At 68.5% G+C, this 56,354-nt stretch carries 56 protein-coding genes (1 of these 56 running past the window's edge); 40 read left to right on the top strand and 16 right to left on the bottom strand.

Annotated features, from left to right (window positions below):
- The 10 genes from clpS to NS2_RS08625 all read left to right on the top strand — a co-directional run.
- On the top strand, window positions 1–160 hold the end of the coding sequence (clpS, locus tag NS2_RS08670; protein WP_045436817.1) for an ATP-dependent Clp protease adapter ClpS. 197 nt of this gene lie to the left of the window's left edge; 160 of the gene's 357 nt are visible here — the last part of the coding sequence; its start codon lies off the left edge, out of view; it ends in the stop codon at window positions 158–160.
- 22 nt (window positions 161–182) lie between these two features.
- Window positions 183–752 (top strand): oxidative stress transcriptional regulator AosR, encoded by a 570-nt coding sequence (aosR, locus tag NS2_RS08665; RefSeq protein WP_033086806.1) that lies wholly within the window; start codon window positions 183–185, stop codon window positions 750–752.
- Between the two features lie 49 nt (window positions 753–801).
- Window positions 802–1,866, top strand: a complete 1,065-nt coding sequence (locus NS2_RS08660; RefSeq protein ID WP_033086807.1) for a P1 family peptidase — start codon at window positions 802–804, stop codon at window positions 1,864–1,866.
- Window positions 1,867–1,960: 94 nt separating this feature from the next.
- Entirely contained in the window at window positions 1,961–2,392 is a 432-nt protein-coding gene (locus NS2_RS08655; RefSeq protein ID WP_033086770.1) for a M67 family metallopeptidase, read from the top strand.
- Between the two features lie 41 nt (window positions 2,393–2,433).
- The gene (locus NS2_RS08650; protein WP_033086771.1) at window positions 2,434–2,727 is read left to right on the top strand and encodes a MoaD/ThiS family protein; all 294 of its coding nucleotides are present in this window, start codon (window positions 2,434–2,436) and stop codon (window positions 2,725–2,727) included.
- Window positions 2,728–2,729: 2 nt separating this feature from the next.
- Window positions 2,730–3,692: a PLP-dependent cysteine synthase family protein gene (locus NS2_RS08645; RefSeq protein WP_033086772.1), complete on the top strand. Its 963-nt coding sequence runs from the start codon at window positions 2,730–2,732 to the stop codon at window positions 3,690–3,692.
- 223 nt (window positions 3,693–3,915) lie between these two features.
- Entirely contained in the window at window positions 3,916–4,629 is a 714-nt protein-coding gene (locus tag NS2_RS08640) for a rhomboid family intramembrane serine protease (RefSeq protein ID WP_081985763.1), read from the top strand.
- Between the two features lie 69 nt (window positions 4,630–4,698).
- Complete coding sequence (locus NS2_RS08635) at window positions 4,699–5,463, top strand: cyclic nucleotide-degrading phosphodiesterase (RefSeq protein WP_033086773.1); 765 nt, start codon at window positions 4,699–4,701, stop codon at window positions 5,461–5,463.
- 204 nt (window positions 5,464–5,667) lie between these two features.
- A complete protein-coding gene (rph, locus tag NS2_RS08630) occupies window positions 5,668–6,438 on the top strand; it encodes a ribonuclease PH (protein ID WP_033086774.1) in 771 nt (256 codons plus the stop codon).
- The gene (locus NS2_RS08625) at window positions 6,435–7,043 is read left to right on the top strand and encodes a non-canonical purine NTP pyrophosphatase (RefSeq protein ID WP_033086775.1); all 609 of its coding nucleotides are present in this window, start codon (window positions 6,435–6,437) and stop codon (window positions 7,041–7,043) included. Before rph ends, NS2_RS08625 begins: the two co-directional genes overlap by 4 nt.
- A gap of 157 nt (window positions 7,044–7,200) precedes the next feature.
- Here the strand turns inward: NS2_RS08625 and NS2_RS08620 are convergent, their stop codons facing one another.
- Complete coding sequence (locus NS2_RS08620; RefSeq protein WP_033086776.1) at window positions 7,201–7,650, bottom strand: hypothetical protein; 450 nt, start codon at window positions 7,648–7,650, stop codon at window positions 7,201–7,203.
- 6 nt (window positions 7,651–7,656) lie between these two features.
- On the opposite strand from NS2_RS08620, the gene NS2_RS08615 reads away from it, so the two are divergent.
- On the top strand, window positions 7,657–7,851 hold the full coding sequence (locus NS2_RS08615; RefSeq protein WP_177327139.1) for a hypothetical protein: 195 nt from the start codon (window positions 7,657–7,659) through the stop codon (window positions 7,849–7,851).
- A gap of 176 nt (window positions 7,852–8,027) precedes the next feature.
- Here NS2_RS08615 and NS2_RS08610 read toward each other — a convergent pair whose 3' ends face one another.
- Genes NS2_RS08610 through NS2_RS08600 form a run of 3 tightly spaced genes read right to left on the bottom strand, consistent with a single transcriptional unit; the run spans window position 8,028 to window position 9,830 of the window.
- Window positions 8,028–8,396, bottom strand: coding sequence for a DUF3817 domain-containing protein (locus tag NS2_RS08610; RefSeq protein ID WP_045436841.1), 369 nt, complete (start codon window positions 8,394–8,396; stop codon window positions 8,028–8,030).
- A 47-nt stretch (window positions 8,397–8,443) separates the two neighbouring features.
- Window positions 8,444–8,911 carry a transcriptional regulator gene (locus NS2_RS08605; protein WP_071811642.1) on the bottom strand — a complete coding sequence of 156 codons (468 nt, stop codon included), beginning with the start codon at window positions 8,909–8,911 and terminating at the stop codon, window positions 8,444–8,446.
- A gap of 43 nt (window positions 8,912–8,954) precedes the next feature.
- Window positions 8,955–9,830 carry an oxidoreductase gene (locus tag NS2_RS08600; protein WP_033086777.1) on the bottom strand — a complete coding sequence of 292 codons (876 nt, stop codon included), beginning with the start codon at window positions 9,828–9,830 and terminating at the stop codon, window positions 8,955–8,957.
- Window positions 9,831–9,953: 123 nt separating this feature from the next.
- Here NS2_RS08600 and NS2_RS08595 point away from each other — a divergent pair, with 123 nt between their 5' ends.
- Together NS2_RS08595 and NS2_RS08590 are read left to right on the top strand one after the other, a co-directional pair.
- The gene (locus NS2_RS08595) at window positions 9,954–10,610 is read left to right on the top strand and encodes a TetR/AcrR family transcriptional regulator (protein WP_033086778.1); all 657 of its coding nucleotides are present in this window, start codon (window positions 9,954–9,956) and stop codon (window positions 10,608–10,610) included.
- A gap of 76 nt (window positions 10,611–10,686) precedes the next feature.
- Window positions 10,687–12,726, top strand: coding sequence for an MDR family MFS transporter (locus NS2_RS08590; RefSeq protein ID WP_033086779.1), 2,040 nt, complete (start codon window positions 10,687–10,689; stop codon window positions 12,724–12,726).
- A 73-nt stretch (window positions 12,727–12,799) separates the two neighbouring features.
- Here NS2_RS08590 and NS2_RS08585 read toward each other — a convergent pair whose 3' ends face one another.
- Both NS2_RS08585 and NS2_RS08580 read right to left on the bottom strand, forming a co-directional pair.
- On the bottom strand, window positions 12,800–13,999 hold the full coding sequence (locus NS2_RS08585; protein ID WP_033086780.1) for an FAD-dependent monooxygenase: 1,200 nt from the start codon (window positions 13,997–13,999) through the stop codon (window positions 12,800–12,802).
- 210 nt (window positions 14,000–14,209) lie between these two features.
- Window positions 14,210–14,875, bottom strand: coding sequence for a PadR family transcriptional regulator (locus tag NS2_RS08580; protein WP_033086781.1), 666 nt, complete (start codon window positions 14,873–14,875; stop codon window positions 14,210–14,212).
- Window positions 14,876–14,997: 122 nt separating this feature from the next.
- On the opposite strand from NS2_RS08580, the gene NS2_RS08575 reads away from it, so the two are divergent.
- Window positions 14,998–16,509, top strand: a complete 1,512-nt coding sequence (locus tag NS2_RS08575) for an FAD-dependent monooxygenase (protein ID WP_202969056.1) — start codon at window positions 14,998–15,000, stop codon at window positions 16,507–16,509.
- Here NS2_RS08575 and NS2_RS08570 read toward each other — a convergent pair.
- A complete protein-coding gene (locus NS2_RS08570) occupies window positions 16,506–17,306 on the bottom strand; it encodes a helix-turn-helix domain-containing protein (RefSeq protein WP_033086782.1) in 801 nt (266 codons plus the stop codon). The genes NS2_RS08575 and NS2_RS08570 overlap by 4 nt on opposite strands.
- 147 nt (window positions 17,307–17,453) lie before the next feature.
- On the opposite strand from NS2_RS08570, the gene NS2_RS08565 reads away from it, so the two are divergent.
- The 3 genes from NS2_RS08565 (at window position 17,454) to NS2_RS08555 (ending at window position 19,655) form a co-directional block, all read left to right on the top strand.
- Window positions 17,454–18,497 carry a zinc-dependent alcohol dehydrogenase family protein gene (locus tag NS2_RS08565; protein ID WP_045436828.1) on the top strand — a complete coding sequence of 348 codons (1,044 nt, stop codon included), beginning with the start codon at window positions 17,454–17,456 and terminating at the stop codon, window positions 18,495–18,497.
- Window positions 18,498–18,654: 157 nt separating this feature from the next.
- Entirely contained in the window at window positions 18,655–19,167 is a 513-nt protein-coding gene (locus NS2_RS08560; RefSeq protein ID WP_033086783.1) for a hypothetical protein, read from the top strand.
- Between the two features lie 32 nt (window positions 19,168–19,199).
- A complete protein-coding gene (locus NS2_RS08555) occupies window positions 19,200–19,655 on the top strand; it encodes a hypothetical protein (protein ID WP_033086784.1) in 456 nt (151 codons plus the stop codon).
- On the opposite strand, the gene NS2_RS08550 is transcribed toward NS2_RS08555, so the two are convergent.
- Complete coding sequence (locus NS2_RS08550) at window positions 19,652–20,392, bottom strand: VIT1/CCC1 transporter family protein (protein WP_033086785.1); 741 nt, start codon at window positions 20,390–20,392, stop codon at window positions 19,652–19,654. The genes NS2_RS08555 and NS2_RS08550 overlap by 4 nt on opposite strands.
- A 106-nt stretch (window positions 20,393–20,498) precedes the next feature.
- On the opposite strand from NS2_RS08550, the gene NS2_RS08545 reads away from it, so the two are divergent.
- Window positions 20,499–21,587: a calcium:cation antiporter gene (locus tag NS2_RS08545; RefSeq protein WP_230464677.1), complete on the top strand. Its 1,089-nt coding sequence runs from the start codon at window positions 20,499–20,501 to the stop codon at window positions 21,585–21,587.
- Window positions 21,588–21,611: 24 nt separating this feature from the next.
- Here NS2_RS08545 and NS2_RS08540 read toward each other — a convergent pair whose 3' ends face one another.
- Window positions 21,612–21,842, bottom strand: a complete 231-nt coding sequence (locus tag NS2_RS08540) for a nuclear transport factor 2 family protein (protein WP_052086182.1) — start codon at window positions 21,840–21,842, stop codon at window positions 21,612–21,614.
- Between the two features lie 384 nt (window positions 21,843–22,226).
- Between NS2_RS08540 and NS2_RS08535 the strand changes: the two genes are divergently transcribed.
- The 11 genes from NS2_RS08535 (at window position 22,227) to NS2_RS08485 (ending at window position 32,682) form a co-directional block, all read left to right on the top strand.
- Window positions 22,227–23,063 (top strand): ABC transporter permease, encoded by an 837-nt coding sequence (locus tag NS2_RS08535; RefSeq protein WP_036545608.1) that lies wholly within the window; start codon window positions 22,227–22,229, stop codon window positions 23,061–23,063.
- Window positions 23,063–23,926: an ABC transporter permease gene (locus NS2_RS08530; protein WP_033086788.1), complete on the top strand. Its 864-nt coding sequence runs from the start codon at window positions 23,063–23,065 to the stop codon at window positions 23,924–23,926. The genes NS2_RS08535 and NS2_RS08530 overlap by 1 nt, the downstream gene beginning before the upstream one ends.
- A 3-nt stretch (window positions 23,927–23,929) precedes the next feature.
- A complete protein-coding gene (locus NS2_RS08525) occupies window positions 23,930–24,958 on the top strand; it encodes an MlaD family protein (RefSeq protein WP_036545613.1) in 1,029 nt (342 codons plus the stop codon).
- Complete coding sequence (locus tag NS2_RS08520; RefSeq protein WP_052086183.1) at window positions 24,955–26,007, top strand: MlaD family protein; 1,053 nt, start codon at window positions 24,955–24,957, stop codon at window positions 26,005–26,007. The genes NS2_RS08525 and NS2_RS08520 overlap by 4 nt, the downstream gene beginning before the upstream one ends.
- On the top strand, window positions 26,004–27,050 hold the full coding sequence (locus NS2_RS08515) for an MlaD family protein (RefSeq protein WP_033086790.1): 1,047 nt from the start codon (window positions 26,004–26,006) through the stop codon (window positions 27,048–27,050). Before NS2_RS08520 ends, NS2_RS08515 begins: the two co-directional genes overlap by 4 nt.
- Window positions 27,050–28,132 carry an MlaD family protein gene (locus tag NS2_RS08510; RefSeq protein WP_033086816.1) on the top strand — a complete coding sequence of 361 codons (1,083 nt, stop codon included), beginning with the start codon at window positions 27,050–27,052 and terminating at the stop codon, window positions 28,130–28,132. The genes NS2_RS08515 and NS2_RS08510 overlap by 1 nt, the downstream gene beginning before the upstream one ends.
- Entirely contained in the window at window positions 28,129–29,241 is a 1,113-nt protein-coding gene (locus NS2_RS08505; RefSeq protein ID WP_228102705.1) for an MlaD family protein, read from the top strand. Before NS2_RS08510 ends, NS2_RS08505 begins: the two co-directional genes overlap by 4 nt.
- The gene (locus tag NS2_RS08500; protein ID WP_147207125.1) at window positions 29,238–30,194 is read left to right on the top strand and encodes an MlaD family protein; all 957 of its coding nucleotides are present in this window, start codon (window positions 29,238–29,240) and stop codon (window positions 30,192–30,194) included. Before NS2_RS08505 ends, NS2_RS08500 begins: the two co-directional genes overlap by 4 nt.
- Before the next feature lie 25 nt (window positions 30,195–30,219).
- Window positions 30,220–30,810, top strand: a complete 591-nt coding sequence (locus tag NS2_RS08495) for a hypothetical protein (RefSeq protein WP_033086792.1) — start codon at window positions 30,220–30,222, stop codon at window positions 30,808–30,810.
- A gap of 112 nt (window positions 30,811–30,922) precedes the next feature.
- Window positions 30,923–31,789: an LLM class F420-dependent oxidoreductase gene (locus NS2_RS08490; protein ID WP_033086818.1), complete on the top strand. Its 867-nt coding sequence runs from the start codon at window positions 30,923–30,925 to the stop codon at window positions 31,787–31,789.
- Between the two features lie 89 nt (window positions 31,790–31,878).
- The gene (locus NS2_RS08485) at window positions 31,879–32,682 is read left to right on the top strand and encodes a nuclear transport factor 2 family protein (RefSeq protein ID WP_033086819.1); all 804 of its coding nucleotides are present in this window, start codon (window positions 31,879–31,881) and stop codon (window positions 32,680–32,682) included.
- Here NS2_RS08485 and NS2_RS08480 read toward each other — a convergent pair.
- Window positions 32,679–32,906 carry a hypothetical protein gene (locus tag NS2_RS08480; RefSeq protein WP_045436850.1) on the bottom strand — a complete coding sequence of 76 codons (228 nt, stop codon included), beginning with the start codon at window positions 32,904–32,906 and terminating at the stop codon, window positions 32,679–32,681. The genes NS2_RS08485 and NS2_RS08480 overlap by 4 nt on opposite strands.
- A 112-nt stretch (window positions 32,907–33,018) precedes the next feature.
- Complete coding sequence (locus tag NS2_RS08475; RefSeq protein WP_228102707.1) at window positions 33,019–34,101, bottom strand: AraC family transcriptional regulator; 1,083 nt, start codon at window positions 34,099–34,101, stop codon at window positions 33,019–33,021.
- On the opposite strand from NS2_RS08475, the gene NS2_RS08470 reads away from it, so the two are divergent.
- The 4 genes from NS2_RS08470 to NS2_RS08455 all read left to right on the top strand — a co-directional run bounded on the left by NS2_RS08470 (window position 34,100) and on the right by NS2_RS08455 (window position 37,611).
- Window positions 34,100–35,590 (top strand): flavin-containing monooxygenase, encoded by a 1,491-nt coding sequence (locus NS2_RS08470; RefSeq protein ID WP_033086793.1) that lies wholly within the window; start codon window positions 34,100–34,102, stop codon window positions 35,588–35,590. The genes NS2_RS08475 and NS2_RS08470 overlap by 2 nt on opposite strands.
- Before the next feature lie 206 nt (window positions 35,591–35,796).
- On the top strand, window positions 35,797–36,492 hold the full coding sequence (locus NS2_RS08465) for a hypothetical protein (RefSeq protein ID WP_261772267.1): 696 nt from the start codon (window positions 35,797–35,799) through the stop codon (window positions 36,490–36,492).
- Between the two features lie 294 nt (window positions 36,493–36,786).
- Window positions 36,787–37,134 carry an Rv3235 family protein gene (locus NS2_RS08460; RefSeq protein ID WP_147207124.1) on the top strand — a complete coding sequence of 116 codons (348 nt, stop codon included), beginning with the start codon at window positions 36,787–36,789 and terminating at the stop codon, window positions 37,132–37,134.
- A 135-nt stretch (window positions 37,135–37,269) separates the two neighbouring features.
- Window positions 37,270–37,611, top strand: coding sequence for a histone-like nucleoid-structuring protein Lsr2 (locus tag NS2_RS08455; RefSeq protein ID WP_033086824.1), 342 nt, complete (start codon window positions 37,270–37,272; stop codon window positions 37,609–37,611).
- A gap of 134 nt (window positions 37,612–37,745) precedes the next feature.
- On the opposite strand, the gene NS2_RS08450 is transcribed toward NS2_RS08455, so the two are convergent.
- The gene (locus tag NS2_RS08450) at window positions 37,746–41,675 is read right to left on the bottom strand and encodes an ATP-binding protein (RefSeq protein ID WP_033086794.1); all 3,930 of its coding nucleotides are present in this window, start codon (window positions 41,673–41,675) and stop codon (window positions 37,746–37,748) included.
- Between the two features lie 265 nt (window positions 41,676–41,940).
- On the opposite strand from NS2_RS08450, the gene NS2_RS08445 reads away from it, so the two are divergent.
- The 3 genes from NS2_RS08445 (at window position 41,941) to NS2_RS08435 (ending at window position 46,042) form a co-directional block, all read left to right on the top strand.
- A complete protein-coding gene (locus tag NS2_RS08445; protein ID WP_143161201.1) occupies window positions 41,941–42,168 on the top strand; it encodes a hypothetical protein in 228 nt (75 codons plus the stop codon).
- Window positions 42,169–42,660: 492 nt separating this feature from the next.
- Entirely contained in the window at window positions 42,661–45,249 is a 2,589-nt protein-coding gene (locus tag NS2_RS08440; protein ID WP_081985766.1) for an ATP-dependent Clp protease ATP-binding subunit, read from the top strand.
- Between the two features lie 289 nt (window positions 45,250–45,538).
- Window positions 45,539–46,042: a PaaI family thioesterase gene (locus tag NS2_RS08435; protein WP_081985765.1), complete on the top strand. Its 504-nt coding sequence runs from the start codon at window positions 45,539–45,541 to the stop codon at window positions 46,040–46,042.
- Between the two features lie 45 nt (window positions 46,043–46,087).
- Here NS2_RS08435 and NS2_RS08430 read toward each other — a convergent pair whose 3' ends face one another.
- From NS2_RS08430 to glpK (NS2_RS08420), 3 genes are all read right to left on the bottom strand, one after another.
- Complete coding sequence (locus NS2_RS08430) at window positions 46,088–46,939, bottom strand: MIP/aquaporin family protein (RefSeq protein ID WP_033086795.1); 852 nt, start codon at window positions 46,937–46,939, stop codon at window positions 46,088–46,090.
- 210 nt (window positions 46,940–47,149) lie between these two features.
- The gene (gene glpD / locus NS2_RS08425; RefSeq protein WP_033086796.1) at window positions 47,150–48,826 is read right to left on the bottom strand and encodes a glycerol-3-phosphate dehydrogenase; all 1,677 of its coding nucleotides are present in this window, start codon (window positions 48,824–48,826) and stop codon (window positions 47,150–47,152) included.
- Window positions 48,827–48,868: 42 nt separating this feature from the next.
- Window positions 48,869–50,407 (bottom strand): glycerol kinase GlpK, encoded by a 1,539-nt coding sequence (gene glpK / locus NS2_RS08420; protein ID WP_033086797.1) that lies wholly within the window; start codon window positions 50,405–50,407, stop codon window positions 48,869–48,871.
- 170 nt (window positions 50,408–50,577) lie between these two features.
- Here glpK (NS2_RS08420) and NS2_RS08415 point away from each other — a divergent pair, with 170 nt between their 5' ends.
- From NS2_RS08415 to NS2_RS08405, 3 genes are read left to right on the top strand one after another with little or no spacing between them, the layout of a single operon-like run.
- Window positions 50,578–51,342 carry an IclR family transcriptional regulator gene (locus tag NS2_RS08415; RefSeq protein ID WP_033086798.1) on the top strand — a complete coding sequence of 255 codons (765 nt, stop codon included), beginning with the start codon at window positions 50,578–50,580 and terminating at the stop codon, window positions 51,340–51,342.
- A complete protein-coding gene (glpK, locus tag NS2_RS08410; RefSeq protein WP_147207123.1) occupies window positions 51,339–52,853 on the top strand; it encodes a glycerol kinase GlpK in 1,515 nt (504 codons plus the stop codon). Before NS2_RS08415 ends, glpK (NS2_RS08410) begins: the two co-directional genes overlap by 4 nt.
- A gap of 10 nt (window positions 52,854–52,863) precedes the next feature.
- Complete coding sequence (locus tag NS2_RS08405) at window positions 52,864–53,697, top strand: DUF72 domain-containing protein (RefSeq protein WP_033086800.1); 834 nt, start codon at window positions 52,864–52,866, stop codon at window positions 53,695–53,697.
- Window positions 53,698–53,757: 60 nt separating this feature from the next.
- Here NS2_RS08405 and NS2_RS08400 read toward each other — a convergent pair whose 3' ends face one another.
- On the bottom strand, window positions 53,758–54,753 hold the full coding sequence (locus NS2_RS08400; RefSeq protein ID WP_033086801.1) for an acyl-ACP desaturase: 996 nt from the start codon (window positions 54,751–54,753) through the stop codon (window positions 53,758–53,760).
- Window positions 54,754–55,055: 302 nt separating this feature from the next.
- Between NS2_RS08400 and NS2_RS08395 the strand changes: the two genes are divergently transcribed.
- Window positions 55,056–56,300 (top strand): KasA/KasB family beta-ketoacyl-ACP synthase, encoded by a 1,245-nt coding sequence (locus tag NS2_RS08395; RefSeq protein WP_033086827.1) that lies wholly within the window; start codon window positions 55,056–55,058, stop codon window positions 56,298–56,300.
- Window positions 56,301–56,354: the final 54 nt, after the last annotated feature.

Raw genomic sequence — 56,354 nt, 5'->3', positions numbered from 1 at the left:
GCTGTTCGGCTACAGCAAAGGCAAGGCAACCGAGCTCATGCTGAAGGTGCACAACGAGGGCAAGGCCGTGGTGTCCGCCGGCTCCCGCGACAAGATGGAACACGACGTACAGCGGCTGCACGCGGCGGGGCTATGGGCCACCATGCAACGTGACGACTGACCGCGACGACTACGGTTACCCCGTGCGGAAGTGGAGCAGAAAGAACTCCCTGGGCGGGCTGAAACTGCGTTCGGAAATGGACGCTCACGAGGCGGACGTGCTGCGCTCGCTGGTCGGGGCGGTCACCGGACTGCTCACCGATCGCGCCCGCTCGGCCCCCGAGGACGAACTGGCCGCCCTTACCGGGCTACAGACGGGCAACACCACCCCGCCCGATGATCCGCGCCTGGCCCGGCTGCTGCCGGACTTCCATCGCCCCGAACCCGGTTCCCCCGATGCCGAGCGCGCGGGTCTCAACAGCGCGCTGCGCAGCCTGCACGAGCCGGAGATCATCGAGACCAAGGTGGCCGCCGGGCTGGTGGTGCTGGAAACCCTGCCGCTGCAGGGCGGCAAGATCGTCATCTCGCCCGAACAGGCCGACGCCTGGCTGACCGCGCTCAACGATGTGCGCCTGGCCCTGGGCACGGCCCTCGAGATCACCCCCGACACGCCCGATCACTTTCCCGATGACGATCCGCGCGGGCCGAGCCTCGAGGTTTACCACTGGCTCACCTGGATGCAGGACTCGCTGATCCAGGCGCTCGCGCCCTAGCTCGCCCTCGCCGGCTTCCCGACCCCGTCATCACCCAGGAGGAGTGGCCGTGAACAGCGTTGCGGGACCACGGAATTCGATCACCGACATCGCCGGTGTGCTCGTCGGCCACCAGCATGCCCTGGACCCGGACGCCACCCTCGGCGCGGGCGCGGCCACCGGCTGCACGGTGGTGCGGGTGCCGGGCGGGGCGGTCGCGTCGGTGGACGTGCGTGGCGGCGGCCCGGGCACCCGCGAGACCGACCTGCTGGATCCGGGAAACACCGTGCGACAGGCGAATGCGATCCTGCTCACCGGCGGCAGCGCCTACGGGCTGGCCGCCGCCGACGGCGTCATGCGCTGGTGCGAGGAGCACAAGGAGGGGATCCCGATGGATCCCGCCGATCCGGCCCGCGTGGTGCCGATCGTGCCCGGCGCGGTCATCTTCGATCTGCCGGTGGGCGACTGGCACATTCGGCCCGACGCCGACTTCGGATTCATGGCCGCCGAGAACGCGGGCGCGGACTTCGCGCGCGGTTCGGTCGGCGCGGGCGTGGGTGCGCGGGCGGGCTCGCTCAAGGGCGGAATCGGTTCGGCCAGTGTGCGATTCACCGACGGACCGGCCGCCGGAATCACGGTCGGCGCGGTGATAGTGGCCAATCCGGTGGGTTCGGTCTTCGACCCGCGCACCGGATTCCCGTGGGGCGCGGGCACCGACGGGCCCGATCACTTCGGGCTGCGGCCACCCACCGCCGAGCAACTGGCGGCCGCCAATGCGCTGGCGGTCAAGGGCACCGTGCTCAACACCACCATCGGCGTGATCGCCACGGATGCCGCGCTGGATCCGGCCGCCTGCAAACGGCTCGCCGCCACCGGGCACGACGGCCTGGCCCGCGCCATCCGACCGGCCCATTCGCCGCTGGACGGCGACACCCTCTTCGCGCTGGCCACCGGCACCGCCGCGCAGCCGCCCGATTTCCCGCTGCCTCCGGCCTTCCCCGCGGACCTGCTGATCCTCGACCAGTTGTGCACGGCCGCCGCGGTCTGTGTGGAACGCGCCATCGTGGACGCCATCCTCGCGGCGACCGCGGTGGCGGGCATCCCGGCCTACCGGGACGCGTTCGGCGGGGTGTGAGCGGATCCACCGGGAATAGCCGCATATTCTCAGCTTGTTGACGACAGCGTTTCGGCCGTTCGGCCGGGGTCGTGGTGAGCGGAAGGATGCGACCGTGCTGATGATCAGGGCAGACCTCGTGGAGGCGATGGTCGCGCACGCGCGCGCCGACCACCCCGACGAGGCGTGCGGTGTCATCGCCGGTCCCGAGGGCTCCGACCGCCCCGAGCGCTTCATCCCCATGATCAATGCCGCGCGCTCGCCCACCTTCTACGAATTCGATTCGGGCGAGCAGCTGCGGCTGTGGCGGGAAATGGATGCCGCCGACGAGGAGCCGGTGGTGATCTACCACTCGCACACCGCGACCGAGGCGTACCCGAGCCGCACCGACATCTCCTTCGCCTCCGAGCCCAATGCCCACTACGTGCTGGTCTCCACCCGCGACCCGCAGCAGCACGAGCTGCGCAGCTACCGGATCCTCGAGGGCGTGGTCACCGAGGAACCCGTCGAGATCGTCGCCGCCTACCTCGGCATCGAATCCGCCTGAGCCTGAATTCCCCTGAGCCCGAACACAAGGAGTCCCCACTCATGCCGGTCACCGTGTCCATCCCGACCATCATGCGCCCGATCACCAAGGGCGAGAAGCGAGTTCAGGCACAGGGCGAGACCCTGTCCGCCGTCATCGCCGACCTCGAGGCCAACTACCCGGGCCTGGAGGCGAAGCTGCTCAAGGACGGCAAGCTGAACCGCTACGTCAATATCTACATCGACGACGAGGACGTGCGGTTCACCGGCGGGCTCGCGGCCGAGGTGACCGACGGCGGCACCGTCACGATCCTCCCGGCGGTCGCCGGTGGTTCGCAGGCTGTGGACATCGACTGATTGTGGCGCGCTACGAGTCGCTGATCGCGACGCTCGGTAACACCCCGCTGGTCGGGCTGAAGAAGCTGTCCCCGCAGTGGGACGGTGAGAATCACGTGCGGTTGTGGGCCAAGCTCGAGGACCGCAATCCGACCGGATCCATCAAGGACCGCCCGGCGCTGCGCATGATCGAGCAGGCCGAGGCCGCGGGCCAGATCAAACCCGGCGACACCATCATCGAGCCCACCAGCGGCAATACCGGCATCTCGCTGGCCATGGCCGCCAAGCTCAAGGGCTACAAGCTGATCTGCGTCATGCCGGAGAACACCTCGGTGGAACGCCGCCAGCTGCTCACCATGTTCGGCGCCGAGATCATCGACTCCCCGGCGGCGGGCGGCTCCAATCAGGCTGTGGCGCTGGCGAAGGAGATCGCCGCGCAGCACCCGGACTGGGTGATGCTCTACCAGTACGGCAACCCCGCCAACGCCCTGGCCCACTACGAGACCACCGGCCCGGAAATCCTCGCCGACCTCCCCGAGATCACCCACTTCGTCGCGGGCCTCGGCACCACCGGCACCCTCATGGGCACCGGCCGCTTCCTGCGCGAAAAGGTCCCCGGCATCGACATCGTCGCCGCCGAACCCCGCTACGGCGAACTCGTCTACGGCCTGCGCAACCTCGACGAGGGCTTCGTCCCCGAGCTCTACGACGAGTCCGTGCTGACCTCCCGCTTCTCCGTCGGCCCCTACGACGCGGTCCGCCGTACCCGCGAATTGGTCTCCGAAGAGGGCATTTTCGCGGGCATCTCCACCGGCGCGATCCTGCACGCGGCGCTCGGCGTCGCGAAGAAGGCACAGAAGGCCGGTCAGCGCGCCGACATCGCCTTCGTCGTCGCCGACGGCGGCTGGAAGTACCTCTCCACCGGCGCCTACGACGGCACCCTCGAGGAGGCCGAGGAAAAACTCGACGGCCAACTCTGGGCCTGACCCGAGCCCGCCGAACGCCCGCGCCCGCTGCGCCGAACGCAGCGGGCGCGCGTCATTCCCGCCCTGCCGACACGCCGGAACGACGAGTGGATCCACACCGGACCGGTGCGGAACTCGGGCCGGTCGCTCGCGACCTCCGAGTTCGCGGGTCCGGGATTTCCCCGAGGCGGGCGGGTGCGCACCGGCGGTAGGCTCGGGGCAGGGTGGGCTAGGAGGTCTTGCTATGAGCGGCGGTGGCGGTGTGGGGTCGTCGTTCGATCCGGATCGGATCGCGCGGCTGCGGGGGCAATTGGCGAAACCGGCCGGGGGTGCGGTGGCTTCGGGCGGGAATGGTGCACTGAAGTTGCTGTGGCAGCGGGCTATTGCGTTGACGTTGGGATTCACGGCATTGCTGTATGGGGTGGAGGGCGTCAACAGCGTCACCGATAACGCGCTGGACGGTGCCGGGGTGCGGCCGCGCAGCGAGGAGGGGCTGGTCGGGATCCTGTTCGCGCCTGTGCTGCACGCCAATTGGGGGCATCTGTTCGGGAACACGCTGCCGGTGCTCGTGCTCGGCCTGCTGACACTGCTGACCGGGATCGGGCGCGGGCTCACCGCCACCGCCATCATCTGGGTGATCGCGGGGCTCGGGCAGTGGCTGACCGCGCCGCCGCACAGCGTTTCGGTGGGCGCCTCGGTGCTGGTGTTCGGCTGGCTCACATATCTGATCTGCTGGGGCTGGTTCTCGCGGAATGTGTTGCAGATCGCGGTCGGGCTGGTGGTGCTGGTGCTCTACGGGTCCATTCTCTGGGGCGTCCTGCCCAGTAACCCGGAAATCTCTTGGCAAGGCCATCTTTTCGGGGCGGTAGGTGGAGTGGTTGCCGGGTGGGTACTCTCATCGAATGAACGTCGTCATCGTCGCGGGTCTGACGCCGGCCGTCTCGCGTCGCAGGGGTGACGCTGGTCGCGGTCGGCGATTTGGGGGATCCCTCCGTTGAGTGAGAATGCAGCGTGGCAGCATGGGGGAATGCGCCTCACCGTGATCGGGTGCTCGGGCAGCGTGTCCGGCCCGGATTCCCCGGCGTCGGGTTACCTGTTGACCGGCCCGGATATGACACCGACAGTCATCGATTTCGGTCCCGGCGTGCTGGGCGCGCTGCAGCGCCACCTGGATCCGGGCGAGGTCGACATCTTCCTCACCCATCTGCACGCCGACCACTGCCTGGATCTGCCGGGCCTGCTGGTGTGGCGGCGCTACCACCCGAACCCGCCCACCGGTAAGGCCGTCGTCTACGGCCCGACCGACACCTCGCTGCGCATCGGCAATGCCTCCGCGGAGATCGGCGGCGAGACCGACGACTGGTCCGACGTCATCGACATGCGCGTCTGGCAGGCGGGCGTCCCCACCACCTTCGGCCCCGGCCACACCGTCGAGGCCCGCCGCATGTACCACCCGCCGGAGTCCTACGGCCTGCGCATCGAGACCGCCGCCGGCCGCACCTTCGTCTACACCGGCGACACCGCCCTGTGCGACGACGTCTTCGAGTTGGCCAGCGGCGCAGACGTTCTCCTCTCCGAAGCCTCCTGGACCCACGACCCCGCCAACCGGCCCCCGGGCATCCACCTCTCGGGCCACGAGGCGGGCTTGATCGCCGCCCAGGCGGGCGTCGGCGAACTCCTGCTCGCCCACATCCCCCCGTGGACCTCCCGCGAAGACGTCATCGCCGAAGCCAAGGCCGTCTTCTCCGGCCCGGTCCACGCGGTCTCGCCCGGCGAAGTTTTCGACATCTGAGCCGGCTCCCCCGCCTCTCCGGGACTTCAGCGGGCGGCTGATTACCGTTGACTGTTTCGCACCCGTGCCTGCGGTCGAGTGTCGAACCGATTCTGGGCGTACCCGGTGAGTTACCCCGACCGTCACGAAATCAGCTGTCGCCGACCTCAGAAGTGTCGGGGAGCCGTGAACACGGGCCGATGACTGGCCACTAGGCTGTGGGCCGTGTCTAAACGAGCCGATGGCAGGGCGGATGACGAACTCCGCGAAGTGAGGATCACCCGGGGATTCACCAGTCACCCGGCGGGGTCGGTGCTGGTGGAGTTCGGACAGACGCGGGTGATGTGCACCGCCAGCGTCACCGACGGGGTGCCGCCGTGGCGGCGGGATTCCGGATTGGGCTGGCTGACGGCCGAATACGCGATGCTGCCCGCGGCGACGCACACCCGCTCCGGCCGAGAGTCGGTGAAGGGCAAGGTCGGTGGGCGCACCCAGGAGATCTCGCGGCTGATCGGGCGTTCGCTGCGGGCCTGCATCGATCTGGCCGCCATCGGCGAGAACACCATCGCGCTGGACTGCGACGTGCTGCAGGCCGACGGCGGCACCCGCACCGCCGCCATCACCGGTGCGTACGTGGCGCTCTCGGACGCCATCACCTACCTGGGCGCGGCCGGGAAACTGGCCGACCCGCAACCGATCTCCTGTGCCATCGCCGCGGTCAGCGTCGGCGTGGTCGACGGCCGGGTGCGTCTGGACCTGCCCTACGAGGAGGATTCGCGCGCCGAGGTCGATATGAACGTGGTCGCCACCGACACCGGCACCCTGGTCGAGATCCAGGGCACCGGCGAGGGCGCCACCTTCCCGCGCTCCACCCTGGACAAGCTCCTCGATTCCGCGCTCGCGGGCTGCGAGCAGCTGTTCCTGGTGCAGAAGGAAGCCCTGGCGCTGCCCTACCCGGGCGTGCTGCCCGAGCCCGAGGAATCCAGGAAGCGATGACCCGCCGCGTCCTGGTCGCCAGCCGCAATGCCAAGAAGCTGAACGAGCTGCGCCGCATCCTGGCCGAGGCCGGGATCGCGGGCATCGAGATCGTCGGCCTGAACGACGTCCCGCCCTACGACGAGGCCCCCGAGACGGCCCCCGACTTCGAGGGCAATGCCCTGGCCAAGGCCCGCGACGGTTTCGCCGCCACCGGATTGCCCTGCGTCGCCGACGATTCCGGCCTGTCGGTGGACGCGCTCAACGGCATGCCCGGCGTGCTCTCGGCGCGCTGGTCGGGCGCGCACGGCAATGACGAGGCCAACAACACCCTGCTGCTGGCCCAGCTCGGCGACGTCCCCGACGAGCGCCGCGGCGCCCGCTTCGTCTCCGCCTGCGCCCTGGTCGCCGACGGCGTCGAGGAGGTCGTGCGCGGCGAATGGCCGGGCGTCATCGGTCGCAAGCCGGTGGGCGACGGCGGTTTCGGCTACGACCCGCTGTTCTTCCCCGACGGCGGCGAAGTCTCCTCCGCCCAGCTCACCCCGGCCGAGAAGGACGCCGCCTCGCACCGCGGCCGCGCCCTGCGCCAACTCCTCCCGGCCCTGGCGGCCCTCTCGGCCGACTGAACTGGCTGCCTCGACGGGAATTGCCATGGCCGTCTGCTGATCTCAGCGGTCGGCCATGGCATCCCGCCCTGAGCCCCCCGCCCGGCCCGGGCGACTTCCAGGGCGGGCCGGGCCCGCCGCCGGATCGACCCCTCGGCGATCAGGCGGTGACGGTGGATCAGGCGGCGACCGGGATCACGCCGGGGCGCAGGCGAATCAGGGTGACGCCGTAGGTGGCGACCCAGACCACCCACAGCAGCCAGCCGACGAGTCCGATCAGGCCCAGCGGGCTGCGGTGCTCGAGCTGCATCGGCGCCGCGGCCGACCACGCGAAAAGGACTGCAGCAGAGGTGAATCCGAGGTTCGCATGCCATCGCGCCAGCAGACCGGCGCGGCGGCCCGCGACCGACAGCCCGAGCAGGGCGAGGGTCAGGAACACGCCATTGCCGATGAACAGGGCATTGTGCAGCGTCCAGAGTCCGGCCGCGACCGGTCCGCCGTGATCCGGAATCGCGGTGAGTGTGAAGCGAATCCCGGTGACCGCCGCGAAGGTGACGGTCTGCATGATCAATCCGGCCAGGCCGACCAGCGACCAGGCGGTGCCGTCGGCCCGCTCGGAGTCGTGCACCGCCGCGTGGACGCTCGGGTCTTCGAGACCTGGCCCGACGGTGCCCTGCGTCCTGGACTCGATATCCCCACCGCCGTGGATCTCTGTGCGGCCCTGTGCAATATCGACACCTACACCACCCTCACCACCGAGCGCGGCTGGTCCCCGGACCGGGTCCAGCACTGGTGGACCGACGCCGTCGTCCGAGAACTGCTGGCATGAGAAAGGGGTTCGAGGCGGAACCCCGAACCCCTTGCGGCTGTTCGCTTGTCTCTCGATCGAGTGCGCGACAAGTGATTTCGTGCCGTCCGGGGTAACTCCCCGGGTACGTCCAAAATTGTTTCGGCACTTGACCGTCGGCACGGGTGCACGAGAGTCAACGGCTCCTGAGCCGCCCGCTAAAGTCGCGGAGAGGCGGTGAGGGCCTTCACCTCGCGGGTGCGGTAGTGCTCGAAGACGAAGGAGGCGAACGGGATCGTGCCCGCCAGGCAGGTGAGCGCCGTGGTGAGCGGCTTCCAGCGCGCCTTGATGCCGAGGTCGATGGTGAAGACCAGGTAGATCATGTAGAAGATGCCGTGCACCTGGCCGATGTAGAACAGCCAGTGCGGTGCGGTGCTGGAATCGTCGAGGATCGCGTACTTGTAGATCATCTCGCCGCACAGCACCAGCAGCCAGACACCGGTGATGTAGGCCAGCACGCGGTAGCGGATCAGTGCGCCGCGGATCTTCTCGGGCGCGGCGGCGCCGAGCGGGCGGGGAGCCAGCACGGTGGTCTCGCCGGCGACGGGGGATGCTGGGGAGTTGTCGCTGGTGCTCAACCGGCGCTCCTCTCGGTGTGGTGCAGCCCGGCGTCACGGACCTTGTCGTCCATGTCCTGGGCGTGCAATTCGGCCAGGTACCTGTTGTATTCGGCGAGTTCCGGATCCTGGTCCCGGACCGCCCTGGGTCGCTCCGGCAGCAGGCCCGCCGGGATCTCGCGCGGCGCCGCCGATTTCGGCCGGCGCGGCCGGGCGGCGGTCGGCGCGGACTCGGCGACTTCGGGACTCGGCGCGCTCTCGTCCGTCCCGGCTTCGTTCTCCAGCCGCACGAATCGGACGTAGGCCCACACCACGAACCCGGCGAACAACGGCCATTGCAGCGCGTAGCCCAGATTCTGATAGGTGCCACCCCCCGATTCGAACCGGGTCCACTGCCAGTAGCCCAGCCCCAGGCACGCCAGGAAGGCCACGATCACGAAGATAATCAGGGCCGGACGGCGTTGGGGAGCGGACACGGACTCCACGGTACCTGCCTACTACGGCCCTCGTAGTAGGCAGGTCTGCCGATCAGAATTTGTATGTGACGCCGGTCAGACGCTCGGACTCCTCCCAGAGCCGCCGCAGCAGTTCCGGATCCCGCGAAATCTTGCTCGACGGCGACGCCTCGACCGGGCCCTGGCTGCCGAAGAAGCGGGTCGGACCCCAGTAGATGTTCGGGTCCGCGTCGGGTTCGGTGGCCGCGAACAGCGAGGAGTAGGCGGCGTGGAAGGGCGACTGGCCGACGATCCGGATGAACGGCTTGGAGATTTTGTCGAGGGGGGTTTCGGTGCGGGCGAACAGGTCGGTGGCCGAGACGCCGGGGTGCACGGCGTAGGAGCGCTTGGTGGAACCGGCCGCCTCGAGCCGGTGCTCGAGCTCGCGCGCGAACATGAGGTTGGACAGCTTGGACTGGGCGTAGGCGAGATTGCGCTGGTAGCGGCGATTCTCGTAGTTGAGGTCGTCGATCCACAGCTTCGGGGTCTGCTTGTGGGCGATGGAAGCCAGGGTGACCACCCGGTCACCGATCTTGTCCAGCAGCAGCCCGGTCAGCGCGAAATGGCCGAGATGGTTGACGCCCCACTGGGTTTCGAACCCGTCCTTGGTGCGCGAGAACGGAATGTTCATCAGGCCCGCGTTATTGATGAGGACGTCGAATTCGCCCTGGCTGTCCGCGAATTGCCGCACCGAGGCGAGGTCGGCCAGGTCCAGCGCCGCCACCCGCACGTCACCGTCGATGCGGTCGGCCACCTCCTGCGCCTTGGCGGCATTGCGGCAGGCCATGATGACGGTGGCGCCCTTGCCCGCGAGCACCTTGGTGGTCTGCTCGCCGAGCCCGCCATTGGCGCCGGTGATCACGAAGGTGCGACCGGACTGGTTCGAGATTTCGCTGGGCTTCCATGCCATGGCTGTTGACCTCACAATTCGAGTCGTTTGTTCGACCTTACTTCAGAGTAAGTTCCCGGCGATACCCCGGAGCCCCGGACCGGAAACTTGTGACAGTCCTAAAAAGATGTTGATATTGAGTTCATGACACCCTCGCCGACCGGCGCGCCACTGGGCCTGCGCGAGCGCAAGAAGCTGCTGACCAGGCAGAACATCTCCGACACCGCGACCCGGCTGTTCCTGGAACGCGGGTACGACAGTGTCACCATCGCCGAGATCGCGGAGGCCGCCGAGGTCGCCAAAATGACGGTGACCAATTACTTCCCGCGCAAGGAAGACCTGGTGCTGGATATTCACCAAGCCTTCATATCGGGTCCGGCGGCGACGGTGCGTGAGCGGGATCCGGGTGAGTCGGCGCTGGCCGCGCTGCGACGGGCCTATCTCGCCGCGATCGCCGGGAAGGATGCCGTGCTCGCGGGCTTCTCGGGCCCGGATTTCGCCGCCCTGCTCACCGGCAGCCCGGCCCTGGTGGCGCGGTTGCGGGAGTTCCACGAGGATCGCGAGCGCCTGCTGGCCGACACTCTGGCCGAGGAAACAGCTACTCCCACAGAGGATTTCACGGCACGGGTGGCGGCCGCGCTGCTCGGCGGCGTGCATCGGATCCTGTTCGAGGAAGTGCTGCGCCGCACGGTCGAGGGGGAGTCGAACGAGGCCATCGCGACGGCGTTGACCGAGCTTGCCGCCGCCGCTTTCGACACCCTCGAACCCGCGCTGGGCGGGTACGCGGTGCGGGTGAACTGATCGGTCGCCCTGTCCGATCCGTCGGTTTGCCGTGTCGTTGCCATACCTCGGCCGACGCGCCCAACATACTGGGCCGATGACCGGTGCCAGCGCCACCGCCGAGCAGCCCGTCGCGCCGCAGCCGCTGAGCAAGGCGCGCAGAAACGTCATCTTCGGAACCGTCGCGCTCGGCATGCTCATGGCCGCGCTCGACTCCACCATCGTCTCCACCGCCCTGCCGACCATCGTGGCGGACCTGGGCGGGGCCGGGCACATGGCCTGGGTGGTCACCTCGTACCTGGTGGCCGAGGCCATCGCCACCGCCCTGTCCGGCAAGTTCGGCGACCTGTTCGGCCGCAAGCTGGTCTTCCAGCTCAGCGGCGCGATCTTCATCATCGGCTCGATGGTGGCCGGGCTCGCGCACGGCATGACCCTGCTCATCTTCGCCCGCGCCATCCAGGGTCTGGGCGCGGGCGGGCTCATGGTCACCTCCATGGCATTGATCGCCGACGTGATCCCGCTGCGCGAACGCGGCAAGTACCAGGGTGGGCTGGGCGCGATCTTCGCCATCACCACGGTGATCGGCCCGACGCTGGGCGGCCTGTTCACCGACCATCTGAGCTGGCGCTGGTGCTTCTACGTGAACGTCCCCATCGCGATCGTCATGATCGCGCTGGCGGCCCGCACCATTCCGATGACCAGGGCGGCCGTCAAGCCGATCGTGGACTACCTGGGCATCGCGCTGGTGGCCGTCGGCGTCACCTGCCTGATCCTCGGATTGGAATGGGGCGGACAGGAATACGCGTGGGGTTCGTCGATGATCATCGGCCTGTTCGCCGCCGCGGCGGTGCTGCTGGCCACGTTCGTGTTCGCCGAACTGCGGGCTCCCGAACCGATGCTGCCCATGCATCTGTTCCGCAGCAATGTCTTCACGGTGTGCTCGATCCTGAGCTTCATCGTCGGCTTCGCGCTGCTGGGCGCGATGACCTATCTGCCCGCGTATCTGCAATACGTGGAGGGTGTTTCGGCGACCGCGTCGGGCGTGCGCACGCTGCCGCTGGTGGTCGGGCTGTTCTTCACCTCGATCCTGTCGGGCAATATCGTCGGGAAGACGGGGCAGTACAAGATCTTCCCGATCATCGGCTGCGCCATCATGGCGGTCGGGCTGTACCTGATGTCGACCATGGGGCCCGGCACCGGCTTCTGGGTCATGTCGGTCTACATGCTGATCCTGGGCCTGGGCGTCGGCCTGGCCATGCAGGTGCTGACCATCGCCGTGCAGAACAGCGTCCCGTACTCGGATCTGGGCACCGCGACCTCCGGTGTCACCTTCTTCCGGACCATCGGCAGCGCCTTCGGCACCACCGTGTTCGGCACCCTCTACTCGAATCGGTTGCGGCCCAACCTCGAAGCGGCGCTGATCGAATCGCGGGTGCCGCCCGAGGCCGCGCAGAATCCGCAGCTGCTGCGCGAGTTGCCGAAGACGCAGTCCGCGTCGATCATCCAGGCCTACGCCGACTCCATCGACTTCGTCTTCCGCTGGGTGGTGCCGGTGGCGCTGCTCGGCTTCGCGGTGGCGTTCCTGCTGAAGCAGGTGAAGCTGCGCGACAGCGCGCGGGCCGAGGCCACCGACGTGGGGGAGCAGTTCGCCATGCCGGACTCCGCGGACCGCCTGGTACAGCTGGAGCGCTGCGTCGCGCGGGTGCTGCGCAAGCTGCGCGACAATACCGTCCCGGATCCGGGAATCCTCGCGGCGGCGGGCAGTTCGCTCGGCCGCGACGAGGCCTGGGCGCTGGGTCAGGTGCGCATGTACAACCGGCTGCGCGGCACCGCCACCATCGACGACATCGCCCGAACCCATTGGATCCCGACGGAATTGATCGGCCCGGTCTACGACAAGGCCGAACGCGACGGCCTGCTGCGCCGCGACGGCGACGAGCTGAACCTCACCGACAAGGGTGTCGAAGAGGTCGATCGGGTGCGCGGCGCGTGGAAGCGCTGGCTCGAAACCCAGCTCACCGACTGGGATTCCGCCGATCCCGTCGAGCACGCGCTGTTGGATCAGGCCATCGACAATATCGCCACCAAGCTGCTGGACGAGGCCGACCGCCCGGACGCGCTGCCCGCCGGGCGCTGAACACCCGCCGTCGCCGAACGCACGACAATGCCCCGCCGCACGAACGCGGCGGGGCATTGCGCTACCGGGAGTTTCAGGCGTTGACCGCGACCGGCCGCACCGTGGTGTCCCAGTCGATGCGGAAGCGCTGTTCGTGACCCATCAGCTTCTCCGGATCCATGCGCTTGAACATCATGGGCATCATGAGCTGCATGGCCTTGCGGGTGACCGGACCCGCGGCCTTGGTGTGGTTCATTCGCGCGACCCGCGCCGCCACCGCCTCCACCCGCGGCCGGCGCAGCGCCTCGTAGGTGGCGAAAGCCCGTGCCGGATCATCGATGTCGCGCAGGCAGCGGGCCAGCTCGATACCGCTCTCGATGGCCAGCGACGCACCCTGCCCGGAGGTGTTGCTGGGCGCGTGGATGGCGTCGCCGGTGAGCACCATCCGCCCCCGATGCCAGTGCGGCACCGACGGCATGACGTGCAGCGCCCCGACCACGGCCAGCTGCTCGGGGGTGGTGCTGCGGGCCAGCAGCTCGCCGGGCTCCTCCCCGGCGTAGGCCGTCCGCAACCGGTCCAGCCACCGCTCGACCGGCACGGCTCGCGCCTCGGTCAGCGAAAAGTACTGTTCGCTGGGCAGATTCGCGCCCCAGGCGACCCGGCCGTCGGGCATGGGCCAGTACAGGTAGTAGGCCCGCTTGCCGAAGGCGAAGGTCATCCGCTCGGGCTCCAGGTCGAGGTCGCAGTCGACGTACGCGCCGAGGCCGAGCATGCGCAGGTAGGTCGGTCCGGGAGCCTTCGGATCGACGAGTGTGCGTACGGTGGAACGGATTCCGTCCGCGCCGATGAGCACGTCCGCGGTGGCGGTGCTGCCGTCGGAGAACCGGGCGGTCACCCCGCCGGCGTGTTCCTCGACATCGATCAGCCGCTTGTCGTATTCGAATTGGACGCCCGCGGCGACCGCATTGTCGTGCAGCACCCGGTGCAGGACGGGACGGTCGATCGCGCGCAGCGGCGCGATGTTCGTGAGGCCGGGCAGGTCGAAACTCTTGCCGTTCACCGACATCGAGGACTTGGCGATGGGTACGGCGTGGGCGCGCACCGCGTCGGCGGCCCCGACGATCTCGAGTGCGGCCACCCCGTTGGGCGCGAGCGCCAGATTGGAGCCGATGCCGTAGGCCGGGCCGGGGTAGGCCTCGAAGACGGTGACGTCGATCCCGGCGAGATGGAGGGCGGTGGCGGTGACCGGTCCGGAAATACCGCCGCCGATGACGATTGCCGAGTTGATGGACATGGTTCTCCTCCAGGGAGGTGTTCGAAGGTTTCGGAAAAACCCCGAACCGGCGCGCGTATGGAGAACCCAGTTATCCTGTAGTTGCCAAACTCGGTGCCGGGTTCGCCTGCACGGACGCGGTTCGAGACGGTGTGTTCCCGGGCTTCGGTGGCGGTGTTGCAGCACCCCCGCCGGAGCCCGGTTTCGTAAAGGTCGGCAGGGCCGAGCGAGTTATCGGTCGTGCTCGGCCTGCGTTGCGGGTGTTCCCCCTTCCGCCAGTTCGATGAGTTCCGGTGGCATGACGCCGTCGCGATGCCAGGCACGCCAGCCCTCCACGTCGGGAAAGCTGCCGTCGGCCAGTGAATCGCGCAGGGCGCGAGCCCAATCGGCCTCCGCGCTCAGCATGGTCAGCTCATAGTCGTCTTCGACCAGGAAAAGGCGCGGCACTGTGCCTTCCAGAGCGGCCAATTGGGCGCGGCCATCGGCAATGGTCCGGTCCAGCTTGGTGATTCGCCGGGTGAGCAGGTCGATGACCTCGTCCGGCGGCAGCACCGACAGTACGGACAGCCCCGCCAGGAAACGGCCCTTCTCGGGTTCCGGCTCGGCGACGAGTTCCCTTGTCCAGTCGGTGAGTTCGGCCCGCCCGGCGTCGGTGATCCGGTAGATGGTCCGCTCGGGCCGGGCCCCGTCCCGCTCGCTGCCGGTGATCTCCAGGAAGCCGTGCTTGGTGAGGTTGTCCACCACCGTGTAGAGCGAACCCCACTTGATGCTCATGTCGGTGTCCTTGCCCCACGCCCGCAATCTGGCAGCGATCTCGTAGCGGTGCATGGGCTGCACGACCACGGCGGAGAGCACCGCCAGACCCATCAGGTTGGCGACCTTGCGCTTGCGGGCCATCCGGCACCTCCTTACTCGTCTACGAATATACGTCTACGAGTATTGGGCGACAAGTGGTTGGCCGTAATCGATGCAGCGCGCCGTCGTTGGCGGTTTTCGCCCGTCGGCGGCACACTCGGGTGGTGGCACACGAGGAGTTCGAGGTGCTGATCGTCGGGGGAGGTCCGGTCGGACTCACCGCCCGCGCGCTGCTGGACCGCTGGGGAGTGCGGACCCTGCTGGTGGAGCGGCGTCGCGAGCTGTCGCCCTTTCCGCGATCCCGCCTGGTCAATGTGCGATCGATGGAGATCTTCCGACAGCTGGGCCTGGCCGAGACGGTCCGGAAACGGGCGTTCGGACCGGAGTTCGGCCGGGTGCGCTTCCGGGAGACGCTGAGCGACAGCGACTTCGGCACCGAGGCCATGGTCGGGGTCCGTGCGCCCATTCCGGAGAGCCCGGAGATCGGCGTGCTCACCTCGCAGGATCGCCTCGAACCGACACTGCTCGCCGCCGCGGACGCACCACTGCGGTTCGGAGTCGACCTGGTGGACCTGGCCGAGGACGACGACGGCGTGACTGCCACCCTCGTCGACCGCGACACGACGGCGGAGTCGCGAGTCCGCGCCCGGTATGTGCTCGCCGCGGACGGCGCGAATTCCACTGTGCGGCAGCGGCTGGGGATCGCCACCACCGGTCCGGGAGCCCTCGGTGAGTCCACCACCGTGGTCTTCGACGCCGATCTCGGCCGCTGGTGCGCCGACCAGCCCGCCGGGGTCTACTTCACCACGAACGGGTCGTTCCTGCCGCTGTATCCGGAGGGCGGCTGGGCCTGGTTCGGGCCCGCGTCGCGCGGCGGCGAGGTCGACTGGTCCGCGCGGGTGACCGACGCGCTCGGCCCGGATATCCGGGTCGCGGTGGAGGTCGTGCGGGTGCAGCGCTGGGTGATGAACGCCTTTGTGGCCGAACGCCTTCGACACGGGCGGATCTTCCTGGCCGGGGACGCCGCGCACACGGTGCCCATTCTCGGCGGTCTCGGCATGAACGCGGGCCTGGCCGACGTGCACAACCTGTGCTGGAATCTGGCCGGAGCGCTGCGCGGCTGGGCCGCACCGGAGCTGCTGGAAACCTATGAGACGGAACGGCTTCCGGTCGCCCACCGGACCCTGCGGCAGGCGGTGACCAATGCCGAGCGGGTGCGCGCCGCACAGCTCGCGCGGCGCGCGCAGCGGGCCGCCGGGGATACCGGGGGCGCGGTCGAACTACCCTGGTCGGAGCGGTATTTCGACCAGATTGGGCTGATTCTGGGCGTCTCCTACGACTCCGCCGCCGTCCGGCCCGACGGCAGCCCGCCACCGCCGGACGATGCGGCGGCCTACCTGCCGAGCGGGCGGCCGGGAGCCCGGCTGCCGCACTGCTGGCTGGCGCCGGGCCGTTCCAGCCTCGACGCGCTCGGGGAGTGGTTCACCGTGCTCACCCCTGACCCCGGCGGCTGGGAAAAGCGAATCGGCACAACGCTTCCCCTGCGTTTCGAGTCCCTGCCCGAGGGTCACGCCGAGCTGTACGGAATCGACCCGGACGGGGCGCTGCTGGTCCGGCCCGACGGTCACATCGGCGCGCGCCTGCCGCAAGCCCCCGACGGCCCGGTGAATCTCTAGGCGGGCGCGAACCGTTCGCGCAGCATCTCGGCGGTGGCCTGGTCGGCGGGCAGGAACGCCTCCAGGTGCAGCTCCGAGAGCGTGATGTCGGTGGCCGTGGCGAACGAGGTGAGGGTGGTGATCAGCCGCAGCTCGCCCGCCTCCGACCGCAGCCGCAGCGGCACCGCGAAGCCGAGGTGGCCGGGACCCGGATCCACCGGCGGCAGATAGCCTTCGAGTTCTGCGATGAGCGCGTCCAGCTCCGGATTCGGGCTGCGGCCCGCCCGATTGCGCAGGCTGTCGGTGATGTGGCGGCCCCACTCCGGCAGGTTCAGTACCCGCCGCGCCAGGCCGTCCGGGTGCAGGGCCAGCCGCAGCACATTGCTCGGCGCTCGCAGCAGTTCGGGCGCACAGCCCTCGGTCAGCAGCGCGAAGCCCGGATTGGCGGCCACCAGCACGCCGAACGGTCGGGTCACCACCGCCGGATAGGGCAGATGTCCCTCGAGGATGGTCTCCAGTGCGTACCGGACCGCCTCGAGTTCCGGTGCGTCCAGCGAGGATTCGGGAAAGATCGGCGCATACCCCGCGGACAGCAGCAGCGCATTGCGTTCCCGCAGCTCCAGCCCGAGCACCTCGGCCAGCCGGACCACCATGGTCCGTCCCGGATGCGAGCGCCCCTGCTCCAGGAAGCTCAGGTACCGCTGGCTGGTCTCGGCGGCAATCGCCAGATCGAGCTGGCTGATGCGTCGGCGCGTGCGCCAGCCGCGCAACTGCTGTGCGAACGGGGTGGCTGTGGTCGCCACGGCCATGATCGTCATACCTCCACTCTGCGGGCGCGGGGGCGGCCCCGCGATTCCCTCGAGGGAATGACCCGCGCCTTGCCCGAAGGTTATGACGCGGCCCGCGGCTCGCTCATTCCCTGCGGGGAATCGCGCGGCCGACGGGCGCGGCACAGACTCGATGTCATGACTGAAGGACACAAGCGGAACGCGAATGGTGTTGTCTACCAACTGGAACCGCTGCGCGGACGCGACGGTCTGAGCACCCGGGTGCAGCGGGCTCCGGTACCCGGGTCGCATCAGGTGCTGGTGCGGGTGCGGGCGGCCTCGCTGAACCGGCGCGACATCATGCTCATGGAGGGCACCTATCCGATCCCGGCGCGGCCGGGCGTGGCGCCGCTGGTGGACGGGGTCGGTGAGGTCATCGCGTTGGGCTCGGGCGTCACCCGCGCCGCGCTGGGTGACCGGGTGATGGGCACCTACTTCGTGAGCTGGGTCGACGGCAAGCAGAATCAGGAGCTGGGCAGCCGCCAGTACGGCGCGACCCACGACGGCTGGCTCGCGACCTACGTGCTACTGGAGGAGGAGTCGGTGGTTCAGGTGCCCGCGCACCTCGCCGACGCCGAGGCGGCCGCGCTCACCTGCGCCGGACTGGTGGCGTGGGCGGCCTTGACCAAGCCGGTCCCGGTCGGGCCGGAGGATACGGTGCTGACCGTCGGCACCGGGCCGGTCGGGCTGTTCGCGGTGCAGCACGCGAAAATGCTGGGCGCGCGGGTCATTTCGATCACCTCCTCGCCGGAGAAGGGTGAGCGGCTGCGCAAGCTCGGCTCGGGCGAGGTGGTGGACCGCAAGCAGACTCCGGACTGGGAGCACGCGGTGCTGGACCTCACGGGCGGGCTCGGCGTCGATCGGGTGGTCGAGGCGGTCGGCAAGCTGACCCTGCCGAAATCCCTTGCGGCGACCGCCTACAACGGCGAGGTGGTCCTGATCGGCGCGTTCCCGGCCGCGCCCGGTCAGCAGCATCCCGATCAGCTGGGCGGCAAGTATGTGGGCCTGCGCCGCATCGCGGTCGGCAGCCGCGCGGATCTGGAGTCCATGAACGCCGCCATCGCCGAACACGGCATGCGCCCGGTGATCGACCGCGTCTACCCCTTCGAGCGGGCGGTCGAGGCCTACCGCTACTTCACCGAGGGCGACCCGTTCGGCAAGGTGGTGATAGCGGTCGACTAGCCGCTACTTATTGGCAATCGGTACGAATAGATACCCACCTGGAACTATTTCCTTACCGTGTAGCCCGTTCAGCCCCCTGGCAAATCTGTGTACGGTTCCTTGAAGGAGAAGCATTTCGGATCGGCGGGCGTGTACTTCGACTCGAAGGAGTTCCCGGGTGGCGGTGGGTGCGGTTCGTGGGAAACCCGAGGTGGTGCGGGATCGACTCGCCACCGCCTCCGCTGACGACCCGGTCACCGCCGAGGGCACGCCCGGCCTGGCCGCGCCGGGGGAGATGTCGTCGAAGGCGCTCGTCGGTCTGGTCATCCTCGCCATGGGCGTGGTCGTCGCCCTGATCGGCGGCACCCTGCGCGCCGGGTTGCACAATCCGGGCGGGGTCGACGAGACCGGTACCCCGTCCTCGAGCACCACCCAGCCGGTCAAGGCCCAGGTGCCGCCGCCCGCGCCCGCACCGGCGCCCGCTCCGGCCGCCCCGGTGCAGATGCCCGCTCCCGCACCGCAAACCGAGCAATATGTCGCTCCGCCCGCCCCGGTCGAGGCGACCACCGAATCGGCCGCGGCCCCGCCGCCGCCACCCGCTCCCGCCCCGCCCGCGCTGCCCGACATCCTGGCCCCGATCCTCCCGTTCCTGCTGCCCCCACCCCCGCCCCCGCCGCCGCCCGCTCCTTGAGGTCGCGGCCCGGAATCCGAAGGAGGACGGCCATGCTCGGCACCGTCGACGAGATCCAGCGCGATCCGGGCGATCTCGATCCCCGTCGGCTGGCCCTGGTGGTTCTGGTCGCCGCCCTGATGACCACGGGCGTGGGCGCGGGCATGCTGCTCACCGGTTCCGGGGATCGCCCGGTGGCCGACGGCTCCATCGTCAATGTCGTGCGGCCGCGCCACGACCACGCGGTGCCCGGCCGTCGCCCACCCGATGTCGCTCCCGCCGAACAGCTTCCGGCCGCCCCCGCCGCGAATCCGGCCCCGCCCGCCGCGGCGGTTCCGCCGCCCGCGCCCGTCGCACCGCATCCGGTGGATATCCCGATCGTGATCGGCCCCGAGCCCGCGGTCCCGATCGATGTGCCCGCCGCCCAGCCCGCGTCGGCTCCGCCGGACGTGCCCCCGCCGTCGGATCTGGCCGCGCCGCAGGATGATTCGGCTCCCGCCGTCGGCTAGATGCCGGAAACGCCCGCGAGCTGCCCGATCCCGTAGGTGACGGCCATGGCCAGCGCGCCGCCCAGCACGACCCGCAGCACGGCCCGCTGCGGATTGGCGCCGCCGAGCCGGGCGCTCACCGAGCCGGTGACGGCCAGCGCCAGCAGGACGGCGGCGAAACAGACCGGGATTCGCCACTGCGTCGGCGGCAGCAGGATCGCGAGGATCGGCAGGATCGCACCCAGGGTGAAGGAGATCGCCGAGGACACCGCGGCATGCCAGGGGTTGGTCAGTTCGTGTGGGTCCAAACCCAATTCGGCCTCGGCGTGGGCGGCGAAGGCGTCGTGGGCGGTGAGTTCCTCGGCCACCTTGCGCGCGGTCTCGGGCCGCAGTCCCTTGTCCCGATAGATCTGGGTGAGTTCGGCGAGTTCGAATTCCGGCTCCTCGGCCAGTTCCCGCTTCTCCTTGGACAGCAGCGCGCGTTCGGTATCGCGCTGGGTGCTGACCGAGACGTACTCGCCGACGGCCATGGAGATCGCGCCCGCGGCCAGGCCCGCGATGCCCGCGGTGAGGATGGCGCTGCTGTCGGTGGAGGCGGCCGCGACGCCGACCACCAGGCCCGCGGTGGAGACGATGCCGTCGTTCGCGCCCAGCACACCCGCGCGCAGCCAGTTGAGCTTGGCCGCCAAGCTCGTGTCGTGCGGCTCGTGCGGATGCGGCTGTGCCGTGGTCGTGTCGGTTCCGGTGGTGTCGTCCACGTGGGCAGCCTAATCTACCGGCGGGCGGTCATGCGGTAGGGCGACCGGGGGAGGGATGGCTCCCATTTGCGGGGTATGCGGACGGTTTGCTGGAACGATGGAGATCATGGTGCGTTTCTGCAGTCGGTACTGGTCGGTCATCCTCCCGCTGGTGGCGGGCGTGGTACTGGCCGCCGCCTGGGGCCGCGAACTCAGCTCCCTGCTGGCGGTGCTGGTGGCGGTCTGGCTGATCGGCGCGGTGCTTTCGGCGGTGCATCACGCCGAGACCGTGGCGCATCGGGTGGGCGAGCCGTTCGGGTCGCTGATCCTGGCGGTGGCGGTGACCATCATCGAGGTCGGGCTGATCGTCACGCTGATGATCTCGAGCGGCGAGAAGGCGGCCTCGCTGGCCCGCGATACCGTCTTCGCGGCCGTAATGATCACGTGCAATGGCATTTTCGGGCTGTCACTGCTGGTCGGCGCGCTGCGACGGCGGGTGGCGGTCTTCAATGCGGAGGGCACGGGCGCGGCCCTGGCCACCGTCGCCACGCTCGCGACACTGAGTCTGGTGCTGCCGACCTTCACCACCAGCGAGCCCGGCCCGGTCTTCTCGGCCTCGCAGCTGATCTTCGCCGCGGTGGCCTCGCTGGTGCTCTACGGCGTGTTCGTCATGGTCCAGACGGTCCGGCATCCGGACGACTTCCTCCCCGTCGAGGGCGCGTCGACGGCGGCCGAGGAGGAACACGACGAGCCGCCGACCAGGAAGCAGGCGCTGCTGAGTCTGGGTTTGCTGCTGGTTGCCTTGATCGGCGTGGTGGGCTTGGCCAAGGTGGTCTCGCCGAATATCGAATCCGGCATCGCCGCGGCCGGTCTGCCGCAGTCCGCGGTCGGCGTGGTGATCGCGCTGCTGGTGCTGCTGCCCGAGACCATCGCGGCCGTGCGCGCCGCGCGCCGGGATCGGGTGCAGATCTCGCTGAACCTCGCGCTGGGCTCGGCCATGGCCAGCATCGGCCTGACCATTCCGGCCATCGCGCTGGCCTCGATCTGGATCGAGGGCCCGCTCATGCTGGGCCTGGGCGCGACCCAGATGGTGCTGCTGGCGTTGACCGTGGTGGTCGGCGCGCTGACCGTGGTGCCGGGCCGCGCGACCCTGCTCCAGGGCTGCGTGCACCTGGTGTTGTTCTCGGGCTTCGTATTTCTGGCGGTCAGCCCCTGACCGGTCCCCGGTCGTCGGGCCCGGTCACGAGGTCCAGCGGTAGACCTGGCCGTCGCGCAGTTCGTAAGAGGCCGCGGGTTTCGTCGCATCGTGCCGGGATAGCAGCGCCATGACCCGGGTGCGGCCGCGAGTGGTCGTCCCGTCCTCGGTCCAATGCACATACGGGTGCACCAGTTTGGCGAATTCCGCCCAGTCGCCGGTCTCGATCGCATGGAGGACCGCCGACACCGTGTTGTCCACAGCGACAGTGAACACGCCGCCTCCGGGTTACGCGTGGGTTCGATGGGAAATGAGTGGTTGCTGCCAGATCACTCAATTCCGCTTTCGGTATGGCCGGTGGTCTCGAAACGGTCTCATCCAGGGTTCGCCGATGGGGTGCTGTGAGTCACACAGGATGTCACATCGCTCTGATAACAGGTTCTAGAACCGCATGTGGCATGCATGGATGTCCCAATGACCGGGCATGACAGATCGCGTACCGGTGGGTAGCTTGGAGGTCTCGATCACATCACAAAGCGATTTGTTGTAACTCGCCGTAACCATTAGCTTTGATGGCAGGCAGTGTTGCCGATCACGGAGAAGAAATTTGAAGCTCGTCACCCCGCGCCGATTCCGGCGACCTGATGAAGTAGTCCCGCGATGACCCGGGCCACCCAGAGTCGGTCCGCCGTGCGCATCGTGCGCGACAACTTCTCCAGCACCGCGGTGGCGTCGCTGCGCACCTTCGGCCGCGCGGTCGGCATTGCCGAGGAAGCGGTGATCGGCACCTTCACCGATATCGCGCGCCGGCAATTCCAGTGGAAAGAGGCCATTCTCCAGGCTTGGCGGCTGATCACCGTCACCGCGATTCCGGCCGTGCTCATCGCCATTCCGTTCGGCGTCATCGTTTCGGTCCAGGTGGGCAATCTGATTCACACCCTCGGCGCGGACTCGCTGCTGGGCGCGACCGGCGGCCTGGGCGTCATCAAGCAGGGCGCGCCGCTGGCCACCGGCTTCCTGCTGGGCGGCGCGGGAGCCGCGGCGTTGGCGGCGGATCTGGGTGCGCGCACCATCCGCGAGGAGATCGACGCGCTGAACACCATGGGCATCAGCCCGATTCACCGCCTGGTGATCCCGCGCCTGGTGGCCATGGTCTTCGTCGCGCCGCTGCTGAACGTGCTCATCATCTTCGTGGGCGTGCTCGCCGGGTACGGCGTGGCCATCGGCGGGCAGGGCGTCACGCCGGGCTCCTACTGGACCACCTTCGGATCCTTCACCACCACCGCCGACGTGTGGGTGTCGCTGCTGAAGGCCGTCATCTTCGGGTTCCTCGTGGTGATCATCGCCTGCCAGCGCGGGCTCGAGGCGAAGGGCGGCCCGCGGGGTGTCGCCGACGCCGTGAACGCCGCGGTGGTGCTGTCGGTGGTGTCGATCGTGACCGTGAACCTGGTCGCGACCCAGCTCACCGATCTGTTCCTGCCCACGAGGCTGGCCTGATGTCGGCTACCTATGTACCCAAGGGGCTGGGCTGGGCCGCACGCGCCTACCGCCGCCGCGGCCGGATCCTGCGCCGCGTGGAGAACCTGGGCTTCACGCTCGCGTTCGTCTGGCAGGTGCTCTCGTCGATTCCGCTGACGCTCAAGCGCTATCGCGCGGAGACCATGCGGGCCATCTCGGACATGACCTGGGGCCGTGGCTCGGTCATCGTGGGCGGCGGGACCGTGCCGATGATGATCGTGCTGGGGCTGGTGATGGGCGCGTCGGTGGCGGTGGAGTCCTTCACCACGCTCGACATGCTCGGTATGGGCCCGGTCTCGGGTCTGGTGTCGGCCTACGCGACCACCCGTGAGCTGGCCCCGATCGTGGCGGCCATCGGTTTCGCCGCGCAGGCGGGCTGCCGCATGACCGCCGAGATCGGATCCATGCGCATCTCCGAGGAGATCGATGCGATCGAGTCTCTGGGTCTGCGTTCGGTTCCCTTCGTGGTGACCACCCGCGTGCTGGCGGGCGCGGTCGCCATCGTGCCGACCTTCCTGATCGCGCTGATCCTGTCCTACGCGGCCTGCCGCGGGCTGATCACGCTGGTGCACGGGGCCTCGGCGGGCGTGTACGACCACTACTTCTTCCAGTTCGTGTCCGGGTTCGACGTGATCGCGGCCGTGGTGAAGGTGGCCATCTTCGCGGTGGTCGTCATCCTGATCCACTGCTACTACGGCTTTTTCGCCACCGGCGGCCCCGAGGGCGTGGGTATCGCCTCGGGCAAGGCGGTGCGCGCGTCGTCGGTGGCCATCATCGCCATGGACATGGTGCTCTCGCTGTCCCTCTGGGGCTTCAACTCGGCGATTACGTTCACGGGGTAGGGGATGCCGAATTACGGAATGCCGGGTGTGGCCGTCGATCGCAAGCGCTCGATGACGGTCGGTGCGGTCGCGCTGGCGCTGGTGGTGGCCGTGGTGGCGGGCTGGTCGCTGTACCGGTCGCAGCAGACCGAGGCCGGGATCGCGGTTTCGCTGCGCACCGAGCAGATCGGTGACGGCGTGCTGGTCGGCACCGAGGTGCGGGCCAATGGCGTGGTGGTCGGCAAGGTCACCGATATCGCGCCGGATCAGCATGGCACGCAGCAGATCTCGCTGCGGCTGGACGACACCAAGCTGTTCGGGATCGACGACAGCCTCCAGGTCGATTACGCGCCCGCCAACCTGTTCGGCATCAGCGAGATCGAATTGCGCCGGGGCGCGGGCGGCTCGCCGCTGCGCACGGGTGCGGTGCTGGACTTCACCGGCCGCAATGCCACGCAGGTCTACGACGCCACCATGGGCTCGATTCTGCGCAGCGCCTCGCAGGTCGGCGGTTCGGTGCTGACGCAGCAGATGGCATCGGTGATCGCGCAGGCCGCGGCCGACACCCAGGCGTTCATGCCGCTGGTGCAGGCGCTCATCACCGCGCAGCGCACCATCACCGACAACCAGAAGATGCCGATGTCGCAGCTGTTCGGCGAACTCGGCCCGGCCTTCGACGGCGGCGGGCAGTTCGCGGGCGCGACCGTGCAGGTGATCGACCTGATCCGCAGCATGCAGCGGTTGCAGAACGATCGGGCCGCCTACGACAAGGGCGTCGCGACGCTGACCGGGCAGTTGCTGCCCGCGCTGGCGAACACCCTCTCCGAGGCCGGGACTCAGCTGTCGAGCACCACCGACATGCTGGTGCCGATCCTGACCGCGCTGGCGCAGATGGTGCCTCAGCCGCAGCAGTCCGGGGCCGAATTGAAGCTGCTGCTACAGCGTTTGAGCGCGGCCATGCCCGACAACGGGCAGGGACCGGTGCTGAACGTGCAGGTCGATCTGAAGGGCGTGCCCGGCATCGCGGTGCCGCTGCTGGGAGGTGCCAAATGAGGCGGGCATCGCGCAGCGATTCCGTCGGGGGTGGCGGTGGGGCGACGGGTGGGCGTGTCAAGGCCGCGGCGTGGCGGCTGGCGCTGTTCGCAGGCGTCATCGTGGTGGTTTTGATGCTGGTGCTGACCGCGATTCAGCGGCCGGTGTCCGGCGGAACCGAGACCCACGACGCCATCTTCACCGATGCCAACGGTCTCAAGGTCGGCGATGACGTGCGTATGTACGGCGTGCAGGTCGGCAAGGTCAAGGACATCGGCCTCGAAGGCGCGAAGGCCCGGGTGCAGGTGTCGGTCAAGACCGATGCGCCCGTCTACGACAACTCCAAGCTGGCCATCCGCTACCAGAACCTGACCGGCCAGCGGTACATCGATCTGCAGCAGCCGCCGCAGCCGGGCAATCGGATCGCGGCGGGCGTGCGCATCGGCGAGGACCGCACGGTCCCGTCCTTCGATGTGACCCAGCTGTTCAACGGCCTGAAGCCGGTGCTGCAGACCATCTCTCCCGAGGCCATCAACCAATTCAGCGCCAGCATGGTGGCTTTGATCGAGGGCGACGGCAGCGGGGTCGGCCCGGCCATGGACGCGATCGGGAAACTGGCGTCCTACGTGGACAATCGGCAGCAGGTGATCTGGACGCTGATCCGGAACATGTCGGATCTGTCGGACCGCCTCGGCGGCCGGGTGCACTACCTGGTGCCGTTGATCAAGCAGCTCAGCGATATTTTCGAGGCGCTGAACCAGAACATCGGCGGCCTGGCGCAATTCGCCATGACCGCGCCCTCGGTGCTGCGGCCCATCGACAATCTGCTGAATTCGCTGGGCATCAACAGCGGTTCGGATGTGGACGCGTTGATCCGCCAGATCTTCCCGGACGCCAAGGAGGCGGTGGACGTCTTCAGCCGCCTGCCCGCGGTGCTGGGCGCGGCCGACGCGGCGCTGCCGCAGAGCCCGACGGGCTGGAAGCCGGTGTGCAGCAAGGGGACCGCGGAGCTGCCGCCGGTGGTCAAGGTGCTCGTTTCGGGACAGCAGGTGGCGATATGCAACGGATGACATTGCCGCGTTCATTGCCGCGACTCAGCTTCAAACGCGATGATCGCGTGGTCGACGAGGCGACCAAGCAGAAGCGGCACCTGCGCAAGGGCATTCTCGGCGCGATCGTGGTGGTGCTGGGTCTGGCCGCCGCCGGGACGCTCTATGTGGTCCCGTTCGGCAAGCACACCTACACCGCGGAGCTGTCCGAGGCGCAGTCGGTGAAGGCGGGCGACGATGTGCGCCTGGCCGGAATCTCGGTCGGCGAGGTCAAGTCCCTGGAACTGAAGCCGGACAAGGTCGTCATGCGCTTCACGGTGAAAACCGATGTGTTCCTGGGCGATCAGACCTCCCTGGACATCCGCATGCTGACCATCGTCGGCGGCCACTACGTGGCGCTGTTCCCGGCCGGGAGCAAGCCGCTGGGTTCCGCGCCGATCCCGGCCGACCGGGTGCGACTGCCCTACAGCCTGGTCGAGACCTTCCAGGACGCCGCCACCCCGCTGGCCAAGATCGACGGCTCCACGCTCAACAAGAACCTCGCGGCGCTGGGCAATTCGATCGACGGCGCGCCCGACAGCCTGCGCACCACGCTGACGACGGTCGCCGACTACGTGGACGCGCTGGATCGCCAGCGCAGCCAGGTGTCCAATGCCATCGCCGTGGCCGACGAGTACGTGCGCATGTACGACGGCGCGAAGACCGATCTGGGCCGGCTCATGGACAACGCCAACCTGCTGGTCACCGTGCTCGAGGACAAGCATTCGGAAATGGCGGAGGCCATCCGGCTGCTCAGCGACGTGCTCGGGCGACTCGGCGGTGCGGAGCCGACCTGGTCGGAGCTGAAGCCCAAGCTGACCGACGCCATCACCGAGCTCGAGCAGCTCGGCCAGAAGTTCACCCCGACCCTGACCGCGGCGCAGGAGCTCCAGAAGAAGCTGTCGGACCTGGTGATTCCCGACGGCGGCGTGCAGATCGACCAGTCGCAGCAGACCGTGCCCCTGCCGCAGCCGCCGGTGGCACTGCCGCAGGTGTGCATTCCGGTGCTCGGGCAGGAGTGCTGATGTTCAAGCGGATGCTCGGATCGCAGGCGTTCATCTCGGTCACCGGCGCGGTGCTGATCGCCGTGCTCGCGGTGGTCGGCTACCTGTTCTACTTCGACCCCATGAAGAAGACCGTCGCCTACTGCGCGCTCATGCCCGACGCGGTCGGCCTGTACGCGGGCAACAAGGTGACCATGCGCGGAATCCCGGTCGGCACGGTCGATTCCGTCGACGCCGACGGCACCAAGGTCAAGGTGAAGTTCTCCGTCGACGCCCAGTACCCGGTGTACGCGGACGCCGCCGCCACCACGGTCTCGGATTCCATTGTGGCCGACCGCAATCTGGCGGTGCTCAACAGCGGCAAGAACCTCCAGCGCTGGGATTCCTCCCGGTGCATCACCAAAACCCTGACGCCCAAGAGCATCACCGAGACCCTCACCGCGCTGGCCGACCTGTCGTCGCAGCTACAGCAGGCGTCGGCCCCGGATGCGCTGGCGCACGGCCTGTCCGGGCTGGACGCCGCCACCCAGGGCGCGGGCCCGCAGAGCAACGAGATCGTCAAGAAGCTGGGTTCGGCACTGTCGCAACCCGATGCCGATATCGGGCACCTGGTGGGCATCTTCGACGCCTTCGCCTCGGTCGGCCAGAAGGTCGAGGAACACTGGGGCGACCTGCGGTCCATGCTGCTGCGCCTGGGCCCGGCATTGAACAACGCCACCGACGAATTGATCGGCCCGGGTGCGAAACTCGTCGACAATCTGGGCGCGGTGCTGCCCATGCTCAATGACCTGGTCACCATTGCGGGCGACCCGATCATGCGCGGCCTCAACGACACCCTGCCGCTGATCCGGCTGCTGCGCGCCAATGTCGGCTCGCTCTCGGAAGTCATGCTCACGCTCCCGGTGCTGACCAATGCCGCCCGGAACGTCATGGGCGACGGCATCACCTACGGCTCCCCGCGTGCGGCCCTCCCGGCCGCCCAGGCGGATCAGGTCTGTGCCGCGCTCAACGCGGTCACCCCGGGCAGTTGCACCGACGCCGCCAACGGCATGGTCAACGTCCCGCTGGTCCCGCTGGTGCTCGGAATGGCAGGTGCGCGATGAGAATCGGACGCTGGGACGTCACGGTCGAGGCCGGTCCGCTCATGATGACCAAGGGACAGGGCCGGATGAAACGGGCCGGTGCGGCCGTGCTGACGGCGGGCCTGCTGCTGGGCATCGGTGGCTGCGCCTTCGATCCGGCTTCGGTGCCGGTGCCCGGCACCACCATCTCGGGCCCGACCTACCGGATCCACATCGAGTTCGGCAATGTGCTGAATCTGCCCGCCAAGGCGAAGGTCATCGCCAACGGTGCCCAGGTGGGCTCGGTGAGCGGTGTGCGCGTGGTGGATTCGGCGCAGTCCGGCGGGCGTGGCGGGTACGTCGTCGTGGACGCGGACATCTCGTCCAAGGTGCAGTTGCCGACCGCCACCATGGCGGAGCTGCGCCAGAACACGGTGCTCGGTGACATCCACCTGGCGCTGACCACACCGCCGGACGGGTTCGGGTCGCTGCTGAAGGACGGCGGAACCATCACCCAGGAGCACACCAGGCCGCCGGTGCAGCTCGAGGACACCATGGCCGCCCTGGCCGCCTTCACCCAGGGCGGCGCCGTCAACCAGTTGCAGGACATCATCAACCGGTTCAATGCCGTGCTGCCGCAGGATCCCAACGAGACCAAGCGGATCGCGCAGAACGCGGCGGGCAATGCCGTGGATCTGGCGGCCAATCTGGACCAGGTCGACAAGCTGCTCAACGGTCTGGGCGTGAACGCCCAGGTGCTGCACGATCGCGCGGACTTCCTCGACCACCAGCTCAGCCAGGAGTCGGTGGACGCCATGACCGGGGTCACCAATTCCATCAAGGGCGTCGCCCAGATCTTCGCGGTGCTCGGCCAGCTCGGGCAGTCGATGGTGTGGCTGGCCCCGCTGGCGGGCGCGTTGGATCCGGTGACGCACGCCTTTGCGCCGCTGGCGCTTTCGGGTAAGCCCCTGGACCTGTCGCAGCCGTCGAACCTGTCGGCGCTGGTCTCGCTGCTGCGGGACAAGCTGATGCCGTTCGTGGAGAACGGGCCGAAGGTGAATATCACCGGCGTGCAGGTCGATTCGGTCTCGCGCGACGACCAGGTCGCCAACATGCTGGCCGGACTGCGCATGATCGGAGCGGTGCGATGAAGTGGGGTTCGCTGGCGTCGCTGGGCGGCATCGCGGTGGTCACCGTGGTGGGCGCGAGCTATCTGACCTTCGGGGTGGTGCGGGCCGATCCGTTCGCGCACTACACCGACGCGTCCATGGTGATGCCGAATTCCGGTGGCCTGAGCGTGGGTTCGCCGATCCTGCTCACCGGCATGAAGGTCGGCAAGGTCACCTCGGTGGACTCCACCGCGCGCGGCGTCGAGGTGGGCTTCCGCATCGACGGCGACCGCAAGCTGCCGACCAACAGCGATATCACCATCGAGCAGCTCTCCGCGCTGGGCGAGCCGTACGTGGAATTCCGGCCCAAGGTCGCGGGCGGGCCGTATCTGACCGACGGGCAGCGCCTGGACACCGCGTCGATCAAGTCGCCGCTGTCGATTCCCGAGGTGTCGCGGCTGGTCAACAAGGTCATGAACCAGCTCGACCCCAAGGTCGCGGCCTCGCTGGCCAGCACGCTGGGATCGGCCTTCCAGGGCACCGATTCGTCCATGCCCACCCTGACCCGGGCCGGGGATCTGCTCGCCCAGGCCATTATGAGCCGCGAACCCAAGATCGCTCAGCTACTCAACAGCTTCCAGGTCGCGGCGTCGGATATGGCGGGCATGGGCGAGGCCACCGCGGCGGCCGCACCGGCATTCGTGCGGTTCGAGCAGTCGCTCGAGGAACTCATCAATGCCGTCGGTAGAGTGGTGGATCGTGCACCCGGAGTCCAGGCATACGTGGACGGCAACGGGTTGGCACCCTTCCTGGCCCAGCTGAGCGACGGGCTGCAGCAGGCCGGACCCGAATTGAAGGCCCTCGCGCCCCAGTTGCAGCCGCTCGCCGATGCGGTGCGCACGGCCGGGCCGCAGATCAATATCAGCAGCTTGATCTCGCAGGCGCTCGCGTCCACCGGTGACGGTGCCGTGCGCGTGCAGGTCAACGTGAAGTAGCAGTACCCAGCTAGGAGGAGACCCCATGTCCCAGGACACCGAACCGAAGCGGCCGGTCGACCCGGAGACGTCTGCTGTCTCCGCCGAGCCGCAGGTCAAAACCGTTTCGTTGAAACTCTCGACACTGCTGATCAGCGGCGCGGCCGTGCTTTTGATCGGCGCGCTGGTGTGGGTCGCCGTGCTGTGGCAGTCCGCCCGCGGCGCTCTGAACGACCGCGACGCCCAGGCGGCGAACGACAAGCACGCCGAGCAGATCGCCTCCGACTACGCCATCGGCGCGGCCAATCTCAATTACGCCGACTTCAACGCCTGGACCGCGCGGCTGAAGTCCAACACCACCCCGGCCCTGGCCAACAAGTTCGACGCCACCTCCTCGAAGTTGCAGCAGATCCTGGTCCCGCTGAAGTGGACCTCGAGCCCCACCCTGCTCAGCTCGCAGGTCATCAACCGCGACAACGGCGTCTACAAGGTCAATGTCTATCTGAACGTCAACTCCACCAACGCCCAGAACCCCGACGGCGTCCTCACCACCGTGTACTACACGGTGAACGTCGACCCGAAGGAGTGGAAGGTCACCGACGTCGGCGGCATCGACCTGCCACTGCCCAGACAGTAGAACCCGGCCCCGAAACAGCAAGGCCGCGACCCACTCCATCGGGCAGACTGTAGGCAGCCGTATCACCCAGGCACGCAACGTGTATCACCCGGCGACGATGGAGGAGTCCGGCATGGAACTGGGGCTGCACTACTGGAACTTCTCGACACCCGCCGAACCCGAGCGGATCGCGCCCACCCTGGCGCACACCGCCCGCATCGCCGAACAGGCCGGGTTCGCCGGATTCACCGTCATGGACCACTACTTCCAGATGGAGCACAGCGGGACCCACGACGAACCCATGCTGGAGGGCTACACCACCCTCGGCTACATTGCCGCGCTGACCGAGCGCATGCGGCTCGGGGTGCTGGTGACCGGCGTGATGTACCGCTATCCCGGCCTGCTGGCCAAGATCGTCACCACCCTGGACGTGCTCTCCGGCGGCCGGGCCGAACTCGGCATCGGCGCGTCCTGGTACGAGCGCGAGCAGCGGGCGCTCGGCGTGCCCGTGGTGCCGATGGCCGAGCGGTTCGAGCGGCTCGAGGAGACGCTGCAGATCTGCCTGCAGATGTGGGGGCCGGACAACGGGCCGTACAAGGGCACGCACTATCAGCTGGCCGAGACCGTCTGCGTGCCCGCGCCTTTGACCCGCCCGCATCCGCCGATCCTGATCGGCGGCGGTGGCGAGAAGAAGACGCTGCTGCTGGTGGCCCGCTACGCCGACGCCTGCAATCTGTTCGCCAGCTCGGTCGAGGATGTCGCGCACAGGCTCGAGGTGCTACGTGCGCACTGCGCGGCCGAGCAGCGCGACTACGCGGCGATCCGCAAGACGGTGCTCTACATTCCGCCCGCCCTGAGCGATCCGGATCGGGTGCTGCGCGCCGCCGAGCCGCTGTCCGCCCTGGGCGTCACCCAGCTCGATTTCATGCCCGCCGGTGACCCGGTCGCCTATGCCACCGAGTTCGCCGAACGCCTGCTACCCCGCCTGGCCGCGATCTGACGGTGCCCGCAAAGATGTGCCCGACCGCCTTCGGGAATCCCGGCGGTTCGGTATCATCGCGCGCGCTTGCTCACCACCTGGAGGACACCGTGCCCGCGAATCCCACTGCCGCCGAACTGATGGCGACCGTCGAAGCCTCACCGCGGGCGGTCGGCGCCCATGACAAGGCCGCCTGGGTGGGGCTGTTCGCCGAGAACGGCAGCGTCGAGGATCCGGTGGGCTCGCGCCCGCATGTCGGGCGGGCGGCCATCGAGCGCTTCTACGACACCTTCATCGCGCCCAACGGGATCGTCTTCGACGTGGCCAATGACGTGGTGTGCGGGATGACGGTCTTCCGCGATCTGAGCATCGCCACCACCATGTCGACCGGGGTCACCCTGCACGTGCCCATGCACCTGCGCTACGACCTCGTCGATGCCGACGGCGCGCTGAAAATCCGCGCCCTGCGCGCACATTGGGAGCTGGCCGGCATGATCGGCCAGCTGCTGGGCTCCGGCGTGCAGGGGCTGCTGGCCGGGGCGAAGCTGGGGCCGCAGCTGCTCGGCAATCAAGGTGTCGGCGGCGCAGTCGGTTTCATGTCCGGGCTGCGCGGTGTCGGCAAGCCGGGCAAGCAGGCCGCGGGGCGGCTACTGAACGCGCTCGGGCGCGGCGACGCCGCCGACGCGCGCTCCACGCTGGCGCCGGTGCCGCGGCTGGAGTGGGGCACCGACGGCACCATGTCGCTGGAGGACTTCACCGTCCGGGTGAAGGGCCTGCGCTGGAGCAAGCCGATCGCCGCCGGGCGCACGGTGACCGCGACGGTGGAGACCCGTCAGGGGCCCGGCATCGCCGAACTGGACTTCACGGCCGGCCTACGTGTGGAATCCGCGCGAATCTTCGTGCAGGGGAGCTAATCCCGGATTCCGGCGATCTCGGCCACCGGGTTCTTGCCGCTGAACGTGGTGCCCCCGGCCGCGCCGACCACCTTCCCGTGCACGCTGATCAGCCACTGCCCGCACACGCAGCGCAGGTACTGCACGGAACGGTGTGAGGACACGACCGTGGGCGAGGGCCAAGCGCAGGAAGGGCATTCGGCGATCATCAGCACATACTGCGCGCGTGACCGCCGAATGACCATGATCGACACGCGGCAGCCCGCAAAACGATTGCGTGTCTCGGTGGACTCGCCGTGCTTGATTTGCCAATGGGCCCATCGGAACTCGCGATGCACCCTGTGAAACGCTCCAGGTTCAGCCTGCTTTGCCGCGCCGCACCGCGGTTGGCGTAGCGCCCCACCAGCGTTGACAGCAGCGGGTGAAGACCGACTGCTCGGCCAGCCCGATGAGCGAGGCCACCTGGCTCATCGGCATGTCGGTGGTGGTCAGGTAGCGGCGGGCCTCGGTGCGGCGCACCTCGTCCAGGATGGCCGCGAAGGTGGTGCCCTCGGCGGCCAGGCGGCGCTGCAGGGTGCGCGGGTGGATGGTGAGCAGCCGTGCGACAGCGTCGATTTCGGGGGCGGCGGTACCCAGCAGCTTCTGGAGCGTGGTCCGCACCCGCGGGGTGATGGCCGAGGCCGCGCCGCCGGACTGCTCCGCCAGAAAGGCCATGGCCAGCCGGTGCAGGTTCTCGTCACCGCCCGAGAGCCGTCGGTTGGCCAGGCCGCTCGGTACCCGCAGCAGGGCGGCCGGGCGCTCGATTCGCACTGGCGCGCCGAAGAATTCCTCGTACGCCTGGACCGGGGCGGCGGGCCGGTAGGGGAGTTCCACCGAGCGCAGGCCGTAGCGGTCCTCGACCAGGCGCTGAATCGTCCTGTGCACGAAAGCCAATCCGAGATCGGTGCCCTGCGCCGGGGTCGGCAGGCCGGGCGTGGTGACGCCGTAGCGCAGGGCGATCACGCCGCGGTCGCCGTAGGGGTCGGGTTCCATGGTGAGGCTGAGCGAGCGGGCGTGCACGAACAGGTAGCGCGAGGTGAATTCGAGGACCCCGGCCAGGGTGGTCGCATTGCGGATGGCCAGCGCCAGCGGGCCGAGCATGTCCAGGTCCTGGCGGGAGGCCATGCGCAGGCCCAGATCCGGGCAGTTCAGCCGGTGCGCGGCGAGTTCCAGCACCGCGCCGACGGCCTGGTCGGGGACCAGCAGATCGTCGGTGTCCAGGGCGGCCACCGGCAGTCCGCAGAGCGCGACGAGTTCCTCGGCATCGCCGCCGAGTTCGGCCACGGTGGCGCGGAAGCCCCGCAGTCCGGCGGACCTGATCACCGACATGTCGTACAGAATCAAATACTTGTCGCCCAGAGTCAAGAAACCCGGTGGCGGGCACAACAGACTGGAAGTCATGAGCGCCAGCACCCTCGCCGAACACCTCGACGTCGTCATCGTCGGAGCCGGGCTCTCCGGCATCGGCGCGGCGTATCGCCTGCAGACCGAGCAGCCCGGCCGCAGCTACGCCATCCTCGAGGCCCGCGCGGCGCTCGGCGGCCCCTGGGACCTGTTCCGGTATCCGGGCATCCGCTCCGACAGCGACATGTTCACCCTCGGCTACCCGTTCAAGCCCTGGCGCGACGCGCAGTCCATTGCCGACGGGCCGTCGATCCTGCGCTACATCCGGGAGACGGCCACCGAGAACGGCATCGACCGGCACATCCGGTACGGGACCAAAGTCATTGGTGCGCAATGGGACAGCTCCCAATCGCGGTGGACCCTGACGCTGGAGCACACCACCGCCGACGGCGTCGAGACCAGCACGCTGACCTGCGGCTTCCTCTACTCCTGCTCGGGCTACTACAACTACGACCAGGGGCACTCGCCGGAATTCCCGGGCATCGCCGACTTCGCCGGGGCCGTCGTGCACCCCCAATTCTGGCCCGAGGACCTGGATTACGCGGGCAAGCGCATGGTGGTCATCGGCAGCGGCGCGACCGCGGTCACCCTGGTCCCGGCCATGGCCGAGCAGGCCGAACTGGTGACCATGCTGCAGCGCAGTCCCACCTGGATCTCCGCGGTCCCCGGCCGCGACAAGATCGCCGACCGGATTCGCGAACTGCTGCCGCCGAATCTGGCCCACCGGGTCATCCGCACCAAGAACATCCTGTTCAATATCGGCTTCTACCAGTACTGCCGGCGTCGCCCAGAGGCCGCGCGCAAGCTGCTCACCGGGCTCACCACGCGAATCCTGAAGGACGAGAGCCTGGTCGCCGAGCACTTCACCCCGGACTACAACCCGTGGGACCAGCGCCTGTGCGCGGTCCCCAACGCCGACTTCTTCAAGGCCATGCGCAAGGGCCAGGCCGAGGTGGTCACCGATCACATCGAAACCTTTGTCCCCGAAGGCATCCGCCTGAAGTCGGGCAAGCTGATCGAGGCCGACATTGTGGTCACCGCCACCGGCCTGCAACTGCTCGCCTTCGGCGGCATCGACCTCATCGTCGACGGGGCCCCGGTCAACCTCTCCGACCAATTCGTCTGGCAGGGCACCATGCTCACCGGCGTCCCCAACTTCGCCGTGTGCATCGGCTACACCAACGCCTCCTGGACCCTGCGCGCCGACCTCACCTCCCGCCTGGTCTGCAAGATCCTCGGCTATATGGACCGCAACGGCTACACCGCCGTCGTCCCCGAGCCTCAGCGCGCCCTCCAAGAACGTCCCCTGTTGGACCTCGCCTCCGGCTACATCCAGCGCTCGATCGCCGACTTCCCCCGCCAGGGCGACCGCCACCCCTGGCAGGTCCGCCAGAACTACCTCCTCGACTCCGCCACCACCCTGCGCACCGACCTCGGCAAAACCCTGCGCCCGGTCGGGGCCGCCAAGAGCCTCCAGCGGGTGTGAGACAGCGCCGTTCGCCCCTGATCCGAGCCCGCTGCTCCGACAGAGTGCGCTCGGCCGACAGCCACGGCGGATTGGACGTCCCGGTGGTTGCGGGACCTCCGCCCGGGCTGCCGGATGGGGGCTGCGCCGGGTGACCGGTCGATGCGGCGGGGTGCCAACGACCGGCGTGATCGGTACTCGGAGGGCTGGCTAGGCTGGCGGGCATGATGCCGAAGCGGACAAATCGCCCGATGCTGTCGATGCGGGCGGGAGCGGCGGCAGTCTGCGTCGCGGCGCTGGGTGCGATCTCTGGACTCGGCTCCGCGGCGGCTGACCCGGCCGAGTCGAGTGTCCCGGTCGCGAGCCCGGAAGCACCGCTGGATCTTTGGACCGTGCCCAGCGCGCCCGCCGAGTCGGCCACGCTGATCGTGGCGTACAGCTTCGGGAATCGGATTCCGGCGGGGGTGGATCCGGCGCGGACGGTCGGTGAGCCGGGGCCGGTGAACGAGGCGCTGGCGGCCGCCGTGGTGGCCGCGCGCGGGAATCGGGGCATTCCCGTGTACGCGCAGACCGAAATCGCCGAGGTGTTGAAGGCGCGGTACGGGATTGCCGATGTCGTCTCCATCGATCCGGAGCGCGCCGCCGACGGCACCCTGGTCTATCTGTCCACCGATGGCGTGGCCGCTCAGGTCGCCGCATTGCGCGGTCCGTCGGTCGCGACCGACGCGGCGGCGGTGGTGGCGTTCAAGGATCACCAGTGGCGGGCCACGAAAACCACTGCCGGGCATGGATTCCGGGCCTTCGCGCCGGAGGGCGTCGCCATGCCGGATCAGTATGATCCGCTGTCCGGCCAGATCTGGACCACCAGCCCCCTGCTCTACCTCCCTACCGACCTGCTGGGCCGCCTCGCGCTACTACGGTAGTCGGCAGGGGCGCGGAGTTTGTGTCCGGCTGCGCCCGGCGAGGCCCGCGTGCCATGCTGTCGCGGCATTCGAGCACCGGAGTCGAGGGGAGTGGTCGTGGCGTCGGAGGGTGGATTCCTGCTGCCCGTAACACCGTTCGAGCCGCCGGTCGAGCCGTGCCCACCGCGGCCCCGGGCGGCGGGGTCGGAACTGGACCCGCGTCCGGTCGCCTGCCGGAATCGGGTGGATCGTAAATCGGTTTCGCGGAGCGCGGGTTCGGTGGGTCTGCGCCGGGTATTGCGATCTTCGCACGCTGTGAAAACTCGGGACAGTGATGAATACAACACTGCGGCAAGGCAATGCGCCGGGAGGGCGCTGCGTTCGGCGCTGGAGGTGCTGGACGGCCGCCGTCCGCCGGGCCAGTTGAGCCCGTTCGCCGAGCCCGCGGTGGTGGCCGCGGTGCGCACCCTGGCCGGTGCCGGCCGGCTGCCCGGGCGCGAGCTCGGGAGCGCGACGCTCACCAGGGTGGATGTGATCATGTCCGAGCCGGGGCGGGCCGAAGTTTGCGCGGGATACGACCGCGGCCCGCGGCATTTCGCGCTGGCCGCTCGCATTGTCCGCGGTCGTTCCGGGTGGCGGTTGGCCGCATTCCGGGTGTGCTGAAGACTGTCCGGTCTCTGCGGTAATAGCAGAATAGTCTGGTCGCGCCTAATTCGATTCGCGCCTGGTTTGAATCCTGCATCCCGCGGCATTAGCATTTCGGCGAATAGCGGCACCTCACACGTGGAAGGGCAGTCCATGGCGAAGAAAGTCACCGTAACTCTGGTTGACGACTACGACGGCGAATCGAAGGCCGACGAAACCGTCTTTTTCTCGATCGACGGTAACGACTACGAGATCGACCTGTCGAACAAGAACGCCGGCAAGCTGCGGGAGTCCCTCGAGACGTGGACGGAGAAGGCCCGCAAGGTGGGGCGTTCGAAGCGCAAGGTGGCCGCCGGCGGCCGCACTCGTCCGGCCGTGGACCGCGAAGAGAGCACCGCGATCCGCGAATGGGCGCGGGCGCAGGGCCACCAGGTTTCCTCGCGCGGCCGTATCCCGGCCGAGATCGTCGACGCTTACCAGCGCGCCAAGAATTAACCAGCACTAATCGCGGGCTGGAAATTCGGGCGGGAGCCGATGACCTCCGGGTCATCGGCTCCCGACATATCCGACCAATGTCACGGATCCGGATTCCGGTGGAGTCGCCCGGATTCCGCTGCGGCCGGATTGGCTCAGGCGGCGCCCGAGAGCACGCGCCCGCACTCCGGCGGTTCGGCGCGAATCCTTTCCAGCAGGCGTTCGGCGCGGTCGCGATGCGCAGCGGCCGCGTCGGCGTCACCGCGGGCGGCGGCCAGTGCGGCCAGGATGGTGTCCATCGGACCGAACTCCGTCATACCGGACTCGAGTCCGATGAGGGTGCCGCCGTAGGGTGCCAGGTATTCGTACAGCCGCTGAATTGCTGCAATGTCGCCGAGTTCGATGGCCGCAACGGCCCGCAGTGCCGACAGGAGCACCGGATAGAACCCCGCCGCAATCGGATCCGAATTCTCGTACACCGCGCGCGCCCGCTCGCGCTGTCCCGTCCGGAGCAGCGCGAGCGTGTACGCCGATGCGGCCGCCGCGGGCAATGCCGCATACGCGTCCGCCAGGCGATCGTGCAGCTCGCCCAGTTCTCCGCGCGCCCAGCCGACCGCGAGCGTGCAGAACAACTCCGCCTCGGAGTGATTGGCCACCCCGGATTCCCGCGCCCGGACGATGAACCGCTGATACAGCCGCTCGGCCAGGTCGATGTCGCCGCGCAACAGCTCCATGGTCGCCGCGAAACAGCCGACCATATCCAGCAGCGGCCGCAATTGGCCCTCGTCGGCGAACTCCAACGCGGCCGCCACCCGCCGCCCCGCCTCCCGCAGGTCGGCTTGCGCCACCGCGGCCCGGTAACCCAGATAATGTGCGAGCGCTCGATACTCGGCCAGCCCCGCCGCCGTGGCCACCGCCTCCAACTCGGTCACCAGCCCCGAGAACTCGTCGTCGTACTCGAAAGCCAGATACGTCACCGCATTGATCGCCGTGCACAGCAATTCCGGATCCCCTGTCCGCCGTGCGATCTCCAGCGCCCGCGCCGCCAGCTGATGCCCCGCCGAATACTCCACCAGCCCGGTCTCGAACGTCGCCGCCACCAGCAGCAGAACCAGATCCCCGTCCGCCGCATCCGACGAATCGACCTGCCCTGCAATGACTTCCGCACGGTAGGGACCTGCCGTGCGGTACCGGTCTGCGGTGGCGCGCTCGGACCGGGCCCCGGCCCGAGCGGTCTCGGTCTCGGCGCGGCCGAATTCGAACCGGGTCTGAACGAATTCGGTCTCGTCCCCGGCCGATAGCCCGTCGGTGCCGGCCGATTCAGTGGCGGCGGGACCGTATGCCGTGTCGAGGAGGGCCAGCAGGGCGGGCTGCACGCCGTGGCGCGCCAGGGCCGCGGACAGGGCTCGGCGCATGTGCTGATCGGGCTCGCGCCAGTTGCGGATTGCCCAGATCACCGGGGCGCGCCAGCAGGTCAGGGCACGCACCACCAGATCCGGGTCGCCGAGTTGCTCGGCCAGGGTGAGGGCCCGATCGCGTTCGTCGCGGGCCTCCCGGTGGCGATTGTCGTAGGCCAGGGCGGTCACCAGGGCGCATCGGGTGCGCAGCAAGGCGATACGGTCCGCCGCCGGGGCGTGGTCGGCGTCGTGGCGCGCCAGCCGGTGCAGATCCACCGCCGACCGCAGCAATCGCACGCTGGCACTGCGCATTCCGCTCCGGCTGCGTCGTTCGGCCGCCCGCTCCACGTATTCGATGGCCCGTGCGGCGGTCTCGGCCGTCGCCCCGGCGATCGCGTGCCGCGCCAGCACATCCGGATCCCGTGCCACCGCCGGGAACGTCTCGGCCGCCGCCTCCAGCAATTCCAGTGCCGCCCAGTGCATCCGGCCGCGCCGCAGTGGCGGAATGCTCAAGTACAGCGCGTCCCGGATGAGTCCGTGTTCGAACCGGATGCTCCCGCCGCTCCCGGATCCCACCAGCCCGGCCGCCTCGGCCGCCGTCACCAGATCGATCACCGTGTCCTCGGCCAGTCCGGTCGCCGCGGCCAGAATGGCGAGGTCCACGCTCTCGCCCCAGACGGCCAGATGCCGCAGCACCTCGGTGACGCCCTCGGGCAGCTGCCCGACACGATCCTCGATCAGCTCCCGGATCGAATCCGGCACGTCATCGAGACTGCCTTGGGTGGCAAGCAGTTTCGCCATCTCTCGCACGAACAGTGGATTTCCGCCGGTCCTGCGGTGCAGCTGAGCGAGTGTCTCATCGTCGATCTGCTCGACCCCCGCGGCGGCCGCGACCTGCCGGGTTCCCGCCACATCGAGGCCATTGATCTCGACCCAGGCCCCCTGGTACTGCGCCAGCGCCGCCACCGTATTATGCATTCCCGCAGTACTTTCCGACCGCCGCAGCGTGATCAGGACGAATACCGGTTCGTCCCGCAGCCAGCTCGCCACCTGCCGCAGCACCTGCAGCGTCGCCGGATCGGCCCGCTGCGCATCCTCGAGCACCAGCGCCACCGGCGCGCCCGCTGCCACCCGCCGGCAGGCCTCGGCGATCACCCGCGCCAGCCCGAACGCACCCCCCGCGTCAGCCGCGGGCAACCCGCCCCCGCTCATCCCCGCGAGTGGGGATCCGGCCCGGCCGGTGCCCAGCGCATTCGCGAACTCGGCGTTCGGAGCAATGGGAAGGCGGCCGCCCGCGGCGATCGGCGGTGCGGTGCCGGAGATGCCCGGACCACCGATACTCGCGATGTTCGGGCCGGGTGGTGTGGCTCCCGGCGAGCGCGGAGCTTTTTCCGCTTCCGGGCCCGGTGCGCTCGCGGCGGGGTATCGCGGGAGGGCCGGTGGCGCGGCGTGTTTCGAGGGGCGCGGCAGCCCCGCGTCGGCCGCGTCGAGCGCGGCGAGCAGTTCCGACCAGGCCCATGCCGTGGGTGCGCCGGCTATTTCCGGGCATGTTCCGGTCGCCACCGTCCAGCCCGCGGTGGACAGGGCCGACAGGGCGGCCTCGGCGAGCACGGTCTTGCCCATCCCGGCCTCACCGGCGACCCAGGCGAGCCGCAGGTGCCCGGCGCGGGCGGCCTCCGCGGTGCTCAGCAGCTCGGACAACTCGTCTATATAGCCCGTGGCACAGCGTGATTCGCGAGAAGCGGGATTCAGCGCCGAAGTACCGCCGATGACTGCGTCGGCGCCGAGCACTCCGGCCGGATTCGCCTCCGGGCCCGAGGCCGCATCCGGTGGCCACGCGGTCGTGTCATGCACGGGCGCGCCGGGAGCCGGGGCCGGGAGCGCCGGATCGAGGGCGGTTGCCGAGGTGAGGGTGGCGGAGTGATTGAGGATGGCCTGTTCCAGGCGGCGCAGCGCGGGGGCGGGGTCGACGCCGTATTGGTGGCCCAGGTAGTCGCGCGAGCGGCGGATGGTGGTGAGGGCCTCCAATTGCTGGCCCAATTGGTATTGGGCCAGGGCCAGGAGGCGGACTATTTCTTCGCGGCCGGGGTGATCTTCGAAGAGTTGGCGGAGTTCGCGTACGACCTCGCCGGAGCGGCCGAGTTCGAGTTCGGTGCGGGCGTTGAGTTCGACCGCGGTGAGATAGAGGTCGGTGAGGCGGTCGGCCTCGGCGACCGCCCAGTCGGCCTCGGCGAAGGCTTCCAGGGCCGGGCCGTGCCAGAGCGCGAGCGCGGTTTCGAGCAGGGCGTTGCGTTCGGCGGGATCGGTGTGGATATCCGGATTGCTGACCAGTTCCTGATAGGTCCGGAGTTGCTGTTCGAAATGCCATGCGTCCACGGCGTTCTCGGGGATCTTCAGGGCATATCCGGATGATTCCGACACGATGAAGCTGGAGGGCGCGCGCCGCGGACGCTCGGGTTCGAACAGCCGCCGCAGACTGTGGATGTGCACCTGCAGCACCGCCGCGGCCTTGGGTGGCGCGTGCCCCGCCCACAGGTCGTAGATCATCCGCTCGGTGCTGACGACCTGGCCGTGTGCCACGATGAGCCGGCCCAGCACGGCCCGTTGCATGGGGGTGCCGAGCGCGGTGTCGCGGCCGTCGACCGACAGGTGCAGCGGGCCGAGCACTCTCAGCTCCGCGCCTGCCATCGGTGTCCTCCTGCGACGGGAAGCGAACTGGACGTTCGCCGCAAGAAGAGCACTATCCCTCAAAAACTCGGAGATGCCAAAAGGTAGCCCAATAGTTGTCAGATGGTTACGGCGTGCCACGTTCACGAAGGAGGCCGTGTGGTAAGGAAGTCCGTTGCGAATGCTAACAGTGGGAATGTGTCACACAACCCGATTGGAAGTGAACCACAAGAGGCGGGGAGGATACTTCTGTTTGGAAGGAACCTGAGATAAGGGGATGGTTGGTGTGGCGAAGCGATTGGATTTCCCCAGGGGATTGGGTGAGACCGGCATCGAGCCCGAGCGTACTGGCATGTACGTGGACCGCGACGGCGACATCTGGGAGAAGCGCGAGGACGGCTGGCGGCTGATGCTGCAGCGCGGGGTGGCCGTCGATCCCATGTCCCTGTGGGACTGGACCGACGGCCACGTCCGCGACTACGCGCCCTTCATGCCCGTCAGTGCCCGCCGCTGAGGCTATTTCGGTACGAGCGCACCGCTGAGATGGTCGTAGGCCCACCCGATCGGCTCCGGCCACGCGTCGGAAAGTGGGCAGCGCCGCCTCCATCCACGCCTGCTGGTTGTGCACCGCGGGCACATCCTGCAGGAATTCGACCGCGGCCGAACAGTTGTAGGCCTGCGCGGTATTGACGGTCAGCGTGCGCAGCCGGGCTTGCGCCTCGCCCATATCGCTCTCCATCGAGCAGCGAATGGTGCCCCCAGCACGCCGTGTCCGGCGATATCGGTGCGAACCTCGTCCAGGCTCAACGATTTCAGGTGATCGGTGCGAACTCCGACGACTGGGCAAGGGCCCACCGGATCCAAAACAGAGTCGTTACGGCCATATGCCGTCCGAGCCGAGACTACTACGGTGAACCAGGAATTCGCCATCCGTTAGCTGATGCGTCGGCTGGCTCGTTGTCAAGAAGAGTCGCGCCGACGTGTCACCCGAGCCCGTGAGGTGATCATGACCCAGGGTTGGCCCAGTTCGAGGGGTTCCTTCGACTCGTTCGACGACATCTTCAACCGATTCTTCGGATCCGGAATGTCCCGCCAGCCACCGGTGCAGCGGATCGACCTGCGTCGTTTGCTGAGCGAGAGCGCCAAACAGGTCGTCGAGGACGCCCGCAAGGCCGCACACGACTGGGGCAGCACCGAGATCACCCCCGAACATCTGCTCTACGCGGCCGCCGGCATCGAGCCCTCCAAGAGCATCATCGCCGAAATCGGCCGGGATCCAGAACAATTGCGCAAGCAGATGCGGGCCGCCGCGGGCAGCGGCGTCGGCGCGCACGGCGGCGGGCACGCGCTGGTCCTGAGCCCGGCGGCCAAGCTGGCGCTGCGCAATTCGCAGCGCAGCGCCGCCGGGGCGGGCAGCAGCTACATCGGCCCGGAACACATTCTGCTGGGCATCGCGGGCCTGCCCGAAAGCCCGGCCGCCCAGGCGCTGTCGGGCACGAAGATGCCCGCGCCCACCGCCGCCAAGGAACCGTCGGAGACCCCGACCCTGGACGAATACGGCCGCGACCTCACCGCCGAGGCGCGTGCGGGCAAGGTGGACCCGGTGGTAGGCCGGGCCGAGGAGATCGAGCAGACCGTCGAGATCCTCTCGCGGCGGCGCAAGAACAACCCGGTCCTCATCGGCGACCCGGGCGTCGGCAAGACCGCCATCGTGGAAAGCCTGGCCCAGCGCATCGTCAATGGCGATGTGCCCGAGACGCTCGCGGACCGCCGCGTCATCGCCCTGGACGTGAGTTCCATGGTGGCGGGCAGCAAGTACCGCGGCGAGTTCGAGGAGCGGCTGACCAAGGTGCTCGACGAAGTGCGCGCGCACTCCGACGAATTGGTGGTCTTCATCGACGAGTTGCACACCATCGTGGGCGCGGGCGGTGGTGGCGAGGGGTCGATGGACGCGGGCAATATGCTCAAGCCCGCGCTGGCCCGCGGTGAGCTGCACGCCATCGGCGCGACCACCATCGACGAGTACCGCAAGTACATCGAGAAGGACGCCGCGCTGGAGCGGCGCTTCCAGCCGGTCATGGTGTCCGAGCCATCGGTGAGCGACACCATCGAGATCCTGCGCGGACTCTCGGATGTGTACGAGGAGCACCACCAGGTGCGGTATCTGGACGAGGCGCTGGTCGCGGCCGCCGAGCTGTCCGACCGCTACATAACCGACCGGTTCATGCCGGACAAGGCCATCGACCTGGTGGACCAGGCGGGCGCGCGGGTGCGGCTGCGCGAGCGCACGCCGGACCCGAAGGTGCGGGAGCTGGAAGACAAGCTGGCGCACCTGAATCGGGAGAAGGACGCCGCGGTCGCCGCCGAGGACTACGAGAAGGCCAACAAGATCAAGGCCGAGATCGCCAGGACCGAGCAGAAGACCGCCGACGAGGTGGACCGCACCTCGATTCCGACCGTCGAGATCACCGATATCGCCGAGGTGGTGTCGCGTCAGACCGGCATCCCGGTCGCCGACCTCACCACCGAGGACCGCGCGAAACTGCTGAAGCTGGAACAGGATCTGCACAAGCGGGTGGTCGGCCAGGAGGAGGCCATCATCGCGGTCGCCGAGGCGGTGCGCCGCGCCCGCGCCGGGCTCAAGGATCCCAACCGGCCCATCGGCTCGTTCCTGTTCCTCGGTCCCACCGGCGTCGGCAAGACCGAGCTCGCGAAGGCGCTGGCGGAGGCCGTGTTCGGTGACGAGGACCGGCTCATCCGCTTCGATATGAGCGAGTTCCAGGAGAAGCACACGGTGTCGCGGCTGGTCGGCGCGCCGCCCGGATACGTGGGCTACGACGACGCCGCCCAGCTCACCGACAAGGTGCGCCGCCAGCCGTATTCGGTGATCCTGTTCGACGAGGTCGAGAAGGCGCATCCGGACGTGTTCAATGTCCTGCTGCAACTGCTCGACGACGGCCGCGTCACCGACTCCAAGGGCCGCACCGTCGATTTCAAGAACACCATCGTCATTCTCACCAGCAATATCGGCTCCGACCTCATCCTGGCGGCGAAAGACGGTGACCTGGACTCGATCACGCCGCAGCTGGAGGAGCGCCTGCGCAAGCAGTTCCGCCCCGAATTCCTCAACCGGCTCGACGAGCAGATCATCTTCCACCGCCTCGACAAGTCCCAGCTCCGCAATATCGTGAACCTGGTCCTCGACGGCACCCGTCGCCGCCTGCACGCCCAGGACATCGCCCTCGACGTCTCCGACAAGGCCATGGATTGGCTGGCGGACAACGGTTATCAGCCCGAGTTCGGCGCGCGACCGCTGCGCCGCACGGTCCAGAAGCAACTCGACAACGCGCTGTCGAAGAAGCTCCTCGAGGGCGCGCTGGCCCCCGGCGACACCGTCCGCATCGACGCCGACGACAACGGCCTGCAAATCGAGGCCATCCACCACACCGGGCCCAAGGGCACCGACGACAAGGTGGTCGAGGAATCCATCCTCACGGTCGGCAAGGGCGGAAAGTCCAAGTCGGCCAACGGGAATGGCCACGGCAAGAACGGCACGGCCAAGTCCGGCGGCAAGGCCGCCACGGGCAAGAGCTGACGGCCGAATCCACGAAAGCGCCGCGCCGGGATCACTCCGGCGCGGCGCTCTGTTTTCGGTTCGATATTCGAATTACGACTGCTGCGCCGTCACCGTCATGCGCGCGTACCCGATGGTGTGGCGGTTGATGGTGAAGGCCGCCAGGGCGGGCAGGGTGCTGCCGGGCAGGCCGAGGGAGGGAGTGTCCAAGGCCAGCACGGTGATCCAGTAGTAGTGCAGGCGGCGTCTCGGGCGGCCCCGGTGTCGGCCGACTGCGTGACACTTTTGAATATGGGTTAACTTCTTGGGTATGGACCATGACCGCGACGCCGCGCCGCTATCCCTGGGCGACCAGGTCGCCGACGGGCTCTTCCCGCCGCACCACCCCGGCTGCTTCGGCTGCGGCCCCGCGAATCCGGCCTCACCGCACATCGTCTTCGGGCGCTACGGCGACACCGTGCGCGGCACCTTCACCATGGACGAGCGGCATCAGGGCGCGCCCGGTGTGGCGCACGGCGGCATTGTGGCCGCGGCCCTGGACGACGCCTGCGGCGCGATCCTGGTCCCGCTGCGCCAGCCCGCCGTCACGGTGAAACTCGACGTCACCTTTCGCACCCCCGCCCGCCTGCACCGTGACTACGTGGTCACCGCGGTGCTCGCCGCCCGCGAGGGCCGCAAACTCTTCATCGACACCACCCTGACCGACGGCGACACCGTGATCGCCACCGGCCGAGCGATTTTCGTCGCCGTCGACACCGAGCACTTCCTGAGCCTCGGCGCGACCCCCGGCGACATGTCCAGCATCGGAGTCTGACCGACCAGGTGGACGCGCAGGTGACCGGCCCTGGGAGCTAACGGGTCAGAAGTACCACTGGGCCACCAGGCCCGCGAGCGCGCCGCCGACGAGCGGGCCCAGCACCGGGACCCAGGCGTAGGACCAGTCGGCGTTCTTCTCGGTGGAGGAGATCGGGTCGCCCGGGTTCTCCTCGATGACCCGCCGGGCAGCATCCTGCTCGAAGGAACGACTGCCGCCCGCGCCCACCGCGGCCGGAATGCGTTCCGGCACCACGTTCGCCGCCCGGCGGGTGGGCAGCAGGGCGTAGGCGATGCGGGGGCCGAGGTCGCGGGCCGGGTTGATGGCGTAGCCGGTCGGGCCGCCCAGGGACGCGCCGATGCCCACCACCAGCAGGGCCGCCGCCAGCGGGCCCAGGCCGCTGGGGGTCTTGCCGAAGGCCAGGATCACGAAGACCAGCACGAAGGTGGCGATGACCTCGGTGAGGAAGTTCCAGGTGTAGGAGCGGATGGCGGGGCCGGTGGAGAACACGCCGAGCTTCTTGCCCTCGTCGGGGTCCTCGTCGAAATGCTTCTTGTAGACCACGTAGGTGGCGCACGCGCCGAGGAACGCGCCGACCAGCTGACCCGACAGGTAGGCAACGGTATTGGTGAAATTCACTTCGATGCCCGGCGCGTATTCCTTTGCGCCGGAGAAGAGATTGCCGATGGTGACCGCCGGATTGAGGTGACCGCCGGTCTTGTAGGCGACGTACACGCCGCCGAAAACGCCGAGGCCCCAACCGAAGGTGATCAGCAGCCAGCCGCCGTCGAAACCTTTCGACTTCGCCAGCACCACATTGGCAACCACACCGGCACCCAGCAGTATCAGAACTCCGGTACCCAGTGCCTCACTGACAAAGATAGAGCTGAAGCCCATTGATTCGCCTTCCGATCGGCGTCCGATGCCACTCTGAACCAGACTCTACGGTCTTTCGCTCAGCAAACCTTTAGACACACGCTAGAGGTAACCGGACGTCGAGCACAAGTTCCGAAAATCCTTCCGGCACAGTGCGATTCGGATCACGAGAGACGGCTGTAGCGCCGCGCGGAGATCGCCCCGTGCGGCGCTACAGCTCGATATTCGAAATCAGGCGGTGGCGACCAGACGCGCCGCGTTCGCGGCCTCGTCGTCCTTCTCCTCGTTCGCGGCCAGCTCGGCGTGCACGCGGTCGAAGTACCGGTTGATCTCGGTGTTGGTGCGCTCCTCGGTCCAGCCCAGGTGCGGCGCGATCAGGCGGGCGATCTCCGGGGCCGCCTTCAGGCCGCGGTCGGACACCTCGATGGAGATGCGGGTGCGGCGGGTGAGCAGGTCGTCCAGGTGCAGCGCGCCCTCGTGGGTGGCGGCGTAGACGGCCTCGGCCCCGATGTAGTCCTCCGCGCCCGGAATCGGCTGCCGCAGTTCGGGAACCGCGGCGATGAGGGCGAAGATGTCCTTGGCCAGCGAGCCGTAGCGGCCCAGCAGGTGCTCCACGGTCTCGACCGGCAGCTCGGCCCGCGCGGCCACATCGGCGATGGCGTCCAGCATGTCCTGGTAGCCGACCGCGCCCAGGACGGGCAGGTTGGCGGTGACCGACGGCGCGACATCGCTGCCCAGGCGCTCGGCGGCGGCGTCCACCACGTCGGCGGCCATCACCCGGTAGGTGGTGTACTTGCCGCCCGCGATGACGAACAGGCCGGGAGCGGGCTCTGCGACCGCGTGCTCCCGCGAGAGCTTGGAGGTCTCCTTGGACGCGCCGGTCATGAGCGGCCGCAGGCCCGCGTAGGTGCCGACGATGTCGGCGCGGGTGAGCGGTTCGCGCAGCAGCGAATTGACGTGGTCGAGGATGTACTGCACGTCCCCGGCGGTGGCGGTCGGATGGTTCTTGTCCAGCGACCAGTCGGTGTCGGTGGTGCCGATGATCCAGTGCTCGGCCCACGGAATCACGAACAGCACCGACTTCTCGGTCTTCATCGCGATGCCGGTGCCCATGTCCAGCTTCTCGCGCGGCACCATGATGTGCACGCCCTTGGACATGCGCACGTGGAACGGGAAGTCCACGCCCGTCATCTTGATCATGTCGTCGGTCCACACGCCGGTCGCCGAGATCACGGTCTTGGCCCGGATGCTGTGCTCCAGACCGGTTTCCAGATCCAGCACCTTCGCACCGACCACGCGTTCGCCGTCGCGCAGCAGCGCGGTGACCTTGGTGCGGGTCAGCACGGTCGCGCCGTGCTGGGCGGCGGTGCGGGCGATCATCATGGTGTGGCGGGCGTCGTCGACCTGCGCGTCGTAGTAGCGGATGGCACCGGTCATGGCGTCTTCCTTGAGCGCCGGGGCCAATTCCAGTGCGCCCGAACGGCTCAGGTGCCGGTGCATGGGCACCGAGCGCGCGCCGCCCATGGTGTCGTAGAGGGCTATGCCCGCGCCGATGTAGAAGCGCTCGTAGTGCTTCTGCAGCGGGAACAGGAACGAGACGGGGTGCACCAGGTGCGGGGCCAGCTTGTTGAGCAGCAGCCCGCGCTCCTTCAAAGCCTCACGGACCAGGGCGAAGTCGTACTGCTCCAGGTAGCGCAGGCCGCCGTGGATGAGCTTGGAGGACCGGCTGGAAGTGCCGGCGGCGAAGTCGCGCGCCTCGACCAGGGTGACGGACAGACCGCGCGCGGCGGCGTCGAGGGCGGCGCCCGCTCCGGTCACTCCACCACCGATCACGAGAACGTCGATTTCGGTGTCGCCGAGCGAATCAATCGCCCGGGCGCGGTAGGCGGGATCCAGTTGTGCGGACACGAAATTACTCCTTGTTATCGGTGAATCGAAGTCTGTTGCCGGTCAGCGCTTTTGGTCGTCGTCATCGTCGAGGCCGACCCAGTCGAGGGTGCGCGAGACGGCCTTGAGCCAGCGCGCGTAGCCCTTCTGCCGCGCATCCTCGGTCCAGGCGGGCTGCCAGTTCTTGTCCTCGCGCCAGTTGGCGACGAGTTCGTCTGTGTTACGCCAGAATCCGACCGCCAGACCCGCGGCGTAGGCCGCGCCGAGTGCGGTGGTCTCGGCAACCACCGGGCGCGAGACCGGCACGCCGAGGAAGTCGGCCTGGATCTGCATGGCCAGTTCATTGGCGGTGACGCCGCCGTCCACGCGCAGGGTGTCGAGCTTGACGCCGGAGTCCTGCTGCATGGCCTCGACCACGTCGCGGGTCTGGTAGCAGATGGATTCCAGGGTGGCCCTGGCGATGTGGGCGTTGTTGCTGAAGCGCGACAGGCCCACGATGACGCCGCGGGCGTCCGCGCGCCAGTACGGCGCGAACAGGCCGGAGAAGGCGGGCACGAAGTAGACGCCGCCATTGTCGGTCACCTGAAGAGCAAGGGCCTCAACCCTTTCCGCGCCCGAGATGATGCCGAGCTGGTCGCGCAGCCACTGCACGGCCGACCCGGTGACGGCGATGGAGCCCTCCAGCGCGTACACCGGCTTCTCGTCGCCGAACTGGTAGGCGACCGTGGTCAGCAGGCCGTGCTTGGAGTGCACGATCTCGGTGCCGGTATTGAGCATCAGGAAGTTGCCGGTGCCGTAGGTGTTCTTGGCCTCGCCGGGGCGGAAGCAGACCTGGCCGACGGTGGCGGCCTGCTGGTCGCCCAGCACGCCCGCGATCTTCACCGCGCTCTTGAAGGGTCCGTCCGGGTTGGTGGTGCCGAAGCCCTCCGGATTCGAGGACGGCGCGATGCGCGGCAGCATGGCCCGCGGCACCCCGAACACGGCGAGCAATTCGTCGTCCCAGTCCAGGGTTTCGAGGTTCATGAGCATGGTGCGCGAGGCATTGGTGGGGTCGGTGATGTGCACGCCGCCGTGGACGCCGCCGGTGAGGTTCCAGATCAGCCAGGTGTCGGGGGTGCCGAAGAGGGCGTCGCCGTTCTCCGCGTCCTCCCGCACGCCGGGGACATTGTCGAGGATCCACTTGAGCTTGCCGCCGGAGAAGTACGGTGCGGGCGGCAGTCCGGCCCGCTCGCGAATCAGCTCGCCGTTGCCCGCCTTCTCGATGTCGGCGACGATGCGATCGGTGCGTGTGTCCTGCCAGACGATGGCGTTGTAGTAGGGGACTCCGGTGCGGCGGTCCCACACGATGGTGGTCTCACGCTGATTGGTGACGCCGACCGCGACCAGATCGGCGGCGGTGAGGCGGGCCCCGGCCAGGGCGCTCTTGATGACGGTGCGGGCGCGCTCCCAGATCTCCGCCGGATTGTGTTCGACCCAACCGGCCTGGGGAAGAATCTGTTCGTGCTCGAGCTGATGGCGGGCAACTACATTGCCGCCGTGGTCGAACACCATGAATCGCGTGGAGGTCGTGCCTTGATCGATGGCTCCGACGTACTGCGTCATCGCGGTCCTTTCCGGAAACTCGGCATTGAGTCCGTTTGCCCGGGTCCCCGGGGAGGCGGCGGGCGCTGGCCGGTCGAGACCGGGCCCGACGTCCACGCTACGAAGTGAAATGGCTCCGGGACAGGCGACGCGTTCGACAATGCCGAACGGTTTGCTGATAGGTTACGAGCATGCCGGGACCGATCCAGTCGATCGAGCGTGCCGCGGCCATTCTGCGGCTGCTGGCGCGCGGGTCCGGGCGCATGGGGGTCGGGGAGATCGCCGCGGCGCTGGGACTGGCCAAGCCGACCGCGCACGGGATCCTGCGGACGCTGCAGGGCGTGGGGTTCGTGGACCAGGACGCGGCCAGCGGCAAGTACCAGTTGAGTCCGGCGCTCCAGGATCTCGGGGCCGGGCACCTGGATGCCAACGAGTTGCGTTCGCGGGCCATCAATCGGGCCGACGCGCTGGCCGCGCGCAGCGGGGAATCGGTGCGGATCGCCGCGCCGGTGGACGGGGGAGTGGCGGTGATCCACCACGTCTTCCGGCCCGACAACACCGAACAGGAACTCGCGGTCGGGGAGGAATTGCCGCCGCACGCAACGGCTCTGGGCAAGGTGCTGCTGGCCTACGACGGCGAGCTGGCCGACGCCGTCGGTGCGGGCGGGCTGCCCGCGCTCACCCACCGCACCATTACCGATCCGGTTCTGCTGCGGCGCACCATCTCCGAGGTGCGGCGCAGCGGGTGGGCGGGCGATATCGGCGAATACCGTTCCGGCGAGGCGAGTGTCGCCGCGCCGATTCGCTCGCGCGGTGGTTTGGTGGTGGGCGCCATCGGCATCACCGGGCCGGTGGATCGGCTCTGCGACGGGCAATTGCGTTTCCGGCCCGCGCCGATCGCCCAGGTGCGCGACGCTGCCGCCGCCGTATCGCGGGATCTCGGAGGTTCACAATGACGCAACGGTATGTGCTCGCCATCGATCAGGGCACCACCTCCACCCGCGCCATCCTCTTCGACCAGCGGGCCCGGCTGACCGGGGTGGCGCAGCGCGAGCACAAGCAGCACTACCCGCGGCCGGGCTGGATGGAACAGGACGCGCTCGAGATCTGGCGCAATGTGGAGCGCATCGTGCCTGCGGCACTGCGGGATTCGGGCATCACCCTGGACCAGGTGGCGGCGCTGGGGATCGCGAACCAGCGCGAGACCACGGTGGTGTGGGACCGCAATACCGGAACGCCCATCGGGCGCGCCATCGTGTGGCAGGACGTGCGCACCGAGGAACTCGTCGAACGGATGCGGGAATCGCCGGGGGCGCAACGGATTCGGGAGCTGTGCGGCCTGCCGCTGGCCACCTACTTCGCCGCCCCGCGGCTGCGCTGGCTGCTGGATCGGACGCCGGGACTGCGCGAGCGCGCCGAACGCGGCGAGGTGCTGTTCGGGACCATGGAGACCTGGCTCATCTGGAATCTCACCGGCGGCGCGGACCACGGCGTGCACGTCACCGACGTGACGAACGCGGGTCGCACGCTGCTGATGAACCTGTCCACGCTGGAGTGGGACGATGAACTGTTGCGGTTCTTCGACATTCCCAAGGCGATGCTGCCACGCATCCAGCCCTCGACCGGTGAGTTCGGGACCGCGCGGCGGGTGCTGCCGGGCGTGCGGATCGCGGCGGCGCTGGGGGATCAGCACGCGGCGCTGTTCGGGCAGACCTGCTTCGCCCCGGGTGAGACCGAATGCACTTACGGCACAGGCGGATTCCTGCTCATGAACACCGGGCGGGAACGGGTGCGGTCCAAGCACGGGCTGCTGACCACCATCGGATACCAGATCGGTCCGGAGCCGGTGTACGCCCTCGAGGGTCCGATCGCGGTGACCGGGTCGCTGGTGCAGTGGCTGCGCGACAATATCGGGCTGATCGCGAGCGCGCCCGAGATCGAAACCCTCGCGGGCACAGTGCAGGACAATGGCGGCTGCTATCTGGTGCCCGCCTTCTCCGGCCTCTACGCACCGCACTGGCGCAGTGATGCGCGCGGGTTGCTGATCGGGCTCACGTCGTATGTCACCAAGGGCCACATCGCCCGTGCCGTGCTGGAGGCGACCGCCTGGCAGACCCGGGACGTGGTGGAGGCCATGGACGCCGACTCCGGGCTGCGCGCCGGGGCGCTGCGGGTGGCGGGCGGCATGACCTCCGACAACCTGCTCATGCAGATCATCGCCGATGTCCTCGACATACCGGTCATGCGTCCCATCGTGGCCGAGACGGTGTCGCTCGGCGCGGCCTACGCGGCGGGCCTGGCGGTCGGTTATTGGCCGGATCTCGAGGGCCTGCGCCACAATTGGCGCGTCGCCGCGCAGTGGCTGCCGCGCATGGATCCGGCGCTGCGGGTAGAGGAATACGACAATTGGAAGCGGGCCGTGGAGCTCACCTTCGGCTGGTTACGGCCCAGGAAGTCCGTGCCCTAACGTTGCAGGTATGCGGCTCTACGTCGGTTGCGCAATGTGGCAACACCCGGATTGGCAGGAGAAGCCGCTACCCCCGGCCGAACGCCTGCGCACCTACGCCTCCTGGTGCAACGCGGTGGAGGGCAACACCACCTTCTACGCCGTCCCGCAGCGCCGCACCGTCCAATCCTGGGCCCGCCAAACCGATCCCGACTTCCGCTTCGTGATGAAGCTGCCCCGCGCCATCACCCACGAGCGCCGCCTCACCGGCATCGACGACGAGATGGCCGCCTTCCTCGACGCCATCGAACCCCTCGGCCGCCGCCTGCACGCCCTGTGGGTCCAGCTCCCCGCCTCCTTCACCGCCCTCCCCGCCCTGGCGCACCTCCTCGACGGCCTGCCCGCCCACTACCGCTGCGCCGTCGAGGTCCGCCACCCCGTCTTCTTCGAAAACCCCAGGGCCACCGACCAACTCGAATCGCTGCTGGAATCCGCCGGCGCGGAATGGATCCCCTTCGACACCGCCGTCCTGTTCACCGGCCCCGCCACCAGCCCCGCCGAATACGAGGCCCGAGCCAAGAAACCGAACAACCCCCGCCGCACCCGGGCCCTCACCGAATTCCCGATAGTCCGCTACCACGGCCGAGACGACCTGCGCGCCACCGTCGAAGGCTGGCAACCCTGGGTGGAAACCACCGTCGCCTGGCTCCGGGAAGGCCGCTCCCCGACGATCTTCATCCACACCCCCGACAACGCCGCCTCCCGCACCCTGGCCCGCCGCTTCCACGCCGAGGTCCGAGCCCGCCTTCCCGAACTCGATCCGCTCCCGGACCCGCTCCCGACCGATCCCATGACGCTGTTCTGATCGTGGAGTGGCACAGGGGGATTTGTCGGAATTGCTCGCCGCCCTGTGCCACTCGGCGATTCAGCCGATGAGGGCCGGTGCCTGTTCGGCGCGCTGGGCCTCGCGGGCCAGGGCGCGGTCGCGTTGTTCCTCGAATCGGACCACGTCCTTGCGGAGCTGGTCGAGGAACTCGCCGAGTTCGTTGCGGCGGCGGTCGCCGAACGTGCCGAAGTCGGTGCGGTCGAAGATGTTCCACTTCTTGAGGTTGGGCAGCAGGACCTCCTCCAAGTGCTGGCGGAGGTCGTAGATGCCGTGCTTGGCCATGAGGACGCCATTGCGGCGGAAGTTGGGCATGCCCATGCCGGGCATCTGGAAGGCCATGACGATATTGGCAATGGCGTCGATGGCCTGGTCGGGCGAGACGTCCAGGGCCGCACCGCAGATATTGCGGTAGAAGATCATGTGCAGGTTCTCGTCGGCGGCGATGCGCTGCAGCATTCGGTCCGCTATGGGGTCATTGCATACTTTGCCGGTATTTCGGTGTGAAACGCGAGTTGCCCATTCCTGGAACGTGACATAAGCGACCGAATGCATGAATCCGGCATCGGCGCGGACCTCTCGATCGCTGTACTGCTTGATCAGCCGCGCCGGGCTGTAGCCGTTGGTCATGTGAATCATGCGGTCCCGCTCCAGCGCGACCGGATCCACGCCGCGGGTCACCACCAGGTAGTCGCGAATCACGATGCCGTGCCGGTTCTCCTCGGCCGTCCAGCGGCCCACCCAGGTGCCCCACGCGCCGTCCTGGGAGAAGTTCTCGGCGATTTCCCGGTGGTAGCTGGGTAGATTGTCCTCGGTGAGAAGATTGGTGATCATGGCCGCCTTGGCGACTTCGCTGAGCTTGGACTGTTCCGGATCCCAGTCGACGCCGTCCATAGCTGCAAAGTTGCGACCGAGATCCCAAGGCACGTAGTCGTGCGGGTGCCAGTCCTTGGCCATCGATAGATGGCGGTGCACATTCTGCTCGGCAATCGGCTCCAGCTCCATGAGCAGCTCCAACTGCGTGAGACTCCTGGCCACGATCGTGTGCCCTCCCTCGAAATGGCTCGACGCTGCGAGAATGATGGTGGAGAACAGAATGCTGGGGATCGGCGTGCGCCGCCGCGGCGAAGTGGACCCGGGGATTGAAAAGGGATGCCCGCGTGTCGCTTAATGAGACTGGTCGGCTCCGCCTCGGATAATCTAGCCCAGTTCGCCGATGATTGGCTTCATACCCCGCCGATGCGTTCCCGGCAGGGCCCGCTAGCTAGCTGCAACCCAGTCCTTGACAGCCCACGCGAATCGAATCCTCGTTCGCCGAAGCATTGCTACGGAGAGTGAACATGCAGACGCCCAACCGCAGGAAGTTCCCCGACGTCGTTGTCACCGCGCTCGCGGCGACCACCTCCATCGCGGGAGACGTCGACTCGACGTGGAAGGGACTACTCAACGGGGAGAGCGGGATCGATGTCCTGGAAGACAGCTTCCTCGACGATTTCGGCCTCCCGGTCCGCATCGGCGGCCACCTCAAGGTGTCGCCGACCGGCCAGCTCACCAAGGCGGAGGGCCGGCGCTGGTCCTACGTCGAACAGATGGCGGTGGTGCTGGGCCGCGAGGTCTGGGCCAATGCCGGATCCCCGGACGTGGACCACGACCGCCTGGCCGTCTCCATCGGGACCGGCCTGGGCGGTGCGGAAATGCTCATGTCCGCGCGCGACAAGCTGGTCAACGGCGGCTACCGCAAGGTGGTCCCGAGCACCGTGCAGGCCGTCATGCCCAATGGCGCAGCCGCCTGCGTCGGGGTGGAGCTGCGCGCGAGGGCCGGTGTGTCCACGCCTGTTTCGGCCTGTTCATCCGGTGCGGAGGCCATTGCCAATGCGTGGCGGATGGTCGTCATGGGCGATGCCGACATGGTCGTCACGGGGGGTGTGGAGGGCTCCATCCAGGCGCTGCCCATTGCCGGGTTCTCCATGATGCGTGCCATGAGCACCCGCAACCACGACCCCAAGGGCGCGTCGCGGCCCTTCGACTCGGACCGCGATGGCTTCGTTTTCGGCGAGGCGGGCGCGCTCATGATCATCGAGACGGAGGAGCACGCCAAGGCGCGCGGCGCCACCATCCACGCTCGCATCATGGGCGCGGGCATCACCTCCGATGGTTTTCATCTGGTCGCCCCCGATCCGGAGGGTACGGGCGCGGCGCGCGCCATGAGTCGCGCCATGGAGTACGCCGGGCTTTCGAAATCCGATGTCTCCCATATCAATGCGCACGCCACCGGCACCCCGATCGGTGATACCTCGGAGGCGAACGCCATCAAGCAAGCCGTCGGCAACCATGCCGCGGTGTACGCGCCGAAGTCCGCTCTCGGGCATTCGATCGGCGCTGTCGGTGCGCTGGAGTCGGTCATCACCGTGCTCAGCGTGCGGGACGGAATCATCCCTCCCACACTGAATCTGGAGAATCAGGACCCCGAGATCGACCTGGACGTGGTCAAAGGCCAGGCCCGGCAGGGGAGCTACGACTACGCACTGAACGACTCCTTCGGCTTCGGCGGGCACAACGTGGCCATTGCTTTCGGTCGCTACTGATACCGCGACCGAACCGGACCGAGTGACGCGGCAAACCGGCACCTGCTAGTGTCC

The sequence above is a fragment of the Nocardia seriolae NBRC 15557 genome, from assembly GCF_007990715.1.
Taxonomy (GTDB): Bacteria; Actinomycetota; Actinomycetes; order Mycobacteriales; family Mycobacteriaceae; genus Nocardia; species Nocardia seriolae.
This window is presented reverse-complemented; position numbering and strand designations above follow the sequence as displayed.

Bases quoted from the DNA above. Each gene is read 5' to 3' on its own strand.
- NS2_RS08495 (WP_033086792.1), top strand. From the start codon at position 30,220: ATGTCCCAGGACACCGAACCGAAGCGGCCGGTCGACCCGGAGACGTCT.
- glpK (WP_147207123.1), top strand. From the start codon at position 51,339: ATGACGCAACGGTATGTGCTCGCCATCGATCAGGGCACCACCTCCACC.
- NS2_RS08480 (WP_045436850.1), bottom strand. From the start codon at position 32,906: ATGGTCATTCGGCGGTCACGCGCGCAGTATGTGCTGATGATCGCCGAA.
- NS2_RS08565 (WP_045436828.1), top strand. From the start codon at position 17,454: ATGACTGAAGGACACAAGCGGAACGCGAATGGTGTTGTCTACCAACTG.
- NS2_RS08435 (WP_081985765.1), top strand. From the start codon at position 45,539: ATGGACCATGACCGCGACGCCGCGCCGCTATCCCTGGGCGACCAGGTC.
- NS2_RS08590 (WP_033086779.1), top strand. From the start codon at position 10,687: ATGACCGGTGCCAGCGCCACCGCCGAGCAGCCCGTCGCGCCGCAGCCG.
- NS2_RS08490 (WP_033086818.1), top strand. From the start codon at position 30,923: ATGGAACTGGGGCTGCACTACTGGAACTTCTCGACACCCGCCGAACCC.
- NS2_RS08395 (WP_033086827.1), top strand. From the start codon at position 55,056: ATGCAGACGCCCAACCGCAGGAAGTTCCCCGACGTCGTTGTCACCGCG.
- NS2_RS08520 (WP_052086183.1), top strand. From the start codon at position 24,955: ATGAGGCGGGCATCGCGCAGCGATTCCGTCGGGGGTGGCGGTGGGGCG.
- NS2_RS08475 (WP_228102707.1), bottom strand. From the start codon at position 34,101: ATGACTTCCAGTCTGTTGTGCCCGCCACCGGGTTTCTTGACTCTGGGC.
- NS2_RS08440 (WP_081985766.1), top strand. From the start codon at position 42,661: ATGACCCAGGGTTGGCCCAGTTCGAGGGGTTCCTTCGACTCGTTCGAC.
- NS2_RS08640 (WP_081985763.1), top strand. From the start codon at position 3,916: ATGAGCGGCGGTGGCGGTGTGGGGTCGTCGTTCGATCCGGATCGGATC.
- NS2_RS08415 (WP_033086798.1), top strand. From the start codon at position 50,578: ATGCCGGGACCGATCCAGTCGATCGAGCGTGCCGCGGCCATTCTGCGG.
- NS2_RS08530 (WP_033086788.1), top strand. From the start codon at position 23,063: ATGTCGGCTACCTATGTACCCAAGGGGCTGGGCTGGGCCGCACGCGCC.
- NS2_RS08545 (WP_230464677.1), top strand. From the start codon at position 20,499: ATGGTGCGTTTCTGCAGTCGGTACTGGTCGGTCATCCTCCCGCTGGTG.
- NS2_RS08555 (WP_033086784.1), top strand. From the start codon at position 19,200: ATGCTCGGCACCGTCGACGAGATCCAGCGCGATCCGGGCGATCTCGAT.
- NS2_RS08650 (WP_033086771.1), top strand. From the start codon at position 2,434: ATGCCGGTCACCGTGTCCATCCCGACCATCATGCGCCCGATCACCAAG.
- NS2_RS08450 (WP_033086794.1), bottom strand. From the start codon at position 41,675: ATGGCAGGCGCGGAGCTGAGAGTGCTCGGCCCGCTGCACCTGTCGGTC.
- NS2_RS08455 (WP_033086824.1), top strand. From the start codon at position 37,270: ATGGCGAAGAAAGTCACCGTAACTCTGGTTGACGACTACGACGGCGAA.
- NS2_RS08635 (WP_033086773.1), top strand. From the start codon at position 4,699: ATGCGCCTCACCGTGATCGGGTGCTCGGGCAGCGTGTCCGGCCCGGAT.
- NS2_RS08465 (WP_261772267.1), top strand. From the start codon at position 35,797: ATGCCGAAGCGGACAAATCGCCCGATGCTGTCGATGCGGGCGGGAGCG.
- NS2_RS08525 (WP_036545613.1), top strand. From the start codon at position 23,930: ATGCCGAATTACGGAATGCCGGGTGTGGCCGTCGATCGCAAGCGCTCG.
- NS2_RS08535 (WP_036545608.1), top strand. From the start codon at position 22,227: ATGACCCGGGCCACCCAGAGTCGGTCCGCCGTGCGCATCGTGCGCGAC.
- NS2_RS08510 (WP_033086816.1), top strand. From the start codon at position 27,050: ATGTTCAAGCGGATGCTCGGATCGCAGGCGTTCATCTCGGTCACCGGC.
- NS2_RS08595 (WP_033086778.1), top strand. From the start codon at position 9,954: ATGACACCCTCGCCGACCGGCGCGCCACTGGGCCTGCGCGAGCGCAAG.
- NS2_RS08580 (WP_033086781.1), bottom strand. From the start codon at position 14,875: ATGGCCCGCAAGCGCAAGGTCGCCAACCTGATGGGTCTGGCGGTGCTC.
- NS2_RS08585 (WP_033086780.1), bottom strand. From the start codon at position 13,999: ATGTCCATCAACTCGGCAATCGTCATCGGCGGCGGTATTTCCGGACCG.
- NS2_RS08430 (WP_033086795.1), bottom strand. From the start codon at position 46,939: ATGGGCTTCAGCTCTATCTTTGTCAGTGAGGCACTGGGTACCGGAGTT.
- glpK (WP_033086797.1), bottom strand. From the start codon at position 50,407: ATGACGCAGTACGTCGGAGCCATCGATCAAGGCACGACCTCCACGCGA.
- NS2_RS08625 (WP_033086775.1), top strand. From the start codon at position 6,435: ATGACCCGCCGCGTCCTGGTCGCCAGCCGCAATGCCAAGAAGCTGAAC.
- NS2_RS08600 (WP_033086777.1), bottom strand. From the start codon at position 9,830: ATGGCATGGAAGCCCAGCGAAATCTCGAACCAGTCCGGTCGCACCTTC.
- NS2_RS08570 (WP_033086782.1), bottom strand. From the start codon at position 17,306: ATGACGATCATGGCCGTGGCGACCACAGCCACCCCGTTCGCACAGCAG.
- NS2_RS08505 (WP_228102705.1), top strand. From the start codon at position 28,129: ATGAGAATCGGACGCTGGGACGTCACGGTCGAGGCCGGTCCGCTCATG.
- NS2_RS08500 (WP_147207125.1), top strand. From the start codon at position 29,238: ATGAAGTGGGGTTCGCTGGCGTCGCTGGGCGGCATCGCGGTGGTCACC.
- NS2_RS08470 (WP_033086793.1), top strand. From the start codon at position 34,100: ATGAGCGCCAGCACCCTCGCCGAACACCTCGACGTCGTCATCGTCGGA.
- NS2_RS08515 (WP_033086790.1), top strand. From the start codon at position 26,004: ATGACATTGCCGCGTTCATTGCCGCGACTCAGCTTCAAACGCGATGAT.
- NS2_RS08405 (WP_033086800.1), top strand. From the start codon at position 52,864: ATGCGGCTCTACGTCGGTTGCGCAATGTGGCAACACCCGGATTGGCAG.